This window comes from Amycolatopsis sp. CFH S0740, assembly GCF_004522315.1.
In the GTDB taxonomy this organism is placed as follows: Bacteria; Actinomycetota; Actinomycetes; order Mycobacteriales; family Pseudonocardiaceae; genus Amycolatopsis; species Amycolatopsis nivea.
Genome location: NZ_SDLS01000018.1, coordinates 115,344 through 173,014, shown reverse-complemented (window position 1 = coordinate 173,014; position 57,671 = coordinate 115,344). Strand labels below are relative to the sequence as shown.

Annotated in this window: 51 protein-coding genes and 1 pseudogene (2 of these 52 cut by a window edge); 20 read left to right on the top strand and 32 right to left on the bottom strand. The window is 70.2% G+C overall.

Annotated features, from left to right (window positions below; all coding sequences use genetic code 11):
* The 3 genes in view from EIZ45_RS28005 to EIZ45_RS27995 are tightly spaced (at most 32 nt apart) and all read right to left on the bottom strand, a layout consistent with a single transcriptional unit that may run on beyond the window.
* On the bottom strand, positions 1–211 hold the 5' end (the start) of the coding sequence (locus EIZ45_RS28005; protein WP_043838358.1) for a GMC family oxidoreductase. Its footprint begins 1,343 nt before the window's first position; 211 of the gene's 1,554 nt are visible here — the first part of the coding sequence; the start codon lies at positions 209–211; its stop codon lies beyond the left edge, outside the window.
* On the bottom strand, positions 208–1,734 hold the full coding sequence (locus tag EIZ45_RS28000; protein ID WP_134666445.1) for an APC family permease: 1,527 nt from the start codon (positions 1,732–1,734) through the stop codon (positions 208–210). Before EIZ45_RS28000 ends, EIZ45_RS28005 begins: the two co-directional genes overlap by 4 nt.
* 32 nt (positions 1,735–1,766) lie before the next feature.
* Positions 1,767–3,236: an aldehyde dehydrogenase family protein gene (locus EIZ45_RS27995; protein ID WP_134666443.1), complete on the bottom strand. Its 1,470-nt coding sequence runs from the start codon at positions 3,234–3,236 to the stop codon at positions 1,767–1,769.
* A 209-nt stretch (positions 3,237–3,445) separates the two neighbouring features.
* On the opposite strand from EIZ45_RS27995, the gene dxs reads away from it, so the two are divergent.
* Entirely contained in the window at positions 3,446–5,362 is a 1,917-nt protein-coding gene (gene dxs / locus EIZ45_RS27990) for a 1-deoxy-D-xylulose-5-phosphate synthase (RefSeq protein WP_134666441.1), read from the top strand.
* Positions 5,363–5,699: 337 nt separating this feature from the next.
* Here the strand turns inward: dxs and EIZ45_RS27985 are convergent, their stop codons facing one another.
* Positions 5,700–6,332 carry a hypothetical protein gene (locus EIZ45_RS27985; RefSeq protein WP_134666439.1) on the bottom strand — a complete coding sequence of 211 codons (633 nt, stop codon included), beginning with the start codon at positions 6,330–6,332 and terminating at the stop codon, positions 5,700–5,702.
* A gap of 166 nt (positions 6,333–6,498) precedes the next feature.
* On the opposite strand from EIZ45_RS27985, the gene EIZ45_RS27980 reads away from it, so the two are divergent.
* Positions 6,499–7,125 (top strand): cupin domain-containing protein, encoded by a 627-nt coding sequence (locus EIZ45_RS27980; protein WP_134666437.1) that lies wholly within the window; start codon positions 6,499–6,501, stop codon positions 7,123–7,125.
* A 55-nt stretch (positions 7,126–7,180) separates the two neighbouring features.
* Positions 7,181–7,960, top strand: a pseudogene (locus EIZ45_RS27975) (LysR family transcriptional regulator); the annotation flags it as partial.
* Positions 7,961–8,009: 49 nt separating this feature from the next.
* On the opposite strand, the gene EIZ45_RS27970 reads toward EIZ45_RS27975, so the two are convergent.
* Genes EIZ45_RS27970 through EIZ45_RS27950 form a run of 5 tightly spaced genes read right to left on the bottom strand, consistent with a single transcriptional unit; the run spans position 8,010 to position 14,902 of the window.
* Positions 8,010–9,458, bottom strand: a complete 1,449-nt coding sequence (locus EIZ45_RS27970; protein ID WP_134666435.1) for a cytosine permease — start codon at positions 9,456–9,458, stop codon at positions 8,010–8,012.
* The gene (locus EIZ45_RS27965) at positions 9,458–10,864 is read right to left on the bottom strand and encodes an aminobutyraldehyde dehydrogenase (RefSeq protein ID WP_134666433.1); all 1,407 of its coding nucleotides are present in this window, start codon (positions 10,862–10,864) and stop codon (positions 9,458–9,460) included. The genes EIZ45_RS27970 and EIZ45_RS27965 overlap by 1 nt, the downstream gene beginning before the upstream one ends.
* Positions 10,861–12,504, bottom strand: coding sequence for a thiamine pyrophosphate-binding protein (locus tag EIZ45_RS27960; protein ID WP_134666431.1), 1,644 nt, complete (start codon positions 12,502–12,504; stop codon positions 10,861–10,863). The genes EIZ45_RS27965 and EIZ45_RS27960 overlap by 4 nt, the downstream gene beginning before the upstream one ends.
* A complete protein-coding gene (gene speB, locus EIZ45_RS27955) occupies positions 12,501–13,454 on the bottom strand; it encodes an agmatinase (RefSeq protein WP_037357511.1) in 954 nt (317 codons plus the stop codon). Before speB ends, EIZ45_RS27960 begins: the two co-directional genes overlap by 4 nt.
* A complete protein-coding gene (locus EIZ45_RS27950) occupies positions 13,451–14,902 on the bottom strand; it encodes a sodium:solute symporter (RefSeq protein WP_134666429.1) in 1,452 nt (483 codons plus the stop codon). Before EIZ45_RS27950 ends, speB begins: the two co-directional genes overlap by 4 nt.
* 107 nt (positions 14,903–15,009) lie before the next feature.
* Here EIZ45_RS27950 and EIZ45_RS27945 point away from each other — a divergent pair, with 107 nt between their 5' ends.
* The 4 genes from EIZ45_RS27945 (at position 15,010) to EIZ45_RS27930 (ending at position 19,987) form a co-directional block, all read left to right on the top strand.
* A complete protein-coding gene (locus tag EIZ45_RS27945; protein ID WP_134666427.1) occupies positions 15,010–16,494 on the top strand; it encodes a PucR family transcriptional regulator in 1,485 nt (494 codons plus the stop codon).
* Between the two features lie 174 nt (positions 16,495–16,668).
* The gene (locus EIZ45_RS27940) at positions 16,669–18,153 is read left to right on the top strand and encodes a zinc ribbon domain-containing protein (RefSeq protein ID WP_134666425.1); all 1,485 of its coding nucleotides are present in this window, start codon (positions 16,669–16,671) and stop codon (positions 18,151–18,153) included.
* Positions 18,154–18,194: 41 nt separating this feature from the next.
* Positions 18,195–18,866: a response regulator transcription factor gene (locus tag EIZ45_RS27935; protein ID WP_009075614.1), complete on the top strand. Its 672-nt coding sequence runs from the start codon at positions 18,195–18,197 to the stop codon at positions 18,864–18,866.
* Entirely contained in the window at positions 18,863–19,987 is a 1,125-nt protein-coding gene (locus EIZ45_RS27930; protein ID WP_043838343.1) for a cell wall metabolism sensor histidine kinase WalK, read from the top strand. The genes EIZ45_RS27935 and EIZ45_RS27930 overlap by 4 nt, the downstream gene beginning before the upstream one ends.
* Before the next feature lie 50 nt (positions 19,988–20,037).
* On the opposite strand, the gene EIZ45_RS27925 is transcribed toward EIZ45_RS27930, so the two are convergent.
* From EIZ45_RS27925 to EIZ45_RS27915, 3 genes are all read right to left on the bottom strand, one after another.
* On the bottom strand, positions 20,038–21,651 hold the full coding sequence (locus EIZ45_RS27925) for a PHP domain-containing protein (protein ID WP_134666423.1): 1,614 nt from the start codon (positions 21,649–21,651) through the stop codon (positions 20,038–20,040).
* A 145-nt stretch (positions 21,652–21,796) separates the two neighbouring features.
* Positions 21,797–23,905: a 3-hydroxyacyl-CoA dehydrogenase NAD-binding domain-containing protein gene (locus EIZ45_RS27920; protein ID WP_134666421.1), complete on the bottom strand. Its 2,109-nt coding sequence runs from the start codon at positions 23,903–23,905 to the stop codon at positions 21,797–21,799.
* Positions 23,905–25,104 (bottom strand): thiolase family protein, encoded by a 1,200-nt coding sequence (locus EIZ45_RS27915; RefSeq protein ID WP_037819076.1) that lies wholly within the window; start codon positions 25,102–25,104, stop codon positions 23,905–23,907. Before EIZ45_RS27915 ends, EIZ45_RS27920 begins: the two co-directional genes overlap by 1 nt.
* 283 nt (positions 25,105–25,387) lie before the next feature.
* Here EIZ45_RS27915 and EIZ45_RS27910 point away from each other — a divergent pair, with 283 nt between their 5' ends.
* On the top strand, positions 25,388–26,452 hold the full coding sequence (locus EIZ45_RS27910) for a tetratricopeptide repeat protein (protein ID WP_205670106.1): 1,065 nt from the start codon (positions 25,388–25,390) through the stop codon (positions 26,450–26,452).
* A gap of 34 nt (positions 26,453–26,486) precedes the next feature.
* On the opposite strand, the gene EIZ45_RS27905 is transcribed toward EIZ45_RS27910, so the two are convergent.
* The 3 genes from EIZ45_RS27905 to EIZ45_RS27895 are packed head-to-tail and all read right to left on the bottom strand — an operon-like array spanning position 26,487 to position 29,351.
* Complete coding sequence (locus EIZ45_RS27905; RefSeq protein WP_134666417.1) at positions 26,487–27,458, bottom strand: 3-hydroxyacyl-CoA dehydrogenase NAD-binding domain-containing protein; 972 nt, start codon at positions 27,456–27,458, stop codon at positions 26,487–26,489.
* The gene (locus EIZ45_RS27900; RefSeq protein WP_240690770.1) at positions 27,455–28,567 is read right to left on the bottom strand and encodes an NAD/NADP-dependent octopine/nopaline dehydrogenase family protein; all 1,113 of its coding nucleotides are present in this window, start codon (positions 28,565–28,567) and stop codon (positions 27,455–27,457) included. Before EIZ45_RS27900 ends, EIZ45_RS27905 begins: the two co-directional genes overlap by 4 nt.
* 37 nt (positions 28,568–28,604) lie before the next feature.
* Positions 28,605–29,351, bottom strand: coding sequence for an SDR family NAD(P)-dependent oxidoreductase (locus EIZ45_RS27895; RefSeq protein WP_255443426.1), 747 nt, complete (start codon positions 29,349–29,351; stop codon positions 28,605–28,607).
* A gap of 75 nt (positions 29,352–29,426) precedes the next feature.
* On the opposite strand from EIZ45_RS27895, the gene EIZ45_RS27890 reads away from it, so the two are divergent.
* Positions 29,427–30,191 carry an IclR family transcriptional regulator gene (locus EIZ45_RS27890; protein WP_134666413.1) on the top strand — a complete coding sequence of 255 codons (765 nt, stop codon included), beginning with the start codon at positions 29,427–29,429 and terminating at the stop codon, positions 30,189–30,191.
* A gap of 35 nt (positions 30,192–30,226) precedes the next feature.
* Here EIZ45_RS27890 and EIZ45_RS27885 read toward each other — a convergent pair whose 3' ends face one another.
* The 3 genes from EIZ45_RS27885 to EIZ45_RS27875 form a co-directional block, all read right to left on the bottom strand.
* Positions 30,227–31,498, bottom strand: coding sequence for a ribonuclease D (locus tag EIZ45_RS27885; protein ID WP_238607493.1), 1,272 nt, complete (start codon positions 31,496–31,498; stop codon positions 30,227–30,229).
* 71 nt (positions 31,499–31,569) lie between these two features.
* The gene (locus EIZ45_RS27880) at positions 31,570–32,286 is read right to left on the bottom strand and encodes a response regulator transcription factor (protein WP_033291604.1); all 717 of its coding nucleotides are present in this window, start codon (positions 32,284–32,286) and stop codon (positions 31,570–31,572) included.
* Between the two features lie 672 nt (positions 32,287–32,958).
* On the bottom strand, positions 32,959–33,522 hold the full coding sequence (locus EIZ45_RS27875) for a DUF3000 domain-containing protein (RefSeq protein WP_037819065.1): 564 nt from the start codon (positions 33,520–33,522) through the stop codon (positions 32,959–32,961).
* A 655-nt stretch (positions 33,523–34,177) separates the two neighbouring features.
* Between EIZ45_RS27875 and hemE the strand changes: the two genes are divergently transcribed.
* The 4 genes from hemE to EIZ45_RS27855 are packed head-to-tail and all read left to right on the top strand — an operon-like array spanning position 34,178 to position 38,779.
* Complete coding sequence (gene hemE, locus EIZ45_RS27870; protein WP_134666411.1) at positions 34,178–35,260, top strand: uroporphyrinogen decarboxylase; 1,083 nt, start codon at positions 34,178–34,180, stop codon at positions 35,258–35,260.
* Positions 35,257–36,666 (top strand): protoporphyrinogen oxidase, encoded by a 1,410-nt coding sequence (hemG, locus tag EIZ45_RS27865; RefSeq protein WP_134666409.1) that lies wholly within the window; start codon positions 35,257–35,259, stop codon positions 36,664–36,666. The genes hemE and hemG overlap by 4 nt, the downstream gene beginning before the upstream one ends.
* 46 nt (positions 36,667–36,712) lie before the next feature.
* Positions 36,713–37,405: a hydrogen peroxide-dependent heme synthase gene (gene hemQ / locus EIZ45_RS27860; protein ID WP_037819061.1), complete on the top strand. Its 693-nt coding sequence runs from the start codon at positions 36,713–36,715 to the stop codon at positions 37,403–37,405.
* Between the two features lie 6 nt (positions 37,406–37,411).
* Positions 37,412–38,779, top strand: coding sequence for a CoA transferase (locus EIZ45_RS27855; RefSeq protein WP_134666407.1), 1,368 nt, complete (start codon positions 37,412–37,414; stop codon positions 38,777–38,779).
* Between the two features lie 748 nt (positions 38,780–39,527).
* On the opposite strand, the gene EIZ45_RS27850 is transcribed toward EIZ45_RS27855, so the two are convergent.
* From EIZ45_RS27850 to EIZ45_RS27805, 10 genes are all read right to left on the bottom strand, one after another.
* A complete protein-coding gene (locus EIZ45_RS27850; protein ID WP_134666405.1) occupies positions 39,528–40,307 on the bottom strand; it encodes a TIGR04222 domain-containing membrane protein in 780 nt (259 codons plus the stop codon).
* Between the two features lie 101 nt (positions 40,308–40,408).
* Positions 40,409–40,735 (bottom strand): hypothetical protein, encoded by a 327-nt coding sequence (locus EIZ45_RS27845; RefSeq protein ID WP_037819056.1) that lies wholly within the window; start codon positions 40,733–40,735, stop codon positions 40,409–40,411.
* On the bottom strand, positions 40,732–41,535 hold the full coding sequence (locus EIZ45_RS27840; protein ID WP_037819213.1) for a DUF692 domain-containing protein: 804 nt from the start codon (positions 41,533–41,535) through the stop codon (positions 40,732–40,734). The genes EIZ45_RS27845 and EIZ45_RS27840 overlap by 4 nt, the downstream gene beginning before the upstream one ends.
* Positions 41,528–42,355: a TIGR04222 domain-containing membrane protein gene (locus EIZ45_RS27835; RefSeq protein ID WP_134666403.1), complete on the bottom strand. Its 828-nt coding sequence runs from the start codon at positions 42,353–42,355 to the stop codon at positions 41,528–41,530. Before EIZ45_RS27835 ends, EIZ45_RS27840 begins: the two co-directional genes overlap by 8 nt.
* 18 nt (positions 42,356–42,373) lie before the next feature.
* A complete protein-coding gene (locus EIZ45_RS27830) occupies positions 42,374–43,321 on the bottom strand; it encodes a TIGR04222 domain-containing membrane protein (RefSeq protein ID WP_134666401.1) in 948 nt (315 codons plus the stop codon).
* 98 nt (positions 43,322–43,419) lie between these two features.
* A complete protein-coding gene (locus EIZ45_RS27825; protein WP_134666399.1) occupies positions 43,420–44,328 on the bottom strand; it encodes a TIGR04222 domain-containing membrane protein in 909 nt (302 codons plus the stop codon).
* Between the two features lie 112 nt (positions 44,329–44,440).
* Positions 44,441–44,869 carry a peptide-methionine (R)-S-oxide reductase MsrB gene (msrB, locus tag EIZ45_RS27820; protein WP_037819046.1) on the bottom strand — a complete coding sequence of 143 codons (429 nt, stop codon included), beginning with the start codon at positions 44,867–44,869 and terminating at the stop codon, positions 44,441–44,443.
* A 19-nt stretch (positions 44,870–44,888) separates the two neighbouring features.
* Positions 44,889–45,194 carry a hypothetical protein gene (locus tag EIZ45_RS27815; RefSeq protein WP_009075657.1) on the bottom strand — a complete coding sequence of 102 codons (306 nt, stop codon included), beginning with the start codon at positions 45,192–45,194 and terminating at the stop codon, positions 44,889–44,891.
* Between the two features lie 50 nt (positions 45,195–45,244).
* On the bottom strand, positions 45,245–46,834 hold the full coding sequence (locus EIZ45_RS27810; protein WP_240690769.1) for a serine/threonine-protein kinase: 1,590 nt from the start codon (positions 46,832–46,834) through the stop codon (positions 45,245–45,247).
* Positions 46,835–46,999: 165 nt separating this feature from the next.
* Positions 47,000–47,674 (bottom strand): TVP38/TMEM64 family protein, encoded by a 675-nt coding sequence (locus tag EIZ45_RS27805; RefSeq protein ID WP_134666395.1) that lies wholly within the window; start codon positions 47,672–47,674, stop codon positions 47,000–47,002.
* A gap of 37 nt (positions 47,675–47,711) precedes the next feature.
* Here EIZ45_RS27805 and EIZ45_RS27800 point away from each other — a divergent pair, with 37 nt between their 5' ends.
* The 3 genes from EIZ45_RS27800 to EIZ45_RS27790 all read left to right on the top strand — a co-directional run bounded on the left by EIZ45_RS27800 (position 47,712) and on the right by EIZ45_RS27790 (position 50,619).
* Positions 47,712–48,734: a DNA polymerase domain-containing protein gene (locus EIZ45_RS27800; RefSeq protein WP_134666393.1), complete on the top strand. Its 1,023-nt coding sequence runs from the start codon at positions 47,712–47,714 to the stop codon at positions 48,732–48,734.
* Between the two features lie 192 nt (positions 48,735–48,926).
* Entirely contained in the window at positions 48,927–49,319 is a 393-nt protein-coding gene (locus EIZ45_RS27795) for a DUF6221 family protein (RefSeq protein WP_134666391.1), read from the top strand.
* 304 nt (positions 49,320–49,623) lie between these two features.
* Positions 49,624–50,619, top strand: a complete 996-nt coding sequence (locus EIZ45_RS27790) for an LLM class flavin-dependent oxidoreductase (protein WP_134666389.1) — start codon at positions 49,624–49,626, stop codon at positions 50,617–50,619.
* Here the strand turns inward: EIZ45_RS27790 and EIZ45_RS27785 are convergent.
* Complete coding sequence (locus EIZ45_RS27785; RefSeq protein WP_037819037.1) at positions 50,616–51,272, bottom strand: maleylpyruvate isomerase N-terminal domain-containing protein; 657 nt, start codon at positions 51,270–51,272, stop codon at positions 50,616–50,618. The genes EIZ45_RS27790 and EIZ45_RS27785 overlap by 4 nt on opposite strands.
* Positions 51,273–51,312: 40 nt before the next feature.
* Positions 51,313–52,905, bottom strand: coding sequence for a CdaR family transcriptional regulator (locus EIZ45_RS27780; RefSeq protein WP_107051211.1), 1,593 nt, complete (start codon positions 52,903–52,905; stop codon positions 51,313–51,315).
* Between the two features lie 117 nt (positions 52,906–53,022).
* Between EIZ45_RS27780 and pruA the strand changes: the two genes are divergently transcribed.
* Together pruA and EIZ45_RS27770 are read left to right on the top strand one after the other, a co-directional pair.
* Entirely contained in the window at positions 53,023–54,651 is a 1,629-nt protein-coding gene (pruA, locus tag EIZ45_RS27775) for an L-glutamate gamma-semialdehyde dehydrogenase (RefSeq protein WP_043838313.1), read from the top strand.
* A 15-nt stretch (positions 54,652–54,666) separates the two neighbouring features.
* Positions 54,667–55,596 carry a proline dehydrogenase family protein gene (locus EIZ45_RS27770; RefSeq protein ID WP_043838311.1) on the top strand — a complete coding sequence of 310 codons (930 nt, stop codon included), beginning with the start codon at positions 54,667–54,669 and terminating at the stop codon, positions 55,594–55,596.
* Positions 55,597–55,671: 75 nt separating this feature from the next.
* On the opposite strand, the gene trxA is transcribed toward EIZ45_RS27770, so the two are convergent.
* Positions 55,672–56,043: a thioredoxin gene (gene trxA / locus EIZ45_RS27765; RefSeq protein ID WP_134666387.1), complete on the bottom strand. Its 372-nt coding sequence runs from the start codon at positions 56,041–56,043 to the stop codon at positions 55,672–55,674.
* 87 nt (positions 56,044–56,130) lie between these two features.
* Between trxA and EIZ45_RS27760 the strand changes: the two genes are divergently transcribed.
* Both EIZ45_RS27760 and EIZ45_RS27755 read left to right on the top strand, forming a co-directional pair.
* The gene (locus tag EIZ45_RS27760) at positions 56,131–56,370 is read left to right on the top strand and encodes a DUF2630 family protein (protein WP_037819206.1); all 240 of its coding nucleotides are present in this window, start codon (positions 56,131–56,133) and stop codon (positions 56,368–56,370) included.
* Between the two features lie 65 nt (positions 56,371–56,435).
* Positions 56,436–57,023, top strand: a complete 588-nt coding sequence (locus EIZ45_RS27755; protein WP_134666385.1) for a TetR/AcrR family transcriptional regulator — start codon at positions 56,436–56,438, stop codon at positions 57,021–57,023.
* A gap of 450 nt (positions 57,024–57,473) precedes the next feature.
* Here the strand turns inward: EIZ45_RS27755 and EIZ45_RS27745 are convergent, their stop codons facing one another.
* Positions 57,474–57,671 carry the 3' end of an alpha/beta hydrolase gene (locus tag EIZ45_RS27745; protein WP_051173058.1) on the bottom strand. It continues 1,302 nt past the right edge of the window, so only the last 198 of its 1,500 coding nucleotides appear in the window; its start codon lies off the right edge, out of view; its stop codon occupies positions 57,474–57,476.

Genomic DNA, 57,671 nt, shown 5'->3' with positions numbered 1-57,671 from the left:
CCTGCGGTTCCACCAGGTAGTCCCAGTCGTACCCGGATTCCAGCAGGCCCATCCAGCGGGTCAGCTCCAGCACCTCCGGCACGTCCGTGTCGGACGGTCCGGCCTCGAGGAGGCAGACGGTCACGTCCGGATCCTCGGACAGCCGGGCGGCCACCACCGATCCGGCCGTTCCGCCGCCGACCACCACGTAGTCGAACTCGCTTGCGCTCACCGGGAAACCTCCTCATCGGGCGCCGGGGCGGCGGCGTGGTCCGCCAGCACCCCGACCTTGTGCCGTTGCACGAACCAGTAGTAGGCGAAGCCGCCGGCCGCGAAGACGCCGACGAACAGCACCGAAATCCACTTCAGATACCAGTGGAAGGGCGGGGAAGCGTTGTAGATCTCGTTGCGGGGCCAGGCCAGGTTGACCGTCATCGCGCCGCCCCACAGCACCGCGAGCACGTTCACCGGGAGACCCCAGCGGCCGAGGGAGAACCGGCCGGCCGGGGCGCCCTCGCGCGGCCACCGCCCGCGCAGCCTGCGGATCAGCATCGGCACAGTCACGAGGAGGTAGGACAGGTAGATCAGGATGATCGCGAGGCTGGTCACGGCCGAGAAGATCTGCGTGGAGTTGATGTTCAGCACCAGCAGCGCGACCGCGAGCACGCCGATCACGATCGCGGGCAGCACCGGCGTGCCGGTCTTCTTGTTGACCCGCGCCAGTTTCCGGCCGCCGGGCAGCGCGTTGTCCCGTGCCATCGCGAACGCGATCCGGATCGCCGCGGTGTGCACCGCCAGCACGCACACAGTGATCGCGATGAACACGACGAACAGGAACACGCGTCCGATCGCCGGGCCGAGCGCGTCGGTGAGCACGTACTGCAGGCCGACCGTGCCGAGTTCCGGAGCGTTGATGTTGCCGACCGCCATGAGCGCGAACAGGATGATCAGCCCGCCCAGCACGAAGGAGGCGACCAGCGCGCGCAGGATCGCCTTCGGCGCGTTGCGGTGCGGGTTCAGCGATTCCTCGCCGAGCGAGGCGGCGGTGTCGAAGCCGTACATCACATACGAGGAGGCGATGCCGGCGATCAGGAACGCGCCGAGGTAGCCCGACGAATGCCCGGCCTCGGTGCCGTTCGTCTGGATCACCACCGACGGGCCGCGCACGAAATGGAAGGCGAGGAACACCACCAGCAGCACCGCGAACAGCAGCTCGACGAACACGCCCGCGCTGTTGATCCGGGCCATCAGCTTCACGCCGAACGCGTTCACCAGCGTGGTGAACACGATCAGCACGGTGGCCAGCAGCACGCCGTTGGCCGCGTCGCTGGTGCCCGTGCCGTCGCCGATGAACTGGAAGAACGACGTGATCTGCGGGAGCGTCCGCTGGTAGGCGAGCGCGGTCGCGGAGATCGAGACGATCGAGGCCAGCAGCATCATCCAGCCGGCCATCCACGCGATGTGCGGGTTGCTGAGCTTCTTCGCCCAGTTGTAGACCGACCCGGCGACCGGGTACTGCGCGGCCAGTTCGGCGAAGCAGAGAGCCACCATCAGCTGCCCGACGAACACCGCGGGCCAGGACCACCAGTAGGCCGGTCCGCCCTCGGACAGGCCGAGGTAGGACAGCTGGAACACCCCGGTCAGCACCGAGATGTAGCTGATGCCGGCAGCGAAGGTGTGGAAACTGCCGAGCGTTCTCTTGAGCTGGTTGGTGTAGCCGAATTCGCCGAGTTCGCGGTCGCCGGTGTCGCTCAAGGGCACGGTCCTTTCGGTGGGGGAGGGGGGGATCAGCCGGAGAACCAGTGCTGGGGGCCGGGCTTCAGGTTCTGGTGGATGTGCTTGACCTCGGTGTATTCGGCCAGGCCGGTCGGGCCGAGCTCGCGGCCGAAGCCGGACTGCTTGTAGCCGCCCCATTCGGCCTGCGGCAGGTACGGGTGGTAGTCGTTGATCCACACCGTGCCGTGGCGGAGCCGGTTCGCCACGCGCTGGGCGCGTGCCGCGTCCTGGGTGAACACGCCGCCGGCCAGGCCGTAGTGGGTGTCGTTGGCGATGCGGACCGCGTCGTCCTCGTCGGTGAACGTCTCCACGGTCAGCACCGGGCCGAAGGACTCCTCGACCACTGCGGTGCTGCCTTGCTGGACGTTGTCGAGGATCGTCGGCAGGTAGTAGAAGCCGTCCTGCAGCGCCGGGTCGTCCGGACGCTTGCCGCCGGTGCGCAGGACAGCGCCCTCCTCGATGGCGGTGGCGACGTAGCGCTCCACCTTCTCGCGGTGCGCGGCGGAGATGAGCGGCCCGGTCTCGGCGTTCTCGTCGAACGGCCCGCCGAGGCGGATCCGCTCCGCGCGGCGCACCAGTTCGTCCACGAACTTGTCGTGCCATTCCTGCTGGATGATCAGCCGCGCACCGGCCGAGCAGACTTGCCCGGAGTGCAAGAACACCGCGGTCAGCGCGTAGTCGACGGCGGTCTCGAAGTCCGCGTCGGCGAACACGACGTTCGGGTTCTTGCCGCCGAGTTCGAGCGCGACCTTCTTCACCGTCGCCGCCGCGTTCGCCGCGATCACCCGTCCGGTGGCCAGGCCGCCGGTGAACGACACGAGGTCGACGTCCGGGTGCTCCGACAGCGGCGCACCGGCCGACGGACCCGCGCCGAGCACGAGGTTCGCGACCCCGCCGGGCAGCCCCGCCTCGGCGAGCAGCCGCATGAACAGGATCGAGGTGTGCGGCGTCAGCTCGCTCGGCTTGAGCACGAACGTGTTGCCCGCGGCCAGGGCCGGGGCGATCTTCCACACCGTCTGCAGCAGCGGGTAGTTCCACGGGGTGATGAGGCCGCAGACGCCGACCGGTTCGTGCACGATCCGGCTGAACGAGTCCGCGCTGCCGGTGTCCACGACCCGGCCCGCGTCATTGCCCGCGAGCTTGCCGAAATAGCGCAGGCAAGCCGCGATGTCGCTCATGTCGTAGCGGCTCTCCACCAGGCGTTTGCCGGTGTCGAGCGATTCGGCGCGGGCGAATTCCTCGGCGTCGCGGTCGAGCAGGTCGGCCGCGCGCAGCAGCAGGTTGCCGCGCTCGCCCGCCGGGGTCGACGGCCAGGGTCCGGTGTCGAACGCCCGGCGAGCCGCGGCGATGGCGGCCTCCGTGTCCTCCGCGGTCGCTTCGGCGACCTCGGCGACCAGGCTGCCGTCCGCGGGGCACCGGATCTCGCGCCGCCCTCCCGCACGCGCGTCCACCCATTCGCCGCCGATGTACAAGTCCGCCATGGGGTCCTCTCGAGCTCGGGGGTCCGTCCGGGATTATCACGGCCACGCGGGGTGACCGCGACTTGACTGACCGGCCTCGTGATCTTCCCCGCTCGTGGAGTTGCGTTTCCGCCGGAGCTGTGATCCGGGACGCGGGCGGCCGGACCGAGGTGGCGGCCGTCCGTAGACTGGCCGGAACCGGCGGAGGAAGAGACGGACGGGGTGGAGCGGTGACCATGCTGGACTCGGTGCACGGACCGGCGGACCTGAAGCGCATGAGCGTCGAGGACCTCGGGGAGCTGGCGGCCGAGATCAGGGACTTCCTCGTGGACAAGGTCCGCCGCAGCGGCGGGCACCTCGGTCCCAACCTGGGCGTCGTCGAGCTGACGCTGGCGCTGCACCGCGTGTTCGACTCGCCGCGCGACGCGATCGTGTGGGACGTCGGGCACCAGGCGTACGTGCACAAAATCGTCACCGGGCGGCACGGCGACTTCGACAAGCTGCGTCAGCAGGGCGGACCCACCGGGTACCCGTGCCGCGGCGAAAGCGAGCACGACCTGGTGGAGAACAGCCACGCGTCCGCCGCGCTGTCCTATGTGGACGGCATGGCGAAGGCGTTCGAGCTGTCCGGCGGCCCGCGCAGGCACGCGATCGCGGTGGTCGGCGACGGCGCGCTCACCGGCGGCATGTGCTGGGAGGCGCTCAACAACATCGCCGGGCGCAAGGACCGCCCGGTCGTGATCGTGGTCAACGACAACGGCCGGTCGTACTCGCCGACCATCGGCGGGATGGCCGACCACCTGGCGTCGCTGCGGCTGCAGCCGGGCTACGAGCGGCTGCTGGACGGCGGGCGCGAGCTGCTGCGCAGCACCCCGGTGGTGGGCAAGCCGATCTACGCGGCGTTGCACGCGGCTAAGGCGGGCATTAAGGATGCGTTGAGCCCGCAGGTGATGTTCTCCGACCTCGGCCTGAAGTACCTCGGCCCGGTCGACGGCCACGACCTGGTCGCGCTGGAGAAGGCGTTCCAGAGCGCGCGGGCGTTCGGCGGTTCGGTGATCGTGCACGTGGTCACCGAGAAGGGCCACGGCTACGCGCCCGCGGTGAACCACCAGGCCGACCAGATGCACCAGACCGACCCGATCGACCCGGAGACCGGCCTGCCGCCGGTGAAGGGCCCGAGCTGGACCGGCGTGTTCGGCGACGAGCTGGCGAAGATCGGCGAGGAGCGCGAGGACGTCGTGGCGATCACCGCCGCGATGCTGCGCTCGACCGGGCTGGAGAAGTTCTCCGAGCGCTTCCCGGACCGCTGGTTCGACGTCGGCATCGCCGAACAGCACGCGGTGACGTCCGCGGCGGGCCTCGCGATGGGCGGCTGCCACCCGGTCGTCGCGCTGTACTCGACGTTCCTGAACCGGGCGTTCGACCAGGTCCTGATGGACGTCGCGCTGCACCGCCAGCCGGTGACGTTCGTGCTGGACCGCGCGGGCATCACTGGACCGGACGGCCCGAGCCACCACGGCATGTGGGACCTGTCGCTGCTGGGCATGGTGCCGGGCATGCGGGTGGCCGCGCCGCGCGACCCGGGAACGCTGCGCGAGGAACTGCGCGAAGCGGTCGCGGTCCAGGACGGCCCGACCGCGCTGCGGTTCTCGAAGGGCAGCGTCGGCCCGGACGTGCCCGCGGTGGAACGCATCGGCACGGTCGACCTGCTGCGCCGCCCCTCGGGTTCGACGGATGTGCTGCTGGTCGCGGTGGGTCCGTTCGCGCAGCTGGCCCTGTCGGCCGCGGACCGGTTGGCGGACCAGGGCATCGGCGTGACGGTCGCCGACCCGCGCTGGGTGGTCCCGGTGCCCGCGGAGCTGGTCGCGCTGGCTGATCAGCACAAACTCGTGGTGACAGTCGAGGACAGCGGCCGTCATGGCGGCTTCGGCTCGGCCTTGGCGGCAGTGCTGCGCGACGCCGAGTGCGACGTCCCGCTGCGCGACCTCGCGGTGCCGCAGGCGTTCCACGACCACGGAACCCGCGCGGAGGTGCTGGACCGGATCGGCCTGACCGCCCAGGACGTGGCGCGGCGGATCACGGAGTGGGCGTCGGGTCGGCTGGGCGCCGATGTGGAGGAGACGGCGGGGGAGAAGCCGCGCGCCTGAGCGGAGTGAGCCTCGGGTCGGCTGGGTACTGGCTTGGCGGGAGCGCGGAGGTAGGGCGCGCTTGAACAAAGCAGGCTTCGAGTCGGCACTGGCTCGGAGGGAACCGCGGGAGACAAGCGCGCCTGAACGGAGTGGGGCTGGGGTCGGCACTCGGTGCCGACTTGCCGGGAGCGGCGGGGAGAAGCTGCGCGTCTGAGCCGAGTGGGCTCCGGGGTCGGCTGGCTGACATGGCGGGAACGCGAGGGATCAGCCGCGAGCCCGAGCGCTTTGGGGCAGGAGCGAAAGAAGCCTCGCGCTTGAACGGCGGGGGCCCGGAGCAGGAAACCCGCCGTGCTCATCACTCAGCAGCAGCGGTAGGGACCTCGGCAGCGAAGGTCTGGTCGATGTCCGGGATCCAGTAGCAAATCTCGAGCGTCTTGATCCGAGACATGTGCCAGACCTTCCGGCTGCTGCCCAGTGCCCCGGCCGCGCCGAGCAGTGAAAGCGCGGCGGCTCCGGCGGCGACCACCCGGTGCGGCCCCGTCGCGGTCTGGACGAGCGCGACCACCGCGGCCAGCGCGAACGCGAAGGCGATGTTGCGCAACATTACCGACTGCGCGCGCATTCGGACGATTTCTCCCGCCGCGTCCTTGTCGTGCAGTTCAGCCGCAGCGACGAGCAGCGCCGGGTTGGACTGGACGTAAGCGCGGTCGCGCGCCTGCGGAACCTGGGCGACGAACTCCTGCCGCGCGGCGTCCGCGTCCCGGCGGGGGCGGAGTCGCTCCAGTTGTGCGGCCAGGGGGTGGAAGAGGTGTCCGAGCAAGTAACTGGCTACGACGGCACCGGCGACCAGCAGTGCGCCCGGTGCGGACGTCAGTGCGGCGACGTGCAGCACGCCCAGCCGGTCGAGTACGTAGACCAGCAGCGACAACTGGACCGCTCCGGGCACGGCGAAGCTGAACAAGTCGAAGATGCCGACTGCGAACGTCACGAATCGCCTCCAGGACCGGGGTTTCCGGGATCCTCCCACAACTGTCCCGCGCGGGTACCGCGTTTGGTCATCGCTGCGCGCGATAGCTGTGATCCGCGCTGGGCCCTTTCCGTTTTCCGCGTTCCCGGAAGAATCAGGGGAGCAGGTTATGGGAAAGGTGGATAGAATGTCGGAAATTAGCAGGCGTGGCGCGCTCGGGGCAGGTGCCGGAATCGCCGCGGCGACCGCGCTCGGGGCGAGTGGGACCGCGCGGGCGAGCACGGAGAAACCAGCGAAACCGACGTACGTTTTCCCGCTCGCCAAATCCGCGCCTGCCGTCCACGACGGCGGGACACTGCGCGGGGCTCACGAGAAGAACTTCCCGGTATTGGCAGGTCAGCAGGGTTCGGTGTATCTGGTGCATCTCGACCCCGGCGGCGTCCGCGAGCCGCATTGGCATCCGTCCGCGTGGGAGTTGAACTACATCATTTCTGGCAAGGCGGACTGGAGCATTCTCGGAACGCACGAGGATGGCAGTTACCACAATGCGGTTTTCAGTGCGGGAGCCGGGGAACTCGTCTTCGCGCCGCAGGGATTCTTTCACTACTTCGCGAATTCCAGCAACACCGAGGGGCTGGATGTGCTCGTCATGTTCAACACCAGCACCGGCGAGCCGAACGACGACATCGGCATCGTCGGGACGCTGAACTCGCTGCCGCGGGAGATCCTCGCCGCCTCGTTCGGGGTTCCGGTGTCCGCGTTCGCCGCGGTGCCGAAGGATCTCAAGCCGGTGGTGATCACCCGCCGCCGGTAGTGGCAGTGGACACACCTGGTGCACGGTCGCACACCGAGAGTGGTACTCCGGAGTAGTGATCGATCCGGTGCTGCTGCGCACTTTTCTCGCGGTTGCCGAGGCGGGCGGGTTCTCCGAAGCCGCCCGCAGGCTGGATCTCGGGCAGTCGACGGTGAGCCAGCACGTCCGCCGCCTCGAAACGGCGCTCAGTTGCGTGCTGTTCGAGCGCGACACGCACAGCGTGCGCCTCACCGGCGACGGCGAGACGATGACCGGCTTCGCCCGCGGCATCCTCGACCAGCAGGACCGCGCACTCCGCTATTTCTCCCGGCCGGGCCCGCGCGGACGGGTCCGGTTCGGGGTGTGCGAGGACTTCCTGCTCGGCCACGCCGCGGACGTCCTCGGCCGGTTCCGCGGCGCGCATCCGGGGATCGACCTCGAACTGTCGGTCGAGTTGAGCGACGTGCTGCATTCCCGGCTCGCCGACGGAGACCTCGACCTGGTGCTCGCCAAACGCGATTCCGGACAGGGCGTGCGACGCGACCCGCTCGTGTGGGTGGGCGCGCCCGGGCTGGAGTTGATCCCGGGCGAGCCGGTGCCGCTGGTCCTCTACCCGGAGCCGAGCGTCACCCGCGCCCGCGCGCTGACCGCGTTGCGCCGCAACGGTGTCCAGTGGCGGATCGGCTGCGTCAGCGAACGGCTGAACGGCCTGCGGGTCGCGCTCGAAGCCGGACTCGGCGTGGGCCTGTTCGCGGAATCCGTGGTCCCGGACGGACTGGTCCCGATCGCGGGCCTGCCCGATCCGGGATCGGTGACGTTCGTGCTGAGCCACCGAGGAACGGCGCGGGGTTCGGCGGCGGCGCTGGCGGACGCGATCCTCTCCGCACAGTGGAGCCGCCCGCCGCTCACGCTTCGGCGACCACCGCTTCCGCAGCGACAGCCGGCGAAGGCCGGAACACCTCCCGAGGCTCCGGAAACACCTTCACCAGCACCGGATACGCCACCGCGGCCGTGCACAGCGTCACCACCAGGCTGATGTCCACCCCGCCCGCGATGCCTGCCAGCGGTCCGGTGATCATCGGCGTGTTCGCGCACAGCAGGCCCAGCCCGGTGGCCGGGATCCAGGCCGCCATCGCGCGCCAGTTGACGCCCCGGTGGAACCAGTATCGTCCGCCGGTGCGGCCCTCGTTGAAGACTTGCAGGTCGGCCGGGTCGTAGTAGCCGCGGCGTTGTACGTAGCCGATCATCATGATCACCATCCACGGCGACGTGCACAGCACGATCAGCGTTGCGAACGCGTTGATGCTGGACACCATGTCGAGCACGAAATTGCCGACGAAGATGAACAGCACACTGAGCGTCCCGATCAGCAGCGTCGCCCGTACGCGGGACAGGCGCGGGAAGATCGAGCTGAAGTCCAGTCCGGTGCCGTACAGCGCGGTGGTGCCGGTGGACAGCCCGCCGATCAGCGCGACCACGATCAGCGGGATCGCGTACCAGAGCGGGGAAATCGCGGTCAGGCCGGTGACGTAGTCGGCCGGGTCGGCGACCAGGGTCGCGGTCGCGATGCCGAAGCCGAACGGCAGCAGCGTCGCCAACTGGGCGAGGAACGGCGCGGCCAGCAGCGAGCGGCGCGAGTGGGTGGCCGGGATGTAGCGCGACCAGTCGCCGAGGAACGCGCCGAACGAGATCGGGTTCGCCATCACGGTCAGCACGGCGAGGATCCACGTCGGCCAGAAGCCGCCGAGGGCGAAGTTGCTGCTGCCGGCGAACGACGGGTTGAACGAGCCGCCGTAGGCGAAGATCCCGACCAGCATGATGAGCGTGCCCAGCGTCACCGCGACACGGTTGACCAGCAGCATGAAGCGGTAGCCGTAAATGCACACGACGAGGACGGCGATCGCGATCACGCCGTAGGCGACCGCGCGCAGGACGGGGCCGCCGTCGATGCCGAAAAGCCGTTGTGCCGCACCGGCTACCGCGTCGCCGCTTACCCACACCGAGATCGCGAAGAAGGTGATCGCGGTGAGCAGCGACAGGAATGAGCCGACGCACCGGCCGACCACGCCGAAGTGCGCGCCGGACGAAACCGCGTTGTTGGTGCGGGTGACCGGGCCGAACAAGGCCATCGGAGACAGCACGAGCGCGCCGAGCACCACGCCCACGACGGTTGCCGCGAGCGCGGCCCAGAAGCTCAGCCCGTACGCGATCGGCAGCGTGCCGAGGATGATCGTGGCGAACGTGTTGGCCCCGCCGAACGCGAGCCGGAACAGGTCGCGCGGCCGGGACGTCTGCTCGGCGGGCGGGATCGGGGCGATGCCGTGCTGTTCGACCTCGGTGACTTTGTCGCTCATCACTCGAACCTCGTCATCACGTGCTTGACCCGGGTGTACTCGGCGAACGAGTACGCCGAGAGGTCCTTGCCGTGCCCGGAGTGGCCGAACCCGCCGTGCGGCATCTCGGCGGTCAGCGGGCCGTGCGTGTTCACCCACACGCAGCCGAAATCGAGGTCGCGCGACACCCGTGCGACGCGGGCGACGTCGTTCGTCCAGACCGAAGAAGCCAGCCCGTACGGGACCCCGTTGGCCAGCTCCAGCGCTTCCGTCTCGTCGGCGAACGGCTGGACGGTGATCACCGGCGCGAAGACTTCCTCCTGCACCAGTTCGTCGTCCTGGCGGAGGCCGGACACGACGGTCGGCGCGAGCTGGAAGCCCGGTCCGGGCGCGGTGCCGCCGGTTTCGACACGGGCGTGCGACGGCAGCCGCTCCAGCAGGCCGAGCACGCGGTCGAGCTGGGCGCGGCTGTTGAGCGGGCCGTAGTCGACGTCCGGACGGCGGGTGGCGGCCGTTTTCGCCAGCGCGGCAACGAATTCGTCGTGGACGCTCTCGTGCACCAGCACGCGGCTGCCCGCGGTGCAGTCCTGCCCGGCGTTGTAGAACGCGGCGTCGGCGATCCGCTCGGCGGTGTCGGCGAGGTCGGTGTCCGGGAAGACCAGCAGGGGAGCGTTGCCGCCCAGTTCCAGGTGGGTGCGCTTGAGATCGGCCGCGGCGACGGTGGCCACGTCGATGCCGGCGCGCGTCGAGCCGGTGATGGACACCAGGTCGGTGTGCGGGTGCCGGACCAGCGCGCGGCCGGTTTCCCGGTCGCCGCACACGACGTTGAACACGCCCGGCGGCAGGAATTCCGCCGCGGCCTCGGCCAGCAGCACCGCGGTGGACGGCGTGGTTTCCGCTGGCTTGAGCACCACGGTGTTGCCCGCGGCGAGCGCCGGGCCGATCTTCCAGACGGCCATCATCAGCGGGTAGTTCCACGGCGCGATCTGCGCGCACACGCCGATCGGCTCGCGGCGGATCACCGACGTGTGCCCGGGCAGGTACTCGCCCGCGCCGGTGCCTTCTAGCTGCCGCGCGGCGCCGGCGAAGAACCGCAGCGTGCTCACGCATTCCGGGATTTCCTCGTCCAGCATGACCGAACGGACCTTGCCGGTCTCGCGGACCTCGGCGTCGGCGAACTCTTCCGCACGGGCTTCCAGCGCGTCGGCGATCTTGAGCAGCGCTTCCTGACGCTGCGCGGGCGTGCTGCGCCGCCACGACCGGAACGCGCGCGCCGCCGACTCCATCGCCAGGTCGATTTCGTTCCGCCGGGAAATGACGCTGGTGCCGAAGACCTTGCCGGTGCCCGGGTTGGTCAGTTCGAGGGTCGCCTCGGTGTCGGGAGTGTCGACCAAGGCTCCGCCGACGAAGTTGCGGACGTGGGTCATGAATGCTCCAAATGGGTTGGGGCGAACATCTTCAGCAGCGCGGGAAGCACGACGACCGACGGTCCCGGGGTGCGCAGCGCGTCGGCGAGATCCGTGCGGACACTGTCCACAGTGGTCTTTCGGGCGGGGATGCCGAATGATTGGGCGAGTGCGACGAAATCCGGTCGCGGCAGTTCTGTCGCGGTCGTCTGGCCGAACGCGCCGGTGAGGTACTCGCGGAGGATGCCGTAGCCGCCGTCGTCGACGACCAGCCAGGTCACGTCGAGCTGGTGCTGCACGGCGGTGGCCAGTTCGGCCAGTCCGTACATCGCGCCGCCGTCGCCGGACACGGCCAGCGACCGCACGCCTGCCGCTGCCGCGCCGAGCGCGCCGGGAAGGCCGTAGCCGAGCCCGCCCGCACCTTGCGCGGTATGAATCGGCGCGCCGTCCGGATTCCACACCGACCACGCCCAGTAGGCCGCGATGGTCATGTCCCAGAAGGTTTGCGTGCCTTCGGGAAGCGCGGCACGGATGTCGTCGATCAGCTTCCGTTCGAGCGTGAGCGGCTGACTGTCCAACCTGGACTCGACGCGCGCGAGCAGATCGTTCACCGCGGCTTCGGCGCGGCCGTCCGGAGTGCGCGGCGTGAGCTGGCCGAGCAGTGCGCGAAGGGTGTGCCGGACATCTGCGTGCAGCCCGAGCGCGGGGTAGTTCGACTCCAGTTTCCCGAGATCCGCTTCGACCTGCACGACCTGGCCGCGCGGCGCGAACTCGCGGTAGTTGCTGGACAGCTCGCCCAGCCCGGAGCCGAGCACCAGCAGGACGTCGGCGGCGGAGAGGAATTCCGTGGTGTGCCAGTCTTCCATCCACGATTGCGCGGACAGTTCGTGGTCCCAGGCGAAAACGCCCTTGCCGCCGAACGTCGACACCACCGGCGCGCGCAGGGTTTCGGCGAGCTGGCGCAGTTCCTCGTGCGCCCCCGAACGCAGTGCGCCGCCGCCGGCGAGGATCACCGGATTCTTCGCTGCGTCAAGGAGTTTCGCGGCTTCGGCCACCAGCTCCGGCAACGGTTCGAGGGGAGCCGGAGCCGTGGTCACTGACGTCAGCTGCGGCAGGATCGTCTCAGCGAGCAGCACGTCCTGCGGGATTTCCACCCACACCGGCCCGTACGGCGCGGTCGCGGCGGATTCCCACGCCTCGCGCAGCGCGGTCGGGATCTGGCTGATCGACCGGACCACGTGCACCGACTTCGCGACGTCCCGGAAGCTGGCCTGCTGGTCGGTGAGTTCGTGCAGGTAGCCGTGCCGTCCGCCGCCGAGCCCGGCGACCGGGACCTGGCTGGAGATGCCGAGCACCGGCACCGAGGCCGCGCGCGATTCCTGCAGCGACGCCAGCGTGAGCAGCGCGCCGGGGCCGGTCGATACGATCATCGGCGTGACCGGCACCGGACCGTGCGGATCGGCGGCGAGCCGGGCGCGCGCGTGGCCGTCCGCGGCGAAGGCGAGATTGTTCTCCACCCGCGAGCTGACCACGCGCACGTCTTCAGCGCGGCGCAGCGCTTCGAACAAGCCGAGCGCGTGCTGTCCGGGCAGGCCGAACACGGTGTCCGCGCCGAGCGCCCGCAGCGTCTCTACGACAACGTCGCCGCCGATCCGGGTCATGCGCCGCGTCCCAGCGCCAGCAGGCTGACCAGGTCGTAAGCGACGTGCGAAGCAGCGACCGCGGTGATCTCGGCGTGGTCGTAGGCCGGGGCCAGTTCCACGACGTCCGCGCCGACCAGGTTGAGCCCGCGCAGGCCGCGCAGGATCTCCAGCAGTTCGCGGCTGGTCATGCCGCCCGCTTCGGGGGTGCCGGTGCCGGGCGCGTGCGCGGGGTCGAGCACGTCGATGTCCACGGACACGTACAGCGGACGGTCGCCGATGCGCTGGCGAAGCGCGTCCACGGTCTCGTCGATGCCGCGGCGCAGTACGTCGCCGGAAGTGACGATGCCGAAGCCGAGGCGACGGTCTTCCTCAAGGTCGCGCTTGCCGTACAGCGGGCCGCGCGTGCCCACGTGCGACACGGCGCTGGTGTCGAGGATGCCTTCTTCGACCGCACGACGGAACGGCGTGCCGTGCGTGTACGGCTCGCCGAAGTAGGTGTCCCAGGTGTCGAGGTGGGCGTCGAAGTGAAGCAGCGCAACGGGACCGTGCTTCTTCGCCGCCGCCCGCAGCAGCGGGAGCGCGATGGTGTGGTCGCCGCCGACCGTCACCAGCTTCGTCTCGCCCGCCGTAAGCGCTTCGGCTTCCTGCTGCAGCTTCTCGATCGCTTCGCCGATGTGGAACGGGTTGACCGCGATGTCGCCGGCGTCGACGACCTGCTTCTCCGCGAACGGCGAAACGTCCAGACCCGGGTGGTAGGGCCGCAGCAGCCGGCTCGCCTCGCGAAGCGCCGAAGGACCGAACCGCGCGCCGGGGCGGTAGGACACGCCGGAGTCGAACGGCACGCCGACCACGGCTACATCGGCGCTCGGCACTTCGTCGATCCGCGGCAGCCGCGCGAAGGTCGCGAAGCCGGCGAAGCGCGGGATCTGCGACGAGTCGAGCGGGCCGACCGGACGCTGTTCACTCACTGGGTCAACTCCTGTCGGGTTTCGGATGCGCTGAGATCTTCAGCGGCTTCGGAACCGTGAAGACGGCTTGTCCACACGGAAAGAATGCTGTCCGGCGTACGCGGTGTCGCGAGGCTGACGCCGACGTACACGACCAGGCTGACGCCGAGGCCCCAATAAATCGGACTGTTGGCCGCGACACCGTCGATGATCATGAAGGCGATGACGGACACCGTGCCGGCCACCATCGACGCGTACGCGCCTTCGCGAGTGCCGCGCTTCCAGAACAGCGCGCCGACGATAGTGACGAGAAGGCCGCCGACGAGGATGTCGTACGCGATGGTGAGCGCGTTGACGACGTCGTCCACGAGCATTGCGATACCGATGGCCACGATGCCCAGCACAAGTGTCGTCACTCGGTTACGCAAGACCTCGCCACTCTTAAGGCCGATCTTGCGGAACAGGTCCGAAGTCGTCGTGGTGGCGCACGCGATGAGCGCGCCGCTAGAAGTCGACATCAGCGCCGAGAGCGCCGCAGCGAGCACGAGACCGCGTACGCCGGTGGGCAGCAGCCGTTCGGCGATGGTGGCGAAGGCGTCCTGCGCGCTGCCGAGGTCTGGGTACAGCACCTTCGCCGCCGTACCGATCAGCGCGCCCGCGATGCCGTAGACGAGGCAGTACACGCCGGAGATGACGCCGCCGCCGGTCGCGACGCGCGGCGTGCGCGCGGTGAAGACGCGCTGCCAGATGTCCTGCCCGATCAGCAACCCGAACGTGTAGATCAGGAAGTAGGTCAGGATCGTCTCGCCGCCGATCGAGGTGAACTCGAAGTACGACGCGTCCAGCTTCTCGGCCATCCCGCTGAACCCGCCCGCCGAGACGAGCGCGACCGGCAGCAGCACGAACAGGATGCCGATCGTCTTGATCACGAACTGCGCGATGTCGGTCAGCGTGATCGACCACATGCCGCCCAGCACCGAGTACAGCACCACGATCGACCCGCCGATCGCGATCCCGGCCCAGCTCGGGATCGAGAACAGCACCTTGAAGATCGACGCGAACGCCAGCGTCGAGGTGACCGTGAGCATCAGCGTGTAGCCCCACATCACCGCGCCGGACACCGCGCTCGCGCGGCCGCCGTAGCGCAGGTCGAGCATCTCGCCGACGGTGTAGACGCGCAGTTTCACCAGCCGCCGCGCGAAAACCGCGTGCAGCACGAGGATTCCGACGCCGATTGTGATCACCAGCCACGCGCCGGAGATGCCGTAGGTGTAGCCGAGCTTCACGCCGCCGACGGTCGACGCGCCGCCGAGCACGACGGCCGACATCGTGCCGGAGTACATGAACCAGCCGAGCCGCCGTCCGGCGACCAGGTAGTCGGATTTGGTCTTGGCCAGCCGGAGGCCGATCCAGCCGACCCCGATCATGCCCGCGATGTACAGCGCGATCACCGCATAGTCGCCGCCCACGGGTCCTCCTCGAAACGGGGTGGGGTTCTTGCGGGACACCGTAGGGTCGGGCGACCCCGCGGCGGCATGGGACGATGTATCCAGGACTTCGCCGGAGATTGGTTGAAATGACCCACCAGGACGTGCTGTTGCCCGCAGAGGTGACAGTTCCACTACGCACCGTCGCGGGCAACCCGGAGCTGGCGCTCGACGTCGTGCCCGAAACGCTCCGTCCGGGCGCGCTGGACCGGCCGGTGCGGTGGGCGCACGTGAGCGAACTGGCCGACCCCGCGCCGTACCTGGTGGGCGCCGAACTCGTGCTGACCGCGGGCGTGAACCTGCCGAAGGACGCCGACCGCTACGTCCGAGGGCTGCGTGACGCGGGCGTCACCGCGCTCGGTTTCGGCCTCACCCCGACGGTCTCGGAAACCCTGCCGTCCTCACTGCGCGACGCCTGCGCGGAGCACGGCCTGCCGCTGCTGGTCGTGCCGCCCGCGACGCCGTTCCTGGCGATCAACCGCGCCGTCGCAGTAGCGCTCGCCGAAGCGGGGCGGCATGAAGAACGGCGACTGGCGGAAGGCCGCGAAGCGCTGACGCGAGCCGCTGGCGGCGGCCTGGGGGAGTTGGTCGCCGCGCTCGCCGGACGCTTGCGCGGGTGGGTCGCGATGGTCGGCTCCGGGGACGTACTGGCGGCGGGCTACGACGCGCCGCAGCCGTTGCCGTCGCCGGTGAATGAATTGCTCGCGACCTTGCGCGCTCGCTCCGGAATCCGCATCGCCTCTACTGAATTGCCGGACGGCACCCATGTTGTCGCACAGCCGGTCTATCCGCAGGCGACCGCCGCGCACCTGGTCGTGGTCGGTCGGGCGCAACGGTTCGACAGTGGAGATCGGGCGATCCTGGCGGTCGGTGCGGCATTGCTGGGCCTCGTCGGCCGCGCCGGGTCAGACAGCGCGGAACTCGGTGCCGCAGCGACGGCGTTGCTGCTCGGCGGTCCCGGCGCGGATGCGCTCGCTGGAGTCGTCGGCAGCGACAAAGCGCGGCTCGTCGCCGGGGTCGCCCACCGAAAGGGCCCGGACGCACTCGCCCGCCGGCCGGACTGGCTGCGCGCCCGCCTCGACACCCCGCTGGTCCAGGTCCTGCCAGGCCCCCGGTTCTACGCCATCGCAGGCGAACCCAGCGACCTGGACGGTCTTCTGGAACATGGCTGGCTCGCGGTCGCCAGCCCGCCGCACCCCGCCGCGGACCTGCCCGCCGCCGTCGCGGAAACCGAACTGCTGCTCGCCCGCGCCCGCGCACTGGCCCGTCCGCTGGCCGCCAGCGCCGACCCGCTCGGCTTCGACGAACTGATCCCGCCCGCCGCGGCAGGCGCGTTCGCCGAACGACTGCTGGCCCCAGTGCGAGAATTGGACCGCGCGCACAGCCGCGAACTGGTGCCGACGCTGCGAACGTGGCTGGCGAACCACGGAAGCTGGGACCGGACCGCCGCCGAACTCGGCGTGCACCGCAACAGCGTGCGGCACCGGATCGGGCAGGTGGAACGGGCGCTGGGCGTCGAGCTGGCCGACCCGGAAACGCGGATGCGGCTGTGGTTCGCGTTGCGGTGGGGCTGAACGAGAGTGTCCCCCCTCCGGTATTGTGTGCTGGTCCACCGGAACTCGGTCGCATGCCGGATCGCGCGAAATCTGTTCAAGACCGGAAAACGAGCTTTTTTAGCAGGAACTGCGCCGATCGGCGCAGAACCCGCTATGCGTCAGCGAGATCATGGAAGGCAGGGTTGAGACATCGTGACTGTTGTCCGTTCGTTTCGGCTGCATTCCAGTGCCAACGAGGGCAAGCACGCTCAAGTGGCAGCTCTGTTGCCGCGGTGGCAAGCCGGTCTGGGCCGAGCGCAATCCGAAGCGGTCGCTATCTTCTTCACCACAGGAAAGCTGCCGCGGTGGATCGACGCCAAAACATGGGGCGGCGGGTTGTCGCAGCGCCAGTGGGATTCGGTCGTCGCGCAGGCGATCGCGGCGCACCGTTCGTGGCTGGGCAGTTGCGAGAACGAGTTCCGTCGAATAGTCGCTCGCTCCGCTCTTTCAGCCGCGTGCAAGCGCGACCTGTTCTACCTCAACAAAGCACACGCATGGCATGCTCCCGCGACCGGCGAGCGGGTGGCGATCTCCGGCAAAAGCAGTATCCCGGCAGAGGTGCTGAGGCTGGCCCGCCGTATCTTCAAACAGGCCAGGACTCGTGTCCGGCATCCGGATTTGCGGCGGGCCCGCACGATGGTGATGGACGGTAAAATAGCCGCCGTGGAGACCTCCGAAAGGGAGCACGCCGACTATTGGGTGCGGATTTCCACGCTGCGGGCGGGCAAGCCGGTGCGGATTCCGCTGCACGCTCACCGTGCCTTCCTCGAACGCCTCGCCACACCGGATGCGCGGCTGGCCAGCCACTGCCAGGTTCGAGTTGCGGAGGACGGCACCGTGACCTACCGGCTGGCTGTCCATACCCCCGTCGCCAGACCACGTGAAGGCGGACGCACTGTCGGCGTGGACTGGGGTCTCTCAACACTGCTGGCCACCAGCGACGGCCATCTGCGCGGACGTGGCTTTCTCGCCCGGCTCCGTGCGTACGACGACCGATTGCAGCCTTTGGCGGCGGCGTTGCAGCGCAACGGAATCAAGCTCGGCAACTCCCGGCGTTATCGGGCGCTGGTCAACGACATCCGCGAGTTCGTCACCAACGAAACCAACCGCTGCCTCAACCGCATCGCGGCCGACCCCGCGATCTCGACGCTGGCGGTCGAACGGCTGGACCTGCGAGGCATGGTGCGGCAAGGCCAGCTCTCCCGTCGCATGCGCCGTCTGATAACCGTCGCGGGACGCGGGGCTGTGCGAGCCAAGCTCGATTCCTTGCGTGAAGACACGGGACTGTCCACTGTCGAAGTCAATCCTGCCCACACCAGCCGCGAATGCGACGGCTGCGGATACACGCACCCTGGCAACCGCCGAACCCAGGACATCTTTCGGTGCCGGTTCTGCGGAAAAACCGTCCACGCCGACATCGGCGGCGCCCGCACAATCCTGGGACGTTCCCAGCTCGAACGGCACTGGCTCGACCGGCCTCGTGGACACATCCTGACCGCACTCGACAACGACTTCCAGGCCCGCTGGGGACTGAGATTTGCCGATGTGGTTCAGCGACGCAACACCATGGTGCCACGAGTCGCACCCGCGCCGGCTGCTTCAGCGGCGGAAGCAAACGCTCATCCGCGCGTTGCATGACTCTCTCAGGTGCTCTCAGGAAACTATGGGATTGTGGTCTGGTGCGAGTTCTGGTAGTCGAAGACGAAGAGCCGTTGGCCGACGCGATCGCCCGCGGGCTGCGGCGGGAGGGCATGGCCGTCGACATCGCGCTCACGGGCGACGACGGGCACGAGAAGTCGTCCGTCACGCGGTACGACGTGGTGCTGCTCGACCGCGACCTGCCCGGGATGTCCGGCGACGACCTGTGCCGCGAGATCGTGACGTCCGGCGAGCTGACGCGCGTGCTGATGCTGACCGCGAGCAGTTCGGTGTCCGACCGGGTGGACGGGCTGTCCCTGGGCGCGGACGACTATCTCGCGAAGCCGTTCGCGTTCCCGGAGCTGGTCGCGCGCGTGCGGGCGCTGGGCCGCCGCGCGACGCCCGCCGCGCCGCCGCTGCTCACCGCGGGCGACGTCGAGCTGGACCCGGCGAAGCGCACCGTCCGGCGCGCGAGCGGGCCGGTCGAGCTGACCCGCAAGGAGTTCGGCGTGCTCGAGGTGCTGCTGTCCGCCGGCGGATCCGTGGTCAGCAGCGAGGAACTGCTCGAACGGGTGTGGGACGAGAACGCCGACCCGTTCACCACGACCGTCCGGGTCACCGTGATGACCTTGCGCAAGAAGCTCGGCGAACCGGGCATCATCGAGACCGTGGTCGGCTCGGGCTACCGGGTGTCGGTCGCCGGTTCCGAGTGAAGCTTCCCGGCGCCCGCAGCCTGCGGGTGCGCGTCACCGTCCTGGCGACCGTCCTGGTCGCCGCGGCGGGGTTGCTGCTGCTGTGGCTGGCGTGGACGCTCGTCGGCGACGCCGTCGACGCCGTGCCGCACATGCCGCCGGGCACCATCGTGCGAGTCGACGGCATCGACGTGGACGCGTCCACGCTCGCGCAGCACCTGCGTCAGCACGCGGTCACCCGGGTGCTGATCTTCGGCTCGCTGGCGTTCTGCTTCGTGGTGGCCGCGGCGGCGATCCTGGCTTGGACGTTCACGTCCCGCGTGCTGCGGCCGCTGCGCGAGATCACCGGGACCGCGCGGCGGCTGTCGATCGAGTCGATGGGGGAGCGCATCGGCGAGATCCGCTCGCGCGACGAACTGGCCGAGCTGGCGCGGACGTTCGACGACATGCTGGACCGGCTTCAGGACGCGTTCGATTCGCAGCGGCATTTCGTCGCCAACGCGAGCCACGAATTGCGCACGCCGCTGTCGGTGATCCGTACGGAATTGGACGTCACGCTGTCCGACGAACACGCCGACGAGGCCGAATTCCGCCGGATGGCCGGGGTCGTGCTGGACGCGACGAACCGGGCGGGACAGCTGGTGAATTCGTTGCTGTTGCTGGCCAGGACCGACGGAGCCGGTCTGGTGACGCGGGAACTGGTCGACCTGACCGTGCTCGTGGAACGGGCGTGGTCCGCGGTCCGCGGCGAGGCCGAACAACGCGGCCTGCGCGCGGATTTCGCGATGCAACCCTCGCCCGCGATCGGGGATTCGGCTTTGCTGGAACGGATCGCCGGGAACCTGGTCGAGAACGCGGTGCGGCACAACGTCGACGGCGGCTGGATCGAGGTGACGACGGAGCCGGGCGCGCAATGGTCGACGCTGCGGGTGCGTTCGTCGGGCGGGCTGCTGGACCCGGCGGCGGTGCCGGAACTGTTCCAGCCGTTCCGCCGCGCCGGGGTGGCCCGGACGGCGCGTTCCGGTGCGGGACTGGGACTTTCGATCGTGCGGGCGGCGGTGCAGGCCCACGGCGGGACGGTGTCCGCGGAGCCAGTGGTCGGCGGCGGGCTGGCGGTGACTGTGCGGCTGCCGGCCGCGTAGCGGCTCGTGGGTGGCTAGGCCGGTGAGAACCGGTCTAGCCACCCACGGCGTCAGTGGACGTCGACGAACGTGGGGTTCCCGTACAGCCACAAGTCTTCGTACGGGTTCGCCTGCCCGATCACGTCCACCGCCGGCTCGATCCCGCCCGCCACGTGCCGCTTCCCGTCCGTCCCGCGCACCCGGACGTAGAACGGCTCCCGCACGTTGCGGAACGTGTGCTTGAACGTCACCCGTCGTCCCGCGTAGCCGCGCGAAGGCGTGAATGACTCGACCACGCGCGTACCCGGCGCAGTCATCGTGTCGCGATTCGCCGCCGGGCCGGTGACCGGGCCTGAGATCAGGTCCAGCCGGCCGAGGCGCGGCACCGAACCCGAGCCGTTCGGTCGGTATGCGGTCACCGCGGAAACCACGACCGTCACCGTCGAGCCCCGGCGCACGCGCAGCCGACCGCCGAACGTCGCGCAGTCGCCGCTGCCGTGCACGCCGACTTCCAGCTGTTGCACCAGACCGCCGTGGGACAGCCAAATCCGGCCCGCGCGCAGGCCTTCCAGCACGCCCTCGAAGCCCGGCCGGGACACGCCGACCACGGTGCGGCTGAACTCGCCGGGGTAGAAATCCGCATACGGCGCGGACAATTGCGGAACCCCGCTGTCCACCGGGTCCGGGTACTTGCCGGTCTGCTCGTACCAGCCGTCCGGCACCGCCGGGCGCACCAGGTGGTCGCCGCGGTTGTAGTGCGAATCGGAGTTCGTGGTGATCCACCACGGTTTTCCTTCGGCCAGCAGGGAATCCCACAGCCCGCCGACCTTCGCCGTGGTCCAGTCCCAGCCGCCGAACGTGCGGTACGCCTCGGCGGGGAAGCCGGGCCACGAATCCGCACCGGGATTGTTGGCGTAGCCGCCTCGCGCACCGCCATTGCCTTGCGACTTGGGGAATCCGTCGGCCTGCGCGCCGGGTGCGCCTTCCATGCCGATCACGATTCCGGGTGCAGTGTCGCGGTAGTTGCGCAGTTCGTGCGGTGACACGCGGCCGTTGCGCAGCGGGTGATTGATCAGCACGACCGGCGCGTGGATCCGGCGCTTGCGTTCCTGCTCGGCAAGCCATCGCAAACCCTTGAGCGCCAACGCTTCGTGCTCCGGGCTGGACGATTCGGAACCCGTCAGCCGCCAGTCGAAGCTGCGCTCGAACTCGCGCAGCACGGTGGCCTGGTCGCGGCCGGCCTGGAAGAACAGCGTCGCGTGCTCCGCGCCCGGCACGTTCCACTCCATGCCTTGCCACAGCAGCAGATCCGGATGCCTCCGCTGCGCGGCGAGCACGTCGCGGCTGGTCGGCTCCACCGACGACTTCTCGTGCGTCGCGTGCCCGTGATCAGTGAAAACGATCCACTTCGCGCCGTGCTCGCGCGCGCCGGACGCGATCCGGTCGATGGTGTACATCGCATCGTACGAGTACTGGCTGTGCGTGTGGTGATCGCCGACGACCCACTGGTAGCGGCACCCGAACAGCCAGTCGAGATCGATCCCGAGGTCGAGCCCCAAATCGAGGCCCGCCGCGTCGGCCTGGCCCGAGGCCAGCGCCGGGACCCCGGCCGCGACCGCGCCGGCCAGTCCCGCGCGCTTGAGGAATCCGCGACGGCCGACGCCGTCCGGGTTCGTGCTGTTCATCCTGCTCCTGACCTGCTCCGATGATTCGGCAGGACGCTATGGGGCAGCGGTGAACGGCTGGTGCTCAGAAGGTCACGAAGCGCTCGATGTGTCCGGGTTCACGGCGGAGCCGCCCTGCACGGAACAGGGCGGCTCCGCCAAGGCGTTACGCCGGAACCGAAGCGACTCCCTGGGAGAGGAACGGCTTGCCGTTGACCCGCTCGGACACGCCCGCCCGGTCGAGGTACGGCGTGATGCCGCCCAGCCAGAACGGCCAGCCCGCGCCGAGGATCAGGCACAGGTCGATGTCCTGGGCCTCCGCGACCACGCCCTCGTCGAGCATGATCCGGACCTCTTCGGCGATCGCGTTCAGCGCGCGGTCGCGGACCTGCTCGGCGGTGGACGGCTGGTCGCCCTGCGTCCACAGTGCGGCGACCTCCGGGTCGACCGACGGCGTGCCGGTCGCGTCCCAGGTCCAGACGCCCTTCTTGCCCGCCTTCACGAACTTGTCCAGGTTCTCGCTCACGGTGAAGCGGTCCGGGAACGAGCCGTGCAGCGTCTCGCCGACGTGCAGCGCGATGGCCGGGCCGACGAGCTGCATCAGGTTCAGCGGCGACATCGGCAGGCCGAGCGGCTCCAGCGCGGAGTCGGCCACGTCGAACGGCGTGCCCTCGTCCACCGCCACCAGCACCTCGCCGAGGAAGCGCAGCAGCAGCCGGTTCACGACGAACGCCGTCGCGTCCTTCACCAGCACGCTCGACTTCTTCAGCTGCTTGCCGACCGAGAACGCCGTCGCCAGCGCCGCGTCGTCGGTCTTCTCGCCGCGCACGATCTCCAGCAGCGGCAGCACGGCCACCGGGTTGAAGAAGTGGAAGCCGACCACGCGCTCCGGGTGCTGCAGCTTCGACGCCATCGCGGTGATCGACAGCGACGAGGTGTTCGTGGCCAGGATCGCCTCGGGGGAGACGTGCTGCTCCAGCTCGGCGAACACCTGCTGCTTCACGCCCAGCTCTTCGAACACGGCCTCGATCACGAAGTCCGCGTCGGCGAACGCGGCCTTGTCGAGCGAGCCGGTGACCAGAGCCTTCAGGCGGTTCGCGCCGTCCGGGGACACGCGCTTCTTGGCCAGAAGCTTGTCGATCTCCTCGTGGACATAGCCGACGCCCTTGTCGATGCGCGCCTGGTCGACGTCAGTGAGCACCACCGGCACCTTGAGGCGGCGCACGAACAGCAGCGCCAGCTGGCTGGCCATCAGGCCCGCGCCGACGATGCCGACCTTGTTCACCTTGCGCGCCAACGACTTGTCCGGCGCGCCGGCCGGCCGCTTCGCCCGCTTGTTGACCAGGTTGAACGAGTACAGCCCGGCCCGCAGCACGTCCGACATCAGCAGTTCGGCGAGCCCGTCGGTCTCCGCCGCGTAACCGCGGTCGAGGTCGTTCTCCCGCGCCAGCTCCAGCAGTTCGACGGCCTTGGTCGCGCCCGGCGACGCACCGTGCGTACGACCGTCCACGATGGACTTGGCCCGCGCGATCGCCGCGTCCCACTCCGCGCCGCGGTCGATTTCCCGGCGAGCCGGGGTGATCTCGCCGTTGACCACCTTCGCCAGCCACAGGAGCGACTGCTCGAGGTAGTCCGCGGAACCGAAGACCTCGTCGACGATGCCGAGTTCGGCGGCCTTGCGCACGTTCAGCATCTTGTTCTGCGCCAGCGCGTTCTCGATGATCACGGTGACGGCGGCGTCCGGGCCGATGAGGTTCGGCAGCAGCTGCGTGCCGCCCCAGCCCGGGAACAGGCCGAGGAACACCTCGGGGAACGCGATCGCCGCGGTGTTCTCCGACAGCGTCCGGTAGTGGCAGGACAGCGCGAGTTCGAGCCCGCCGCCCATCACCGCGCCGTTGACGAACCCGAACGTCGGGATCTTCGACTCGGTGAGCCGGCGGAACACGTCGTGCCCGGTCTGCGCGATCTCGCGCGCCAGCTTCGGGTCCGACACCGCTTCGACGCCGGAAAGGTCCGCGCCGACGGCGAAAATGAAGGGCTTGCCGGTGACCGCGATCGCGGCGGGCTCGGCGGCGAACGCCTCGTCCAGCGCGGTGTTCAGCGCGACGAGACCCTGCGGGCCGAAGGTGTTCGGCCGCGTGTGGTCGTGGCCGTTGTCCAACGTGATCAGTGCGACCGGCTTGTCCAGCCCCGGGACCTTGACCAGGTTCGTGACGGCGTTGGTTACGACCTCGTCCGGGAACGCGGCCTTCGCCTCTTCAGCGGTGAAAGTCATTACTTCGCCCCCTCAGAGCCGTTGTAGGCCGGGTTTTCCCAGATCACGGTGCCGCCCATGCCGATGCCGATGCACATCGTGGTGAGGCCGTAGCGCACGTCGGGGCGCTCGGCGAACTGGCGCGCCAGCTGCGTCATCAGCCGCACGCCGGACGAGGCCAGCGGGTGGCCGCACGCGATCGCGCCGCCCCACTGGTTGACCCGCGGGTCGTCGTCGGCGATGCCGAAGTGGTCGAGGAACGCGAGCACCTGCACCGCGAACGCCTCGTTGATCTCGAACAGGCCGATGTCGTCGATGGACAGGCCGGTGCGCTTGAACAGCTTCTCGGTGGCAGGCACCGGGCCGATGCCCATGACCTCCGGCTCGACGCCCGCGAACGAGTAGCCGACCAGCCGCATCCCGATCGGCAGGCCCAGCTCGCGCGCGGTGTCCTCGTCGGCGAGGATCGCCGCGGTGGCGCCGTCGTTCAGCCCGGCCGCGTTGCCCGCGGTGATCCGGCCGTGCGGGCGGAACGGCGTCTTCAGCTTCGCCAGCTGCTCGACGGTCGTGCCCGGGCGCGGCGGCTCGTCCTCGGTCGCGAGGCCCCAGCCCAGTTCCTTGCTGCGCGTGGCGACCGGAACCAGCTCCGGCCCGATCTTGCCGGTCTTCACGGCCTCGGCGTAGCGCTCCTGGCTGCGCGCGGCGAACGCGTCCGTGCGCTCCTTGGTGATCTCCGGGAAGCGGTCGTGCAGGTTCTCCGCGGTCTGGCCCATCACGAGCGCGGTCGGGTCGACCAGCTTGTCCGCGACGATCCGCGGGTTCGGGTCGACGCCCTCGCCCATCGGGTGGCGGCCCATGTGTTCGACGCCGCCCGCGATGGCGATGTCGTACGCGCCGAAGCCGATGCCGCTCGCGGTGGTGGTCACCGCGGTCATCGCGCCCGCGCACATCCGGTCGATCGCGAAGCCCGGCACGGACTTCGGCAGCCCGGCGAGCAGCGCGGCGGTGCGGCCGATGGTCAGGCCCTGGTCGCCGATCTGCGTCGTCGCGGCGATCGCCACCTCGTCCACTCGCTCGGGCGGCAGCTCCGGATGCCGCCGCAGCAGCTCGCGGATGGCGTTGACGACGAGGTCGTCCGCCCGGGTCCCGGCGTACATGCCCTTGTCGCCCGCCTTGCCGAAGGGCGTGCGTACCCCTTCGACGAAGACGACATTGCGCACCCCTCGCGCGGTGGGCGCGAGCGGCGGCGTTGCTGGTGCGGCCACGAATGCTCCTGAAGTCGAGAGTGTTCCTGTCCCGCACCCTAGCCCTTGTTACCGGTGGGTAACCAGGGGAGTGGCCCGGTCGAGTGGGGGACGGCACACTCCCGGGTTCGCGGGGCAGCCCTGATGGCCCGGCCACGGCTGCTGCTTGCGGAGGCGTTTGGTCCGAAGCATCCGGATGCCGTCGAAGCATCCGGGTGGTTGACGGAGGATTGAACGGCGCAGCAGGCAGACTGTCCAAGTGGGACTCTTCCGCACGAAGCCAGAGCCGGCCGACGAGGTCGCCGCGCTGCAGTCCGCCCTCGCGAAGGCGCGCAACCCGAACAGCGTGCCGAACCTGCGTAGGCGGCTTCTGCTGGGTCAGTCGCTGGTCAAGAACGAGGACTGGCCCGCCGCCGAACGGCACTACGCGGACCTGGTGCCCGCGTTGACGGACGTCTTCGGTCCGCGCGAGCCGAACACCCTTGCCGCGTGGGCGAATCTGGCGTGGTGCCAGACGTCGCAGGGCCGTCCGGCAGAGGCGATCCCGCTGCTGGAACGCACTGCGGAGCTGTTCGAGGAAACGTGGGGCGCCCGCCAGCCCGCGACCTTCAAGACCCAGCTGTTCCTCGCGGAAGCCTATGCCGTGGCGGCGCAGTACGAAGACGCGCTGGCGGTCCTGGACGCGCATGTCGGCTACTGCACGGCTGAACTCGGCCCGGCGCACCTCCGGACGAAAGCCGGTCGACGCCGGAAGATCGCCCTGCTGCGCGCGCTGAACCGCTACGAGGCAGTCGAGCAATTGCTGTCGGACGAGGATGCGCTCTGCGAGACCGACGAGCAACGGGACGCGATCCGCGGTCTCCGTTTGGTGGTGCAAGCCGAAACCGGGGATCCGGAGGCGGCGATCGCTCCGCTGCGCGAGTTGTACGGGAAGCGGCAAGCTCTGGCGGAAAGCCTGGCGACCGTGCTGCTGAAAGCGGGGCAAGCCGCCGAGTCAGCCGACCTGCTCCGCGAGCTTCTGGTTGAAGCGCGAGGCCGAGGCGCGCTGCTCCTGCGCGGCACCCTCGCGCAAGCCTGCGTCGAGAGCGGCAACCTGGACGAAGCGGAGCACTCTGCGCGAACCGTGCTGGCCGCCGGTGCCTGGCCAGCCGGACACCCAGTGGTACTCGGCCTCCGCGCGACACTGGCCCGAGCCGCCGCCCAACGCGGCGACCGAACGGGTGCTGCGACCGAGCTGGAATCCGTGGTGTCCGGCTTCAAAGCGGTTTTCGGCGATGCCCATCCGCGCACCGTCCAGGCAACCGGCTGGCTGAAGGAGTGCTGACGGCCGCGGGCCCGAACCCGCGGCCGCCGAAGGATCACTCCGCCGATTCGTCCTCCGGACGCACCGGAACCGGCGTCCCGTCCCGCAAATGCGGTTCCCGCAGCCGGAAGATTTCCTCGAACTCCCGCATCCGCGCAGTCCGGTAGTCCGGCACCCCGGCCTGGTCGAAGCGGTAGAACCCGGCTCCGTCCTGGAGGCCGCGCCGCTGGCCGGTCATGTTGTCCTCGACGATCGCGGGCGCCTGGAACCGCTCGCCGAGTTCGCCGGTCAGGTAGCGCGAGGCGTAGTACAGGATGTCGCCGCCGCCCCAGTCGATGAATTCCAGCGGGCCCAGCACCGAAAACCGCGGACCGAGCCCGGCGCGCACGGCGAGGTCGATCTCGGCGGCTCCGGCCACCCCTTCCTCGACCATCCGCGCGGCCTCGTTCATCAGCAGCGCCTGCAGCCGCGGCACGATGTACCCGGCGGCGGGCCCGCACACCACCGGCACCTTGCCGATTTCGCGCAGCAGTTCCACGAGCCGGTCGACCGCGGCCGGGTCGGTGGCGTCGCTGCGGCTGACCTCGACCAGCGGCATCAGCTCGGCCGGGTTGAGCCAGTGCGCGTTGACGACCCGCTCCGGCCGTTCGGCGAGTTCCGCGATCTGCGTGACCAGGAAGGTCGACGTCGTCGAGGCCAGCACCGCCGACTCCGGCACCTGCGAGCCGAGCCAGCCGAACACCTCGCGCTTGACGTCCATGACCTCCGGCACGGCCTCGAACACCACGGTCGCGCCGGCGAGTTCCTTCGCCGAACGGTCGCCGAGCGTCAGGCTTTCCAGCGCGTCCGCGTGGCCGAACATCGCGCGGAGCCGGTCGGCGAGACGCTTGCGGACCTCGTCGCGCCGGAGCTGGCGTTCCTCCTCGGTGCGGTTCTTGACGTCCGCGAGCAGCACCGGATGTCCCGCCGCGAGGAAGGCCAGCGCGATGCCCTCGCCCATCCGCCCGGCGCCGACGATGGCGATCACGACTGGACTCCGTCCCGCAGCAGCTCGGTCAGCCCGGCCCGGTCGAGATCCGCCAGGCCGAGGTTCTCGAAAGTCCGTCCCTCGGCGTAGAAATCGCGGCCGGTGATCGCGGAACCGAGCGCCAGCAGGCCTTCCGCGACCGGCGTCGGCACCCCGGCCCACCGGCCCGCGGACACCAGCAGCGACAGCCCGAGCCGGGTGTCTTCCACCATGTAGCGGTGCGTGTGGAGGTCGATCTTCTCGCGCCAGTCGCCGCTGTCGGTGAGCCGCTCGTGCGCCGAGCGGCCGTACATCCACTCGTCGCCGTCGGCGGCGTAGTGATCGGCCAGCGGGAAGTGCGGCGCGCCGTAGCCGAACGCTTCGCGCAGCGCGACCCGCTCGGCGTCCAGCGCGTCGGTGACGCTGCGGATGGACGGCTGTGTGCCCTCGTTGTGGATGTCCCAGGCGGCGAAATGCTCCAGCGGACCGGCGTTCATCGTGATCAGCGGCGGGTGGATGATCGGGCCCGCGTTCATCAGCGCGCCGCTGAGCCCGTCGCCCGCGTCCTCGACGCTCGGGTACGCCTCGCGCAGCGTCTTGAACGCGCTTTCCGCCAGCCGCAACGGGAAAACCCCGGTCGGCAGCCGGGTCGCGTACCCGCTGATCACCACTTCCGCGTCCCCGTGCCGGCGCGCGAGATACGGCAGCGTCCCGGCTTCGGCGAACGCGATCTCCGCACTGCCGCCCGCCGCCGCGACGGCCTTGGCGAACACCATCGAACCGAACGTGCCCGGCGGCATGAACACCACCTGGCCCTCGGTCAGCAGCGGAGCGAGCTGAGGAGCCAGGTCGTCGTGCGTCGTCGACGGCAGCGGGATCACGACCAGGGCCGCGTCGCGCACCGCCTCGGCGAGGTCCGCCACCGGGTTGATCTCCCCGGCGCCGTCGCCCACCGGCACCGATCGGGAACCTCGGTAATCCCGGACGCTCACCGCTCCGGTCGCGCGCACCGCTTCCAGCGCCTCGGCGTTCCGCCGCCACCAGCGCACTTCGTGGCCGTTCTCGGCGAGCTCCGCCACCGTGGCCCAGGAACCGTGTCCGCCCCCGAGAACCGCGATCTTCACTGTCATGTGCTCCTGTCTCGTACTGGTGTGCTGTCGCACTTTCTCACGGATCGACCAGGTCGGTCTCGGCCCACAGCCGATCTTGCTGCTCGCGCACGATCGCCCCGAACTCGCCCGGCACGATCGTCCGGTACGACCCGGATTCGACCGCCACCCGAACGATCGTCTCGACCGCCTGCGCCGGATCGCGTTGCATCGCGAGGAAATCCGAAAAGTCGTGCTCCGAGGCAGGTGCGTTCTCGACGAGTTTTTCGTTGAATCCCGTGGAAAACGGCCCGGGCTCGACGACCCGGACTTCGATCCCGTGCGGCCGCAGTTCCTGGCGAACCGCCTGCGCCATGGCTTCGAGGGCGAACTTGCTCGCCCCGTACGGACCCGCCCCGGGCGCGACGAACAGCCCGGCCACCGACGTCACGAACACGATCCGCCCGCCGCGCCCGGCGGCGACGAGCCGATCGGCGACCAGTCGCGTCAGCTCGAGCGTGCCGAAGACGTTGACCTCGAACGTCTTCCGGACCACGGCGGAATCCGTGCGCAGAAGCGGACCTTCCGCACCGAATCCGGCGTTGTTGAGCAGAACGGACGCGTCGAGCGCCGCCGCTGCCTCGCGATCAGCCGGATCGAGCAGATCGAGCCGGGAGACCTCCGCGGCGAGCCCGCGCTCGGCGAACGCCGCCCGCGTCGGCTCGATCTGGTCGTCCCGTTCGACTGTGGCGAACACCCGATGCCCGCGCGCCGCGAGCGTCAATCCCACTCCCAGCCCCAGACCCGATCCCGCCCCGGTGATCACAACTGACTCGCTTGGCCGACCCACGCCCGCAGTGTCGCTTGCGCCGAGGCCCGGCCTCAATCAGACTTCCGCCACATGGAAGCCAGACCCACCGCGGCGGCGCGGCTGCTGTCGGTGCTGGACTGCTTCAGCCCGCGGACGCCGGTGCTTTCCCTGACCGAAATCGCCCAGTCCGCGAGCCTGCCGTTGAGCACGGCACACCGGCTGGTCGGCGAGCTGGCCGACTGGGGAGCGCTGGTCCGCGACGAACACGGCGGCTATCACCTCGGCCTGAAGCTGTGGGAGCTCGGCTCGCTGTCGCTGGCCAGGGCGTCGATCCGCGAAATCGCCCTGCCGTACCTGGGCGACCTGTTCGACGCGACCGGCGAGAACGTGCACCTGTCCGTGCTGGACGGGACTGACGTCGTGTTCCTGGCCAGGCTGGCCGGACACCGTTCGGTCGGCATCCTGACCACGACCGGCAGCCGCCTTCCCGCGACCACCACCGCCACCGGCCGCGTCCTGCTCGCGCACGCCGCCGCCGACACCCGCGAATCCGCCCTGACCACCCCGATCGCCGCGGAAACCCCGCACACCACGACCGACCCGGAAACCCTGCGCGCCGAACTCGCCGACATCGCCCGCACCGGATATTGCGTCGCCGATCGCCAGCTCGCCGACGACGCGGTCGCTGTCGCTGCCCCGATCCGCGACGCTACCGCACGGGTCACCGCCGCGGTCGCGGTCGTGGGCCGCCGGGAGACGACCTCAGTCGCCCATCTGGTGCCCGCGGTGGTCACCACGGCGACCGGCGTGGCGCGGTCGCTCGGCTACCGCCGACCGACGCGTCGCCGTACGTGAGATCTCACCTAGAGGTCTGAACCACCCGGCGCAGGTCAGGAAGCCGTGCTGTGCAACGCCTTGCTCAGCACCGCCGCGGTCAGCTCGACCTGCCACGGCCGCGCCCCGCCCGCCCGCAGCGCGTCCGCGACCGAGTCCTCCGCGAGATCGGCCGGGGGACGCCAGCAGGTGCGCCGGACCAAATCCGGCAGCAGGAGGTTCTCCACCGGCAGCTTGCGGTCCTCCGCGATCGCGGCCAACGCGGCACGCGCGGCGGCCAGCCGGGCGGCGGCGTCGGGGTCCTTGTCGGCCCAGCGGTTCACCGGCGGCGGACCGTCGTTGGGCTGGCTCGGGCTCGGCAGCTCGCTCGCCGGCAGCGCTTTGGCCGCCTGGAGGTGCCGCAGCCAGCTGGCGGTGTACTTGCGCTGGACGCGTCCGCTGAACACCGGCAGCGCCTGCAGCTCCTCGACCGTCTTCGGGTCGGAGGTCACCGCGTTGACGATCGCGCTGTCGGGCAGGATCCGGCTCGGTGCGCGGTCGCGTTTGCGAGCCAGTTCGTCGCGGGCCTGCCACATCTCGCGCACCGCGGCGAGGCCGCGCGGGCTGCGGATCTTGTGCACCCCGGACGTCCGGCGCCACGGTTCGGCGCGCGGTGCGGGCGGGGGAGCGGTGCGCACGGCCTCGAACTCCTGCTGCGCCCACTCCAGCTTGCCCTGCGCGGCCAGCTCGGTCTCGAGCTTCGCGCGCAGTTCGTTGAGCAGCTCGACGTCGAGCGCGGCGTAGTTGAGCCAGTCGATCGGCAGCGGACGCTTCGACCAGTCCGCGGCGCTGTGGCCCTTTTCGAGGGTGTACCCGAGCAGCAGCTCCACGAGCGTGCCCAGCGCGACGCGTTCGTACCCGGCCAGCCGTCCGGCCAGCTCGGTGTCGAACAGCGAACGCGGCCGCAGGTCCAGCTCCGCCAGGCACGGCAGATCCTGGGACGCGGCGTGCAGCACCCATTCGGTGTCGTTGAGGACGTCCCGCAGCGGGGCGAGGTCGTCGGCGAGCGCGATCGGGTCGATCAGCACCGTGCCGGAGCCTTCGCGGCGCAGCTGGACGAGATAGGCCTTGGGCCAGTAGCGATAGCCCGACGCCCGTTCGGTGTCGACGGCCACGGCGCCCGTGCCCGCGGCGAGCCGCGCGCACGCCTCGGCGAGCGCGTCGGGATCGGCCACGACCGGTGGGGTGCCCTCCGCCGGTTCCCTGAGCAGCACCGGCGTTCGGGAGTCCCCGGAGGGGTCGGTGGTCTCGTCTCCGGTCCGGGCTCCGTCCGCCTGTGCAGTTCCCATGTCCGACGACCCTACGGGACGGGCGGACCGCGCCTGGTCCGCCCGCCCCGCAGGGACGTGGTTCGTCGTCGTCAGCGGATCACGCCGGCTCGCATCGCCAGCGCGACCATCTGCGCCCGGTCGCCCGTGCCGAGCTTGCGCCCGATGCGGGACAGGTGGGACTTGACGGTGAGCGCGGAGAGGGAAAGCTCCTCCCCGATCTCCTTGTTCGACTGCCCGTCCGCGACGAGCTGGAGCACCTCCACCTCGCGAGCCGACAGCTCGCGCGGGGTGTTGTCGGTGCCCGCCACTCGCGTGCCGGTCGCCAGGACCGGGGCCACGCTCGGGTCGGCGTAAACGCCGCCTTCGAGAACCCGGCGCACGCCGTCGGTGACCACCACCGGCGACGCCGACTTCAGCAGGTACGCCTGAGCTCCGGCCTGGAACGCGGAGCGCACCGCGTACGGGTCGTCGGAGGATGCCAGGACCACCACGCGCGGCCAGCCGTGGCTACGGAGTTCCGTAACCAGTTCGATTCCGCTGCCGTCCGGCAGTCCGAGATCGAGGATCGCCAGGTCGCACGGGCCGGTGGCCTGTGCTCGCGCCCTCGCCTCGGCCACCGTGGCGGCTTCGTGGACAGTGCCCGCACCCATTTGTGCGAGTCGTGCTGCGATTGCCTCCCTCAACAGCGGGTGGTCATCGACCACCAACACGGAAAAAAGCTCTTCCCGCGGGTGCGGAACCATGCTCGCCGGCAAGGCGCCGGCTGGCGTGGATCGGACGGCCTGAGATAAGCCGACGGTAGCCACGTCACTACCTCCCTGGAGTCGGTCGTGCCCCCCGACCGGCACCGGGACCTTCGGCCGTTCAGCCGCGCCAGCTTTAGACCGAAAGTGGTGTCGTCCCAGGCACTGTAGCCGTCCGGACGCCGTTGCGGGGGGATCGAATGGGTATCTATCCGAAACAGTTCGTCACTCAGCGAGGTCGTTGTAACACGATCGGACTAACGATCGAAGTCTTGTTAACAACTGACGACCGGGCTGCGATGCACCTGAGTTACCGGCAATGAAACGGGCGTGCAGATGGCCCGTGCACCTGCGGGTGCTCGCGGAGCCGGGCCGCCGCCCCCGCGATCCGGATCCGGAAATGCGCCCCGGCCGGGGCAAGATCATTTTCTTTCATGTTTTGTCGCCCGCGCCGCGCGGCCGCCCGCTCCTGGCCGGAGTGCCCGGAAAGGGCCCGGAAACCGCGTCGGAGCTGGTTACCGGGGGTTCACTGCCTGTGATCACGCCCGGCCACGAACGTGCAGCATCCGGAGCAGCGCCCGCTGCGGTCCACGATGGACGGTCGGGAGCGGACGCCCGGAAGCCCCGCCGAAGATCCCGCCGGAGCGCCGCGGGGGCCCGGATCCGCCCGGGAAGGCGCGTTCGTGCGCGTGCAAGCGCGGCGGAGACGCTGCCCGACCGGGTGAACTTAGGAAATCAGGAGCTCTGCCGCTGCTCGAACAGCGTGACGCCCACCGGAGGCAGCCCCACGACGCTCGCCATCACCTGGCAGAACGCGAGCCCGTGCGGCCCGAGCGCGCCGTCGGTGGGGGTCCAGGACGCCCGCAGCTCGAGGTCGTCGGTGCGGGCCGGACCGGAGATGTCGCCGAACCGGGCCGAGGACGTCTCGGTGACGGTGCCGCCGAGCGCCTTCCACGACGCTCCGGAGGCCTCCAGCGCGTCGGTGAGCCACGACCAGCCGACCGCCGGGAGGAACGGGTCCGTGGCCAGCTCGCGGTCGAGCTCGGCGCGGACGTACATGACCAGCCGCAGCACGCCGTCCCAGCCCTCCTGGCCGTCCGGGTCGTGCAGCAGCACCAGCCTGCCGGACGCCAGCACGTCTGCGGGCCCGGAAACGTCGCAGCTCAACGCATAGGACCACGGCGCGAGCCGCTGCGGCGCACGCATCGTCTCCAGGCGGATCTCCGGGCGCGGCCGGACGGCTTGCAGCGCCGCGACGGCTTCGCGGAAGAGATCGGGCACTGGCGTCATCGCGGTCACGCTCCGACTGTAGGGCGGCGACACCCGGTTGCGGACGCAGGCGCGCCGAGCGAGACCGACCCGCGACCCACGGGACCGCTTCGGCTGCCCTCCGCCTCCCCTGCGCGGGGCCGCGGCATGTGGAGGTCCGTGACGGAATCAGACCACGGGACGGCTCCGGCGGCCTTCCGCTTCCCTTGCTAGGGGGAGAGGGAATCAGATTCCCCAGAGTTCCCCTCGTGGATTCCCCAGAGTTTCCCCCCGTGGACCTAATCAGCGCGCCGTGCTGGGCGGACCCTCGTTCTGGGGTAGGTGCTGCGCTGTGCTGGGCGGATTCTTGCTCTGGGGCAGATGCGGTGCCGGGTTGGGCGCGTTCCCCCAGGGCTCGCCTCGCGGATCTGCGCGGCCGTGCTGTGCTGGGCGGACCCTCGTTCTGGGGTAGGGGCTGGGTGCGTCTCCAGAGTCCCCCTCGCGGACCTGATCAGCGCGCTGTGCTGGGCGCACCTTCGGTCTGCGGTAGACGCAGCGCCGGGGCTGGGCGCGTTCCCCAGGGTTCCCTCGCGGATCTGCTCGGCCGTGCTGTGCTGGGCGGACTCTCGCTCCGCGGAAGACGCAGCGCCGAGCCAGGGAGCGTTGGGCACGGGGCGGCCCGGGACTGTCGGGCCCGCGTGGGACCATGGGGTTCGTGCCTCAGGTTTCGTCCGCGCCCGTCGGCGCTCCGTCCGTTTCGCCCCGTCGCGCCCTGCCCGGGTCGGCCTTCCTCGCCGCCGCGCGCGGGGAGCGGCCCGCGCACGTTCCGGTGTGGTTCATGCGCCAGGCCGGTCGTTCGCTGCCGGAGTACCGCGCGCTGCGCGAGGGCGTCCCGATGCTCGACGCGTGCTTCGACCCGGAGATGCTCGCCGAGATCACGATGCAGCCGGTCCGCCGGCTGGGCGTCGACGCGGCGATCCTGTTCAGCGACATCGTGGTCCCGCTCAAGGCGGCGGGCGTCGACATCGACATCGTCCCCGGCACCGGCCCGGTCGTGGCCTCGCCGGTGCGCGACGCGGACGCCGTGCGCGCGCTGCCGAAGCTCGAACCGGAGCAGGTCGGCAAGGTCGCCGAGGGCGTCCGTCTGCTGGTGGAGCGGCTCGGCGAAACGCCGCTGATCGGGTTCGCCGGCGCGCCGTTCACGCTGGCCAGCTACCTGATCGAGGGCGGCCCGAGCCGCAACCACGAGCACACCAAAGCCCTGATGCACTCGCAGCCCGAGGTCTGGCACGACCTCGCCGCGCGCCTCGCCGACATCGCCGCCACGTTCCTGCGCGCCCAGCTCGACGCGGGCGTCGACGCGGTGCAGCTGTTCGACTCGTGGGCCGGTGCGCTGTCCGAGCGCGACTACCGCGAGTTCGTGCTGCCGCATTCGACCCGGGTGCTGGCCGTGGCCGGCGAGTACGGCGTGCCGCGGATCCACTTCGGCGTCGGCACCGGCGAACTGCTCGGCGCGATGCGCGAGGCGGGCGCGGACGTGGTCGGCGTCGACTGGCGGATCCCGCTCGACGTCGCGGTCCACCGGCTCGGCGGCAAGGTGTCCGTGCAGGGAAACCTCGACCCGGCGCTGCTGTACGCGTCGTGGCCGGTCCTGGAGGCCGAGGTGCGCCGGATCGTCGAAGAGGGCCGCGCGGCTCGCGGACACGTCTTCAACCTCGGCCACGGCGTGCTGCCGAGCGTCGATCCGGAGGTGCTGAAGCGGGTCGTCGACCTGGTGCACTCGCTGTGAAACACGTCGCGGTCGTCGGCGGCGGGATCTCCGGGCTGGTCGCGGCGTACCGGGTGCGCCGGCTGCTCGGCGACCGGGTGACGATCACCGTTTTCGAGAGCACGCCCGCGATCGGCGGCAAGCTGCGCACGGCGGAGGTCGGCGGGGTCAGCTACGACGTCGGGGCCGAGGCGTTCCTCGCCCGGCGGCCCGAGATGGTTTCGCTGGTCGAGGAGGTTGGCCTCGCCGATCACCTGGTGCATCCGACGAAGGCGCGCGCCAAAATCCACGCCGGCGGTTCGGTGCAGAGCCTGCCGCCCGGCACCGTGATGGGAGTCCCGGCGTCCGCGGACTCGGTCGCGGGCGTGCTGTCCGAGGACGGCCGGAGCGCGGTCGAGAAGGAACGCTCGCTGGGCCCGGTCGAACTGGGCGAGGGCGACGTGCCGCTCGGGCCCTTGCTGCGCACGCGCTTCGGAGATGAGCTGGTAGACCGGCTGGTCGACCCGCTGCTGGGCGGCGTGTACGCGGGCGGTGCCGACGGCCTCGGCCTCCGCGCGACGATGCCTGGCCTGGCCAACGCGATCGAAAGCGGAGCAGGTTCCCTCACCGAGGCCGCGGCGTCGCTGCTGCCGAAAACGCCAGGCACCGCACCGGTTTTCGGCAGCCTCACCGGCGGCTTGCGGGGCTTGCTCGACCGGTTGCTGGAGCTTTCCGGTGCCGAACTGCGCACTTCGTCGACGGTCCGCGCGCTGACGCGGACGCCGTCCGGCTGGCGCCTCGAATTCGGTGCTGCCGCGCCAGCGCACGCGCCTGCCGACAGCCCGGTCGATGCGGACGCAGTGCTGCTCGCCGTGCCCGCGCCAGCCGCCCGGAAACTGCTCGACGGGGTGGTCCCGGCGGCTTCGACCGCGTTCGGCGAGGTGGAACTGGCGTCGATGGCAGTCGTCGCGTTCGCTTTCCCGCCCGGCACGGAGCTGCCGGATGCGTCCGGAATCCTCATCGGTGCGGGAGAGCGGGACGCGGAAGGCGTGCCGTACGCGTCCAAGGCGTTCACGTTTTCGTCGAACAAGTGGGCTCACCTCGGCGACGCCGGACCGGTGCTGGTGCGCGGTTCGGTCGGCCGGTTCGGCGAGCCCGGCGCGCTGAACGGCGACGACGATGCCCTGGTCGCAGCGGTCCGCGCGGATCTGGCCCGGCTCGCCGGCGTCACCGCGAAGCCGATCGACACCCTGGTGACGCGCTGGGGCGGCGGCCTCCCGCAGTACGGCACCGGGCACCTGGAACGGGTGACCCGGATCGAGACGGCAGTCGCGGATGTCCCGAGCCTGGCAGTGGCGGGCGCCACGCTGCACGGCGTCGGCCTGCCCGCGTGCGTGGCCACGGCCGACGCCGCTGCCCGGCGGATCGCGGAGCAGCTCTTCGTGTGACGGAGCCCCATGGCGATCGCCGGGCGAGGAGTGCCAGGATGGAGTCATGGCGCGGCTGAATTACAACGAACTCAACGACACGATCCGCTACACCACGTGGTCGGTCTTCCGGATCGAACCGGGGAAGTTGGGGGAGGACCGCGGCGCCGCGGGCCGGGAGACGGCCGAGTACCTCGACGGGCTCGAGGCCAAGGGCGTCGTGGTCCGGGGCGTGTACGACGTGTCCGGCCTCCGGGCCGACGCGGACTACATGATCTGGTGGCACGCCGAGGAGATCGAGCAGGTCCAGGCCGCCTACACCGGGTTCCGGCGCACGCCGCTCGGCCGCGCGTCCACGCCGGTCTGGAGCCAGACCGCGCTGCACCGGCCCGCCGAGTTCAACAAGAGCCACGTGCCCGCGTTCCTGGCCGGCGAGGAGGCGCGCAAGTACATCTGCGTGTACCCGTTCGTCCGGTCCTACGACTGGTACCTGCTGCCCGACGAGGACCGGCGCAAGATGCTGGCCGACCACGGCAAGGAGGCGCGGGACTACCCGGACGTGCGCGCCAACACCGTCGCGTCGTTCGCGCTCGGCGACTACGAGTGGATCCTCGCCTTCGAGGCCGACGAACTGCACCGGATCGTCGACCTGATGCGCCACCTGCGCAACACCGAGGCGCGTCGCCACGTGCGCGTCGAAATCCCGTTCTACACCGGCACGAAGGTGCCGCCCGCCGAACTCGTCGCGGCTCTGCCGTAACCGCCGGTGCAGGACGTACTCGCCGGGGCCTGGCAGTCGCTCGCCGGGGAACCGCTGCCCGCCGTGTCCTTGACCGGCGACGAATCCGTGCTGCCCGGACACTTCCGGGTCCCCGCCATGGCGACCGCGAGCATCGCCGCGGCCACCCTGTCCGCGGGTGAACTGCTGCGGCTGCGCGGCATCGACCCAGGCACGGTGTCGGTCGACACCCGGCACGCCGCCGCCGCGTTCCGCAGCGAGCACCTGCTGCGCATCGACGGCGAGCCCGGACCGAGCCCGTGGGGCCCCATCGCGGGCGACTACCGCGCCGCCGACGGCTGGATCAAGCTGCACTGCAACACCCCACGGCATGAAGCGGCGGTCTGCTGGGCGCTCGGCGTCCCGGCGACCCGTGAAGCCGTAACCAAGACCGTGGCCGCGAAATCCATGGCAGAGGTCGAATCCGCCGTGGTGACCGCGGGCGGCGCGGCAGCGCTGATGCGCTCGCGCGAGGACTGGCTGGCCCATCCGCAAGGCCAAGCCGTCGCGAACCTGCCGCTGGTCGAACTGAACCGCATCGGGGACGCGCCGAAGCGCACCCTGTTCGACTCGGACCGTCCGATGGGCGGCGTCCGCGTGCTGGAGCTGACGCACGTCCTCGCCGGACCCGTCGCAGGCCGCGTGCTGGCAGCGCACGGCGCGAACGTGCTGCACGTCGGTGCCGCACACCTGCCGCGAATCCCGGTCCTGACCATGGACACCGGCCAGGGCAAGCGCTCGGCGTTCATCGCACTCGACACCGAGGGCGGCCGCGCGAAGCTGAAGAAGCTCATCGCCCGCGCGGACGTCCTGCTCCAGACCTTCCGCCCCGGCGCACTCGCCCGCATCGGCTTCGGCCCGGAAGAGCTCGCCGAACTCCGCCCAGGCCTCGTGGTCGCGGATATCTCGGCATACGGCTGGACCGGCCCGTGGGCCCGCCGCCGCGGCTTCGACAGCCTCGTGCAGATGTCGTCCGGCATCGCCGAGGAGTACGCCACCGACGCCCCGGTGCCGCTGCCCGCGCAAGCACTGGACCACGCCACCGGCTGGCTCACCGCCGCCGCCATCATGACGGCCATCCGCCGCACAGTCACCGACGGCGGCACCTGGCACGCCCGCCTGTCCCTCGCCGGCACCGGACGGTGGCTGGATTCCTTGGGCCGCAAGGATCCGGAACCGTCCGAAGTGGACTACACGGACGTGCTCGAGACGGTCGACAGCGACTTCGGCCAGCTGACCCGCGTCCGGATGGCCGGCGAGTTGCCGGGCGCGCCGCCGCACTGGGACCGCCCGTCGCACCGGCCTGGCGCGGATACGCCGGTGTGGTCGCCGGTCGTGGCTCAGCCGGTCTCGTAAGCGACGCCGGACCCGGCGAGCGGCCGCGCTGGCGACGCGGATACCGGTGTGCTGCACCGGCCTCGTGCGCGGCTTCGGCGAGCTGACTCGCGTGCGGATGGTCGGCGAGTTGCCGGGCGAGCGGCCGCACTGGGACCACCCGTCGCACCGGCCTGGCTCGGACACGCCGGTGTGGTCGCCGGTGGTGCCTCAGCCACTCTCGTAAGCGGCGCTAGCCTCGGCGAATGGCCGCGCTGGCGACGCGGACACCGGTGTGCTGCACCGGCCTCGTGCGCGACGTCGGCCAGGTGACCCGCGTGCGGATGGCCGGCGAGCTGCCGGGTGCGCCGCCGCACTGGGACCACCCGTCGCACCGACCCGGGGCGGATCGCCGGTGTGGTCGCCGGTCGTGCCTCAGCCGGTCTCGTAAGCGACGCCAGACCCGTTGAGCGGCCGCGCTGGCGACACGGACACCGGTGTGCTGCACCGGTCTCGTGGGTGCCGCGTTCCGCAAGAGCGCCGTGGTGGTTTCGCGTGGTGCCGCCGGTGTGGTGAGCGCCGTCGGCCCCGCGAGTGTCGCGTCGGTCCGGCGAGCGCCTTGTCAGCCTCGCGTGACACCTACCAGTCCAGCGAGCACCGCCAGCTCCCGCGCGCCCAGGTCTGCGGTCGTCCCGCCAGTCCCGGCTCGCACGCCGGTCACGCGAGCGCTGCCGTGCCCACCCCCAGCCTCCTGTAGCACCGCCAGCGAACGCCGCCCGTGAAGCAGCGGCTAAATCGGCATAAGCCCTCCTGTAACCCGCTTGTCCGGATAAGCCGCCAGCCCGCCCACCGCGACCAGTTCAGCCGGTCCTGCGCCGCCACCCGCAGCCGCCTGCTGTTCGGCCCGTGCGAGGACCGTCGCCCCCGCAGTCGTCGGCGGCAGCGAACTGACCTTCCGTTCGCCGAACTGCTTGGTGATCCGCTGGCTGCCGACGAGACAGAGCCAGAGCGTCAGCGCCACCTCGCCGAAAACAAGCACCACCATGGCGTTCAGATGAGACCGGCCCACGTCGTAGACCAGCCGCCCCACCCCGGCCGCCAGCACGACCACGGCCACCGCGGTGAGTGTGTACCCGAGACCCGTCAACGGCCTGCGCCTGCTGACCAGCCGCCGCTGGACGAGATCGGTTTCGAGCGCCCGGATCGCAGGCTTGAGCACCGACGATCGCGCGACCCACGAGGCGAGACGACCGCGACCAGCCGCCCGATGCACGGCTTGCTCAAGCGGCGGCGACGCTGGCGGCGGACCAGCGGCGACGATCTCGCCCAGCGACCCGACCTGCAGCTGGCCGCGCGCGAACAGCGTCGCGATCACGGCCTCGACCAGCCGAGGCCGCCCGCCCGCCAGGTACGCGACGTCGTAGACATCGCGCGGCACGGCGGCCGACTCCGGCGCGGACGCCTGTGTGGCCAGCTTGTCCTTGCCAGTGGCCAAAATGCTCGCCAAACCCGCGGCGGTGGCGACGTAGACGAGCAGCATCGGGCTCACCGCGGCCCAGAATCCGTTCACGACAGGTTCCCTCCCTCCCGGCTCGGCAGAGATCGGATAACACCGCCGTAACCAGACATGTCGTCAGCGTAGCCAGCACCACCGACAAAAACCGAACGGGCTCAGCGCCGGAACCATCTGCGTCGAGGTTTGGGCAGGTCACCGCGGGCGATGAGCCACTCCGCAAACGCGTCGGCATACTCGCGCGCCCGGATCGAAGTCGTCTTCGGACGCTCCGCCGCGTACGCGTCGAACAATGGCCGATACCGCGGGCCCAGCGCCTCGGGCAGGTCCGGCCGCAGGTAAGCCACCAGCCGCCGTCGCTTGGCGAGCAGGACGTCCGCTTCGATGCGCAACCGCGAGGCATCGAAGCCGGACGGCGCCTCGGCCCCGGTCAACAAGCTGTCCAGCAGCGCAGCTTGCCGAGCCGCCAGTTCTTCCCGGCTCACAACGTCACCGCGGTGCGCAATGCGACCAGTTCGGCGGCGAGTTCGGAATCGGTGGGGTAGTCGTCGTCGCGCTCCAGGAGAACGCCCGGCGGATCCGTGCGCCGACGCAGTTCGGCGAGCAGATCCAGCACCTCCGGCAGCACCGGATGCGCGTGCGTGTCGTGATAAACCCCGTCGCGCTCCACGCCGCCCGCCATGTGCACGTACGCGAGCCGTTCCCACGGAATCCCGTCCAGGAACGCCACCGGATCGGTGCCCACGTTGCGCGCGTTCGCGTAGAGGTTCGCGACATCGATGATCAGCAGGCAGCCGGTCCGCTCGGTCAGCTCGGTGAGGAATTGTTCCTCGGTCAGCTCGTTGTCCGGCCACTCCAGCAGCGCGGCGATGTTCTCCAGCGCGAACGGTACGTCCACAATGGACTGTGCGAGCCGGACGTTGTCCACCAGCACGTCCAGCGCCGCGCGCGAGCGAGGCAGCGGCATCAGATGTCCGGAGTCGAGCCCGCCCGCTCGGACGAAGCACACGTGGTCGCTGACCAGCGGCGCGTCGAGAGCCCGCGCCAGTTCGGCCAGGTGCTCCACTCGCGCGGTGTCCAGCGGCTCGGCTCCGCCCAGCGACAGCGACACCGCGTGCGGCAACACCGGCATCCCGCGATCCTTCAGCGCCAGCAGGCTTTCCGGCAGGTGCGGGGCGTGCAGGTTCTCCGCGACCACCTCGACCCAGTCGACGCCCGGCAGCCGCGCGATCGACAGGTCCAGTTCCGGCCGCCAGCCGATGCCGATCCCCAACCGGTCAGCCACCGCACCCACCTCCGCCTCCGCACCCGCTGCCACCGCCGCAGGACGATCCACCGCCGGACGACGTTCCCGCACCGCTCGTCAACGCCAAGCTTGTCGCATGGTCCGGGTACTGCGCGAACCCGCCCAGCGCGACCAGCGAAGCAGCACCGAACAGCAGCGCGCCGGACTGGGCCCGCTGCGTCGCCGGGTCTGTCCGCACCGCGACGACCAGCGCGCGCCCGGCTTTGGTCGGGCGGACTTTCGGCCGCCTGCTGCCGGCCACCGCCAGGACCGTCAGAATCGCTGTGACGGCCAGCAGGACGTTCAATCCCGCAGTCGGTCGGTGCAGCGCGGATCCGTTCACTGAGCGCACCAGACCGACTGCGAACAGGGCGACGTAGACCAGAACCACCCCGGTCGCGAAGGAGGCGGAGGCGATCGTAACGAGACCGCGTTTGCGGAGGTCGTTTCCGATGCTCCGCACCGGCGCGGACACCGCTTCCGCGGTACGCAGCGTCGAAGCCGTGCGGGGCCGCTTCCGCACGGCCTCGTAGACCGCCTGCTCAACCGGCCCCGTCGGCGCTCCGGAGACAGCCGTGAGCTGGCCCCTGCTGTCGACCCGCAGCAGCCCGCGCTCCAGCAACGCCGCGATCGCCGTGTCGACCGTGCGGTGAGGGCCGCCGACGAGACAGGCGAGCTGGTAGACGTCGAGCGGACGGTGCACGTCCGCGGGCGCTTGGCGCAGCAGCGGCCAGACCAGCTGCACCGCCAGCGTCAAGGCCAGCGCGGAACCGTAGACCGCCAGGAACTGCGGGCCGGAGATCCCCCAAGGCTCGTGCATGGCGCCTCCCTCCTTCGGTTATCCGCCGCAGCCGCCCCCGCCGCCGCAACTGCTGCCTCCGCCGCACGAAGACCCGCTGCTGCACGAGGAACCGCCGCTGCTGCACGACGATCCGCCGCTCGAACCGCCGCCCCCGGTCCAGCTGCCGCCGCCGCTGATCAGCGCTGTGCTCATCTCCTCGTCCGGGTACAGCGCGATTCCGCCGAGCGCGACCACCGCCGCGGCGCCGACGAGCAACGCTCCGTTGCCGTTCCGGCTCGTGGCAGCGAACTCCTCAGGCCGCTCCTCGGCAGCTTTCGCGTCTTCGCGGGCGCGCACGACGATCGCGTGGCCTGCGTCGGTGGCGCGGGATGTCTTCGAGCCCTTGCGGACCGCGTAAGCGATCAACGTCAGGGTCCCGGCCACGACGAGCAACCCGATCAGCCCGCCGATCGGCCGGTCCAGCTGCGCTCCGTTGACCGCGCGGACGATCCCGATCAGCAGCAACACGGCGTACGCGGCCACGATCCCGGCGCGGAAGCCGTCCAGTCCGTCGCCGGCGACGAGCAGCCCGCGTCGTTCGAGGTCCTGGCGGATCTTCTCCACTTCCGGCTGGACCGTCGGCGACTTGCGCACCATGGCGACGGTCGCCGTTCCGCCCTGCGCGGCGTCGTGCACCGCGCGTTCCAGCCTCTTGCGAGCCGGTCGCTTGCCGATCGCGCTCAGCTTGCCCTTGCTGCTCACCCGCAGGAGTTCCTGTTCCAGCAGCGTCGCGATCGCGGTGTCGACCGTGCGGTCCGAGCCGCCGGCCAGGTAAGCGAGTTGGTAGACGTCCGGCTGCAGCGGCGCCTCGACGGTCGCGGGCGCGTTCCCTCGCCGCGACCGCGCGATCGACGGCCAGCTGATCTGCACCAGCAGGACGACGGCCAGCGCCAGGCCGAAGATCAGCAGGAATTGCGGGCCGGAAATGCCCCACGGTTCGTCCACGGCTTCCCCCTCGTTTCAGCGTTGCCGGAACCCTAACCGGCCGGTCGCCGGAGGCTGTCGGCAGAACTGACGCACTCGATGTCCGGTTCGTTCCCGGCTCAGCTGTTCCCGCCGCCGCAGCCCCCGCCGCCGCATCCCGACCCGCACCCGGAACCGCCGCATCCGGAGCCGCAGCCCGCTCCGCCGCCGCAACCAGACCCGCAGCCCGTCCCAGCGGCCCAGTACCCCGCCGGTCCGGCGAACCCGCCCGCGGCTCCCGCGATGGCCGCCCCCGCCCGACGGGTCGCCGGGAGACCGCGGAGCAGGGCGACCCGCAGCTCGCGATCCGGGTGATTCGACAGGCCGCCGACCGCGACGCTCCCGGTCAGCCCGCTGATCAGGCTCTGATCCGGCCAAGCCGCTTCTGCGGCCTCACGGCCGGCGTCGGTCGGCCGGATCCGCCGAGCAGCCCGGCGACGGGACAGCGCGGCGAACACGAACCACGCGGGCAGCAGAACCGAAATCAGCACGTAGCCGTTCAGCCCGCCGACAAACGCCGCGATACCGGCCGCCGCCAGCACCGCTTCTCCGATCGCGGTCCACTTCCACGCCTTGCGCAGCGCCTGGCCGTCGGCCAGCAGTCCGCGCTTGGTGAGGTCGTCGACCAGTTCGCGGACCGAGTCGCCCCAGACGAGACCGCGCAGCACCGTCGCGATCCCGACCCCCGTGCCGGTCAGCTCGGCAGCTTCCCTGCTCAGCGCGTCCGACGGCTCGGTCGGCGTGCGATACAGCCGTCCCACGGAGTCCGCGCGCAGTTGCTCCCGCTCCAGCATCGAGGCGACCGTCGTCTCGGCGACGCGGAACGGTCCGTTTGTCAGCAACGCGGCCTGCGCCGCGGACGTCAGCCGGGTTTCGGGATGCCTGCCCCGGTGCAGCCGGGCGGCGGTCCGCCGTCCGAGCCACCAGCAGACCAGCGCCAGCACCAGGATCAGCGCGGCCGGCATCGCGCGTTCGATCGTCCAGTCCATCACGGTCCCCCTCCGGATGAACAAACCACGTTACCCGCCTGCCCGGGGTTGCCGCCGGACGAAAAACCGCCCTCCCCGGGCGCGGGAAGGGCGGTTTCAGCGGACCTCGGCGTCAGTCGCCGGAGTCCTCGACGAGCTTCAGGGAAATCGAGTTGATGCAGTACCGCTGGTCGGTCGGGGTCGCGTAGCCCTCGCCCTCGAACACGTGCCCGAGGTGGCTGTGGCACGAGGCGCACAGCACCTCGATGCGCCGCATGCCCATGGTGCGGTCCTCGCGCAGCAGCACCGCGTCGGAGTCCGCCGGGTCGTAGAACGACGGCCAGCCGCAGTGGCTTTCGAACTTCGTGTCGCTGCGGAACAGCTCCGCGCCGCAAGCCCGGCACTCGTACACGCCGGTGGTCTTGGTGTCGGTGTACTCGCCGGTGAACGGCCGTTCGGTGCCGGCTTGCCGGAGCACCGCGTACTCCTCGGGGGCAAGCTGCTCCCGCCATTCCTGGTCGGACTTCACCACGCGCGGAGTGGTGCCGACGACGGGTTTCATACCTTTCACCCTTCCCACGTTACCTGGAGAGAAAAGCGACCGTGTGCAGCGCGATGTCCCAGGCGGTGACCAGCAGCCCGAGCACGATCAGCACCACGACCAGCGCGGACACCCAGTAGCGGAGCCCGCCGGTGCGGTTGCTGGACTCGGCGAAGTCGGCGACCTGGTCCAGGCACGCCTCGACGGTGAAAGTCGGCCCGGTGCGCTCCATCCGGTCGAGATGGGCGGCGAACGCACGGGCCTCCGGGTCGTACGGATCCAGCCCGACCAGATCCTCGTGGAACCGAGGATTCCAGCCCGGCGGCAGAGCTCCGTTCTCGGCCATGCTTCAAAGGTAGGCTATTCGTCCCGCTGGACCCACCTCTGCGGCGAGTGTCACTGCGCTGGCGCGTCGCTTCCGAGGCGAGGGTCGCTGTTGATCATCAGCGTGCCGTCCTCCGTGGCGATGACCTGCACGACCTTCTGCGTCTGCGCGCCGTTTTCCGGAATCAGCGTGATCTGAACGTCGGCGGAGCCGTCCGGGTTGTTCTGGCGTTTGTAAACGCTCGCGTTCCGGTAGGTGTTCAACTTGTTCTGTGCCCAGTACGAGGCGAACGCGGCCTGATCGCCGAAGGCTGCCTGCGCCGAGGGGGTCAGCATCGCCCACGCCTCGGGTTTTCCCACAGCCCCGTAAAAATCAATGACCCGATCACCCGCTGGCCCCCACTGCACGGTGCCGTTGGACTTGACCGGCGGCGCAGAGGAACTCGGCGTGCTCGACGGAGACGCTGGAGCGGAGGAGTTCGGCGCGGGCGGCTGCGCGTTCGACGAACTGCCGCCCTTGTCCCGACTGCTGCTCAACACGAGAAACACCACCAACGCCACCGCAACGACCGCCGCGGCACCGCCAGCGAGGAACGCCATCTTCTTCTTCCGCGCCGCAGCAGGCGAAACCCGATCCCCAGACCCGGCACCGGAGTAGTTCGGCGCAGCAGCAGTAGGCGTAGGTCGCACAGCGGGCTGCGGACGCGGCGGAGTGTTCGCCGGGGGAGCGGGACGCGAAGGCGCACCCATCGGCATGAACGCCGCAGTCGGCGTCCGAGGCGGGTTCGACGGAGCTTTCGGCGCAGCAGCGGCAGCCGCCGGAGCACTCGCACGCGCCCACGGCGGACGGGACCCGTTGCTCCCCGGACCGCGATTCCCCGACAGCAACTGCTGCGGCGCAGCCGGTTCCCCGGTCGCCAGCTGAGCCAGCCGCTCCCGTGCCTCGGCCATGCTCGGCCGCTCGGAAGCCTCGCTGCGCAGCAGGCTCATCAGCAACGCGGTCGCCGGACCGGCCTGCGTCGGCGGGTTGACCTGGCCGTTCGCCGCCGCGTAGAGCAGCGCGAGCTGGTTCGTGGTGTTGCCGTACGGGGTTTGCCCCTCGATCGCCTGGTACAGCGTCGCGCCGAGGGCGAAGACGTCCGAGCTGGGCACCGGGTCGGCGCCGCGGGCCAGTTCGGGGGCGAGGTACGCCGGGGTACCGCCGATGAGGCCGGTCTGGGTGAGCGTCATGTCGCCGGCCGCGCGGGAGATGCCGAAGTCGGTGATCTTCGCGGTGCCGGTTTCGTCGATGAGAATGTTGCCGGGCTTGACGTCCCGGTGCACGATCCCGGCGCGGTGCGCGGCGACGAGCGCCGCGGCGACCTGCTCGCCGATCCGCGCGACCTGGCCGACCGGCAGCGTGCCCTGTTCGGACAGCACCGCGGACAGGCTCGGGCCGTTGAGGTACTCCATCACCAGGCACGGGTCGCCGCCGTGCTCGGCGACGTCGAACACGACGATCGCGTTGGGGTGCTGGAAACGGGCCGCGTTCTTCGCCTCGCGCATCGCGCGCTGGCGCATGTTGTCGCGTTCGGCCTCGGAGACGCCCGGCTGCGGCAGGATCTGCTTGATCGCCACCGACCGCTCCAGGCGCACGTCCACGGCACGCCACACCACGCCCATGGCACCGCTACCAATGTGCTCGACGAGGCGGTAGTGCCCCGCGATCAGCTGCCCGGTGTCGATGACGCCCGCTCCTGACGAAAGTCCCGTGATCGTGGTCGTGCGCAGCGCGGATACCCCTCGCGCACCCGAACGAGTGTAGCGGTCGGAAGTACCTGCCCGCCGTCAGCCAGCCGGTGCCGACGGCACGGGCGCCTCCGGCTCGGCGGCGGGGACGCGCTTCCGCAGCACCCGCACCAATCCTGCCGCGCCGAGCGCGGCGAAGACCGCGTAGCAAGCCAGCAAAGCGGGCGGCGTGTCGCCGGTCAGCGCGTCCGCGAAAACGACCACCGCGATAGTTCCGGGGACGCTCCCGAGCGCCGTTCCGGCAAGGTACGGAACGAGTTTCACGGACGAAACGCCGCACAGGTAGTTCATCGCCGAAAACGGGACGACCGGGATCAACCGCAGCGACGTGATGGCGAGCACGCCGCCGTCGGAGAGCCGGTCGTTCACGGCTCGCACCGGTGCGCGGTGCAGGTGCCGCAGGATCAGGTCCCGGCCGAGGAGCCGGGCCAGCCCGTACGCCAGCCCGGCGGCGATCGTGGTGGCCGCCAAGGCGATGACCACTCCCGCGACGCTCCCGACGAGCAAACCGGCGGCCAGATTGAACACCGTGCGCGGGATCGGTGCGACGGTGAGCAACGAGTAAGCCACGAGGAGCGCCAGCGGAGTCATCGATCCGGTCTCCGCGGCCCAGGTGCGCAGCTGTGCCGGTCCCGGAATCGGCAGCCACAGCGCGGCGGCGCCGAGAAGAGCTAGCACGACCAGGGCGGCGATCAGCTTGGTTCTCCCGGACACCCCGCCACGGTACGGCACTCGCGGCTACGGTGGCCGCATGGCCAAAAACGGCGATCCGGTCGAGTACCAGGTGGGGGAGCGCACCGTCCGGGTGTCGAGCCCGGACAAGGTCTACTTCCCCGAACGCGGCATCACGAAGCGGCAGGTGGTCGAGTACTACCTCGCCGTGGCCGATCCGTTGCTGCGCGCGATCGGCGAGCGGCCGACCACGCTGAAACGCTACGTCGACGGCGTCACCGGCGAGTGGTTCTACGCCAAGCGCGTGCCCAAGGGTGCGCCGGACTGGCTCGAGACCGCTCGGATCACCTTCCCGTCCGGCCGCACCGCCGACGAGGTCTGCCCGACCGAACCCGCGGTGTTCGCCTGGGCGGCCAACCTCGGCACGTTCGACTTCCACCCGTGGCCGGTCCGCCGTCCTGACCTGGATCATCCGGACGAACTGCGGATCGACGTCGACCCGCCGGAGCGCGCCGGGTTCGCCGACGCGGTCGAGGTCGCCGGCGTCGTCCGCGAGGTGCTCGCCGACGCCGGGCTCACCGGCTACCCGAAGACCTCCGGCGGCCGCGGCGTGCACGTCCTCGTGCGGATCCGCCCGGAATGGGACTTCATCGCGGTGCGGCACGCGGTGATCGCGCTCGGCCGCGAGGTCGAACGGCGGATCCCGGACAAGGCGACGGTGTCCTGGTGGAAGGAGGAACGCGGCGGCCGCGTCTTCCTCGACTACAACCAGGCGGCCCGGGACCGGACGGTCGCCTCCTCCTGGTCGGTGCGCGGCACCCCGCGCGCGACCGTGTCGACCCCGCTGACCTGGGATTTGCTCGCCGACGTCGACCCGGACGACTTCGACGTCCTGACCGTCCCCGGCTTCCTCGCCGAGCACGGCGACCTCCACGCGCCGATGGACGAGAAGGCGTTCGGCCTGGAGACGCTGCTGGAGTGGTACGAGCGCGACGACCGCGATCTCGGCGGTGCGGAACTGCCGTACCCGCCGGACTACCCGAAAATGCCTGGCGAACCGAAGCGAGTGCAGCCGAGCAAGGCCCGATCCGACCAGGCGTGATCGTCCGATCGCCGGGCGTGTTCACTCTCGGTGATCAACATTGCGGGGAATTTCGCGAATGTTTCCGCAGGTCGCACTGGTTTTTCCGAGGTCGATTACCGTGAGGTGCACCGCTAAGCGGTAACGCGCCGGGGTCGAGGTGCGACTATTGCCGGAACCGGAGGGGAGCCGGGACCGGAGGAGGGAGACGTCGTGGACGACCTGATCGCGTTCCTGGCCGCGCGCGTCGGACAGCGGCAGGCGCTGATCATGCAGGCGGTGCAGAAGGGCAAGGCCGGCGAGTCGCTCAACCGCGGCGAGGCCAAGGTCGGGCTCGAGGAGCGGGTCCGCTCCCTTGGCGACCTCGAACTCGACGTGGTCAACCAGATGATCAACGAGATCGAGGCGACGCGGCGGATCATGCTCGCGCATCGGACCACGGTGTCGGAGAAGGTGCCCGGGTTTCCGTTGTACGGCAGCGAGTATTGGTGTGAGACCTGTCATGTGCCCGCGGACGAGGCCGGGTCGAATTGGTGTTTGACGTTGCGGTTGCTGGCGTTGCCGTATGCGGATCATCCGGATTACAGCGAGCGGTGGAGGCCCTGAGCGGGTTCGGCTCGTCGCCTGGCGGCGACATCGCGCTCGCTGTGGGGGCCCGCCACCCCGAAGTTTGATTGTGCTGACGGTCGGTGGGTGCTTGTCAAGGCGGGAAAGATGCCTTGACAAGCACCCACCGACCGCAGGGATGCTTCGGATCGGGGTTGCGGGCGGTGTGGGTGCCTCGATCGTTGGGTGCGTCGGTGCCTGTTTAGGGCCGTGAGGGGAACCCTCGGGGAATCTGGGGCTGTGAGGGTGGCCCTCACTGACGGTCGTGAGGGGCGGGAATTCGCGCTTGGCGAATGGCGTTGCCGTGGGCGTGGACGTTCCGATTTCCGTGCTGGACCGGTCGCCCGTGCGGCGAGGGCGGGGGACCGCGCAGGCGATCCGGGACACTGTCGCGTTCGCGCGTGACATCGAAGCTCTCGGCTATCACCGGTTCTGGGTTTCCGAACACCATGGCGTACCTGGGGTCGCCGGGTCTTCGCCTGCGGTGCTCGCGTCCGCCGTTGCGTCTGCGACCTCGCGTATCCGGGTCGGGTCCGGGGGCGTGATGTTGCCCAATCATCGGCCGCTCGTGGTTGCTGAGCAGTTCGGGATTCTGGAGTCCTTGTTCCCTGGGCGGATCGATCTCGGGATCGGGCGTTCGGTCGGGTTCATCGAGCCGGTGCGGCGTGCGCTTGGTCAGGGCAAGGACGCGGCCGACGGCTTCGACGGGCAGGTTCGCGAGCTTCTCGCGTTCTTCCGGGGCGAGCACGACGGGGTGCACGCGATCCCGGCCGAGGGACTGTCGGTGCCGGTGTTCTTGCTCGCGACTGGTGCGGGTGCGGATCTCGCGGCTGGGCTCGGGTTGCCGCTGGTGATCGCTCCGGCGCATGGGCAGCGTGCGATGGTCGAGGCGATTTCGCGGTACCGCGAAGCGTTCCGGTCCGATGTGGACGATCCCTATGTCGTCGTGTCGACAGCGGTCGCGGTGGCGGACACCGCGGAGGAGGCTCGGCGGCTGCTGGTGCCCGAGGCTTGGTCCACTGTGTACTCGCGCAGCCATGGCGTTTTCCCGCCGCTTTCGCCTGCGGACGAGATTTTGGCGCTGCCGATGACCGACCGCGAACGCCGTCGTCTCGATGACACGTTGGCCGGGCAGATCAGTGGCACTCCGGACGAGGTCGGCGCACGCCTTGCGGATCTGGTCGACTCGACCGGGGCGGACGAGTTGCTCGTCAGCACCAGTACGTACGACCCGGCGGCGCGCGTCGAGTCGTTTGCCGCGCTTGCTGAGTTGACTGCGGCGGAACGGCTTTCGGTCTAGCCGAGGACGATCGGCAGCTTCTCCGTCAGCGACCCCAGTGCCGCTTTTTCCTCGTCGGTCGCGGCACGGCGGCCGGTCGCTACCAGGAGTGCGGCTTGGTCGTCCAGTGCTGCCGAAAGTGGCGAACCCAGGGCGGTTTCGACGGTTCGCCGGGTCGCGGCCAGGCAGTCTGCGTCTGGACCGTCCACTCCGGACAGATGCATGACGAGGTCCAGGTGGTGCAACGTCGCTTCCACGACGTAGGTCTCGAAATAGTCCGCGACCGTGAGCACGTAGTCGCGGGTTTCGACCTTCGACGCCGGGTCCGCGAGCGCGGCGGCGCGTCCGGCTGCCTGGGCGAGGTCGTCGAAGTGGTGCGCCAGCCAGGCGGTGGAGCCGTAGCTGAGCGCCGCGCGGCGGGTGAACAGGCCTTCTTCGTCCAAGCCGGTCGGCAGGTCGGTGCCGAGTTCCCAGTATTGCGCGGCGGTGTGCGTCGGCTCGCCTTCGGCGGGGGTCGCGAGCGTGATCAGGATGTCCTGCGCGTCGATGACCAGGTGGAACACCAGATCCTGCACCAGCCAGCCGGTGCATCCCGACGGGGCCAGCCACTGCCCGCCTTCAAGCGATTTCACGGCGTTCTGAAGTGCGTTCCAGGAGCGGAAGAAGAGGTCCACGACGGCACTTTAGCGATCACGAACCCCCGCGGCATCCGATTTACAGCCGCAGCAACAGTTCAGTGAGCAGCCGCTGAGCCGGATCAGTCAGGTCGATCCCGGACACCTCCGACGCCCGCCGCACCCGGTAGCGCACGGTGTTCGGGTGGATGTTCAGCGAGCGCGCGGCCGTGCGGACGTCGCCGAAAGCGTTCAGATACGCCAGCACAGCGGGGATCAGGATGTCACCGTGATCGGCGTCGTGGGCGCGCAGTTGCGCGAGCCGCGGATCACGCAACCGGGGTTGATCTCCCAAGTAGGCCAACACTTCCGACAGCAACACGTCAGCCCGGACGTCAGCCAGCGACGCGACGTCGGACGGCCAATGACCGCGCGTCATCGCCATCAGCACCCGATCGGCGTCGCCGCGCGACAAGGCTGCGTCCGACAGACTCGGCACGACCCCGCCGAGCGCGGCGCGGACCGGGGCGTCGAGGTGTTTCCGTGCCGCACCAACGATTTCCTTCGCCAACGCCAGCACTGGCGCATCCGAGTGTTCCGGCAGATCCGGGAGCAACGCGTACACCCGGCCGCCGAGCACGCTCACGAGCGCGGTCCGCCGATAGGCCGCGGTGTGCACGGCGATCAGGTGCACCAGTTCGGCCCGGCGCAGCAACCGGTCCGAAGCGGCCGTCGTCTGCTGCCGGGAAAGCGTGAACGCCAAAACCTGTGCTGGACGCGCCGGATCGGCACCGATGTCGTCTGCGACCGACTCGGCGTCGACGCGTCCTTCCAGCAGCCCGGCGAGCAAATCTTCGCGCAGCCGAAGTTGCGGATCGGGCAGAGTTCGGGCGCGGATCAGTTGCGGGGCAAGGGTTCTGCTCGCGCCGAGCAGCGCCACCTCGGCTTGTTCGGTCAGCGGCTGCGCGCCTTCCTGGACCCAGATCGTGCCGAGCGGCTGCGATCCGGCGTGGATCCCGGCGGCGATGCGGCGGCGGATTCCCAGCTCCGGGCGCTCGTCCACGCGCACGATTCCTTCGCCGGCCCGCAATCGCTGGTAGACGCCCCATTCGCGGAGGATCGCGAGGTACCGTTCCGGTCCTTCGCGGCCCAAGATCGACAACCGCCGCAGCTCGTCGACCTCGTCGCCGGCTCGTGAATACGCCAGGACGCGGCTCGCGGTGTCCTCGATGCTGACCAGGCCGCCGGTGAGCGTCGCGACCGTCTGGGCCAGCGCGAACAGGTCGCCGAGCACCTCGCCGGTTTCCGCTTCGCCGCCCGCCCGGGCCGCGTCGACGACCCCGCGCGCCAGCGCCTCGACCTGCTCCCACCGCGCCTCCGCGCCGACCGTGAGCAGCGCGACGCCAGCGTCCGCCGCGACGTCCGTGCCGCCTTCGCCCTTCACCGCCACCGCGGCCGCTCCGGCGCGTCCGGCCGCCCGGATCGCCGCCGCTGCCGACCGGCCGCGCGCGCCGATCACCAGGACCAGGTCGCCGGGGTGCGTTTCGGGCGGGTCCTCGGGGTCGAGGATCACCACGTCCTGCACCGGAACGCCCAGTCCGCGCGGCGCGACGAGCACCCGCACGAGCGGTTCGCCGAGCGTCGCGAGCACGTGCCGCAGCGAGGCGCCGGCGAACGGTTCGGCGGCCGTCATCGCGTAGGCCGATCGGACAAAACCATATGGGCGATTCTAGCCGCTTGAACAAACCCCTGAACGCCGCGCAGCGTTATCTTTCGGGCATCCGACGAGTAAGCCAACGAGGGAGCCGCCGTGGACGCCGTGACCCAGACCCCCGCCCCGAAGAACGAGCCGGTGCTGACGTACGCGCCGGGCAGCGCCGAGCGCGCCGAGCTGGAGGGTGCGCTGAAGAAACTGGGTCAGGCCGGTCCCGTCGACCTGACGGTCACCGTCGGCGGCGAGCAGCGCGCGGGCGGCGGCGAGAAGATCGACGTTGTCCAGCCGCACAACCACGGCCACGTCCTCGGCACCATCCAGAGCGCCACGAAGCAGGACGCGACCGACGCGATCGCTGCCGCCGCGAAGGCCGCTCCGGAGTGGCGCGCGCTGTCCTACGACGACCGTGCGGCGATCCTGCTGCGCGCCGCTGACCTGCTGAGCGGCCCGTGGCGCTCGACGCTGAACGCGGCCACCATGCTCGGTCAGTCGAAGACCGCGACGCAGGCCGAGATCGACTCCGCGTGCGAGCTCGCCGACTTCTGGCGCTTCAACGTCGCCTTCGGCCGGAGCATCCTCGACCAGCAGCCGGTCAGCTCGCCGGGCGTGTGGAACCGGATGGAGCACCGTCCGCTCGAGGGCTTCGTGTACGCGATCACGCCCTTCAACTTCACCGCCATCGCCGGCAACCTGCCCACCGCGCCCGCCCTGATGGGCAACACCGTGCTGTGGAAGCCGTCGCCGACGCAGAGCTTCGCCGCGCACCTGACCATGCGGCTGCTCGAAGAGGCCGGCATGCCGCCGGGCGTGATCAACCTGCTGCCGGGCGACGGCAAGGCTGTCTCCGAGGTCGCGCTGACGCACCGCGACCTGGCGGGCATCCACTTCACCGGCTCCACCGCGACCTTCCAGCACCTGTGGGGCACTGTCGGCGCGAACATCGCCGGCTACCGCAGCTACCCGCGTCTCGTGGGCGAGACCGGCGGCAAGGACTTCGTGCTCGCGCACCCATCGGCCGACATCGACGTGCTTCGCACCGCGCTTGTCCGTGGCGCCTTCGAGTACCAGGGCCAGAAGTGCTCCGCCGCTTCGCGTGCGTACGTGCCGCGCAGCGTCTGGGAGCAGCTGAAGGACGGCCTTGCGTCCGAGACCGCCGCGCTCTCGTACGGCGACGTCACCGACCTGTCGCACTTCGGTGGCGCGGTGATCGACCGTCGGGCCTTCGACAAGCACGCCTCGCTCTTCGAGCGCGTTAAGAACGACAGCGAGGTTGAGATCCTCGTCGGCGGCACTGCGGACGACAGCGTCGGCTACTTCGTGCAGCCGACCGTCCTCGTGTCGACGAACCCGAAGCACGAGATCTTCAGCACCGAGTACTTCGGCCCGATCCTGTCGGTCTACGTGTACGAAGACGCTGACTTCGACGCCGTGCTGCAGCTGGTCGACGAGACCGCTTCGTACGCCCTCACCGGCGCCGTCATCGCGAACGACCGCACGGCCGTCGCGAAGGCTTCGCAGGCGCTGCGGTTCGCCGCGGGCAACTTCTACGTCAACGACAAGCCGACCGGCGCGGTCGTCGGCCAGCAGCCGTTCGGCGGGGCGCGCGCCTCGGGCACGAACGACAAGGCCGGCTCGGTCTTCAACCTGCTCCGCTGGACGAGCCCGCGCTCGATCAAGGAGACGTTCGTGCCGCCGACCTCCGTGCGCTACCCGCACCAGGGCTGAGAAGGAGACACCGTCATGCTGCGTGCCCCGTTGCTCGCCGCCGCTCGTTCGCAGCGGATGCGTGCGCTCGTCGAAGCGGTACCGGTCACCCGGTCCGTAGTGCGCCGGTTCGTGTCCGGCTCGGCTACCGCCGACGCCGTGCGCGCCGCACGGGAACTGGCCGCCGACGGCCGGAAGATCACCATCGACCACCTCGGCGAAGACACCACCGACGCCGCACAGGCCACCGCCACCGTGCAGGCGTACGAGGAGTTGCTGACGGCGCTGTCCGAACAGGGCCTCGCCAAGGGCGCGGACGTCTCGGTGAAGCTGTCCGCGGTCGGGCAGTTCCTGCCGGGCGACGGCGAGGGCGTCGCGCTCGAAAACGCGCGGAAGATCTGCGCGGCGGCCGAAGCGGTCGGCGCGACAGTGACGCTCGACATGGAGGACCACACCACCACGGACTCGACGCTCGGCATCCTCCGCGAGCTGCGCGCCGAGTACCCGTGGGTGGGCGCGGTCCTGCAGGCCTACCTGCACCGCACCGAGCAGGACTGCCGCGAGCTGTCCGGTCCCGGGTCGCGCGTGCGGCTGTGCAAGGGCGCTTACGCCGAGCCGGAGTCGGTGGCGTTCCAGGACAAGTCCGAAGTGGACAAGTCCTACGTGCGCTGCCTGCGCGTGCTGATGGAGGGCAAGGGCTACCCGATGGTGGCCTCGCACGACCCGCGGATGATCGCGATCGCGGGCAAGCTCGCCGCCGACGCCGGCCGCACGTCCGGCGACCACGAGTACCAGATGCTGTACGGCATCCGGCCCGAGGAGCAGAAGCGGCTCGCGGCCGAAGGCGAGACGATGCGCGTGTACGTGCCCTGCGGCGACGAGTGGTACGGCTACTTCATGCGCCGGCTGGCCGAGCGTCCGGCGAACCTCGCGTTCTTCCTGCGCGGGCTGGTCACCCGGTCCTGAAACGCTGCGAAGGCCCGGCACCCTGGTGGGTGCCGGGCCTTCGTGTTTCCCCGGGTTGCGCCTGTGGCAGCGGGCTCAGGCCTGCTCGGCTTCTTGCGCGGCGGCGGCCTTGCGCACCTCGTCCATGTCGACCTCGCGGGCCTGGCGGATGAGGTCCTCCAGCGCGGCTTCCGGAAGGGCGCCGGGCTGGGCGTAGATGAGGGTCTTGTCGCGGATCACGGCGAGCGTCGGGATCGAGCGGATGTTGAACGCCGCGGCGAGCTGCTGCTCGGCTTCGGTGTCCACCTTCGTGAAGGTGATGTCGCTGTGCTTTTCCGACGCCTTCTCGAACACCGGCGCGAACTGGCGGCACGGGCCGCACCAGCTTGCCCAGAAGTCGATCAGCACGAACTCGTTGTCGGTCACGGTCTGGTCGAAGTTGTCCGCGGTCAGTTCCACTGTGCTCATGCGTGGTCCAACGAACGAATCGGGTGGGGAATTCCCCGGGGCGCGGTAGCGTCCTGGTGGGTGTCCGACGCTTCCTTGGAGGTTGATGTGGCTGACGGGATCTTGGGACGGATCGACGAGCTGATCGCGCAGGAGAAGGAACTGCGCGACCGGGCGATCGGGGTCGGGCTGTCCTCGGACGACCGGGAGCGGCTCCGCCGGGCCGAAGAGGAGCTCGACCAGTGCTGGGACCTGCTGCGGCAGCGCCGGGCCAGGGTCGAGTTCGACGACGATCCGGACGAGGCTTCGGTCCGGTCGGTGGGCGAGGTCGAGGGATACCGGCAGTAGGCTTTCAAAAGCTAACGGTTAGCTTTTGGCAACCGGTCGGATTTTGTGACTGATAGCATCCGCGGATGAGTGAGCCGTCCGGGCGGCGCGAGCGCAAGAAGGCTGCGACCCGCCAGAAGATCGCCGACACCGCGCTCCGGCTGTTCCTCGAGCGCGGGTACGACGAGGTGGGGATCCGGGACATCGCGACCGAGGCCGACGTCGCCGTGACCACGGTCTTTTCGCATTTCGCCTCGAAGGAAGCGCTGGTCTTCGAGCAGGACTCGAACTTCGAGGAAAGCCTGCGCGGCGCGGTCGAACGGCGGTCGTCGGCGGAGGCGCTGATCCCGGCGCTGCGGGACGAGATCCAGGCGCTGGTGCGGCATTGCACCGCGGACAGCGTCGCGCCGGTCTGGCGGATGATCGACGGGTCGCCCGCGCTGCGGGAGTACGAGGAGTCGATGCGGCTGCGGCACGCGGAGTCGCTGGCCGCGGCGATGGCGGCTGACCCCGGTCTCGAGCGGACTCCGACGGCGTGCCGGGCGATCGCGCGGTTCGTGGTCGACGCCTACTCGGTGGCTCGAGAGGCGGCTGATCCGGAGGCCGCGGTGGGCGAGGTTTTCCGGATGATCGAGGCGGCCTGGGCGGCTGCCAGTCCTGCTGTGTCCCGTTAGGACCGTCTCCCGCGCGTTTGCTGCCTTTCTGGTCGCGAGTGGCGGAATTCGGTGCGCTGTCGGCGTTTTCGGCACTCCCGGTGAAAATCTCGGTCTCATGTGGGTGAGCGGATCCCACCGGGTCGAGCGATGCGCTGTCGAACAGGTGTTCGAGATACTGGATGGGTGTTCGAGACGACTTCGGCGGGACAGCCCCGGTTCCGCCACCTCAGACCTCAGCGGGGATTGCTCAGCCGGATCAGCGGGCTGGTGCGCGGCTGGCGGCGCTATCTCGGCGAGAGGGAGCCGTTCGACAGACGCGCTGCGCACACGACGCGGCGCGAGCGGCTCCGCGCCCAACCTGTTGCTCGGCGACGCCGCGATTACCAAGCGGCCGCACCTGCGGCTGATCACCAAACAGCAGGCCGACTGCGCGTACTCCGTCTCGCAGGTCGCCAGCCAGGCCGGTCCCTAGGCCGGACAGAGAGTGCCGTTGTCCGGAATCTTGCCGTCGATCAGGAAGGCCTGCGCGGCTGCGGTGACGCAGGAGGACTGGCCGACCGCGCCGTGCGCGACACCCTGCCACGTGACAGTCACGGCGCTGGGCATCTGATCCGCGGCCCGGGTCGTGCCGATCTGCGGCGTGACCGGGTCGGTGGCGGTAGCGGC

Coding starts and splice junctions, on each gene's coding strand:
- EIZ45_RS27960 (WP_134666431.1), bottom strand. CDS start 12,504: ATGACCCGGATCGGCGGCGACGTTGTCGTAGAGACGCTGCGGGCGCTC.
- EIZ45_RS27815 (WP_009075657.1), bottom strand. CDS start 45,194: ATGGCCGAGAACGGAGCTCTGCCGCCGGGCTGGAATCCTCGGTTCCAC.
- EIZ45_RS27890 (WP_134666413.1), top strand. CDS start 29,427: ATGGAAGCCAGACCCACCGCGGCGGCGCGGCTGCTGTCGGTGCTGGAC.
- EIZ45_RS27755 (WP_134666385.1), top strand. CDS start 56,436: ATGAGTGAGCCGTCCGGGCGGCGCGAGCGCAAGAAGGCTGCGACCCGC.
- EIZ45_RS27920 (WP_134666421.1), bottom strand. CDS start 23,905: ATGACTTTCACCGCTGAAGAGGCGAAGGCCGCGTTCCCGGACGAGGTC.
- EIZ45_RS27770 (WP_043838311.1), top strand. CDS start 54,667: ATGCTGCGTGCCCCGTTGCTCGCCGCCGCTCGTTCGCAGCGGATGCGT.
- EIZ45_RS27965 (WP_134666433.1), bottom strand. CDS start 10,864: ATGACCCACGTCCGCAACTTCGTCGGCGGAGCCTTGGTCGACACTCCC.
- EIZ45_RS27800 (WP_134666393.1), top strand. CDS start 47,712: ATGGCCAAAAACGGCGATCCGGTCGAGTACCAGGTGGGGGAGCGCACC.
- EIZ45_RS27945 (WP_134666427.1), top strand. CDS start 15,010: ATGACCCACCAGGACGTGCTGTTGCCCGCAGAGGTGACAGTTCCACTA.
- EIZ45_RS27980 (WP_134666437.1), top strand. CDS start 6,499: ATGTCGGAAATTAGCAGGCGTGGCGCGCTCGGGGCAGGTGCCGGAATC.
- EIZ45_RS27925 (WP_134666423.1), bottom strand. CDS start 21,651: ATGAACAGCACGAACCCGGACGGCGTCGGCCGTCGCGGATTCCTCAAG.
- EIZ45_RS27835 (WP_134666403.1), bottom strand. CDS start 42,355: ATGCACGAGCCTTGGGGGATCTCCGGCCCGCAGTTCCTGGCGGTCTAC.
- EIZ45_RS27900 (WP_240690770.1), bottom strand. CDS start 28,567: ATGACAGTGAAGATCGCGGTTCTCGGGGGCGGACACGGTTCCTGGGCC.
- hemQ (WP_037819061.1), top strand. CDS start 36,713: ATGGCGCGGCTGAATTACAACGAACTCAACGACACGATCCGCTACACC.
- EIZ45_RS27825 (WP_134666399.1), bottom strand. CDS start 44,328: ATGGACTGGACGATCGAACGCGCGATGCCGGCCGCGCTGATCCTGGTG.
- hemE (WP_134666411.1), top strand. CDS start 34,178: ATGGGGTTCGTGCCTCAGGTTTCGTCCGCGCCCGTCGGCGCTCCGTCC.
- EIZ45_RS27780 (WP_107051211.1), bottom strand. CDS start 52,905: ATGACGGCCGCCGAACCGTTCGCCGGCGCCTCGCTGCGGCACGTGCTC.
- trxA (WP_134666387.1), bottom strand. CDS start 56,043: ATGAGCACAGTGGAACTGACCGCGGACAACTTCGACCAGACCGTGACC.
- EIZ45_RS27995 (WP_134666443.1), bottom strand. CDS start 3,236: ATGGCGGACTTGTACATCGGCGGCGAATGGGTGGACGCGCGTGCGGGA.
- msrB (WP_037819046.1), bottom strand. CDS start 44,869: ATGAAACCCGTCGTCGGCACCACTCCGCGCGTGGTGAAGTCCGACCAG.
- EIZ45_RS27970 (WP_134666435.1), bottom strand. CDS start 9,458: ATGAGCGACAAAGTCACCGAGGTCGAACAGCACGGCATCGCCCCGATC.
- EIZ45_RS27885 (WP_238607493.1), bottom strand. CDS start 31,498: ATGGGAACTGCACAGGCGGACGGAGCCCGGACCGGAGACGAGACCACC.
- EIZ45_RS27810 (WP_240690769.1), bottom strand. CDS start 46,834: ATGGGCGTGGTGTGGCGTGCCGTGGACGTGCGCCTGGAGCGGTCGGTG.